General features: G+C 70.7%; 49 protein-coding genes and 1 pseudogene (2 of these 50 running past the window's edge). 25 read left to right on the top strand and 25 right to left on the bottom strand.

Annotated elements, in window-relative coordinates; translation table 11 throughout:
- Positions 1-10 carry the beginning of a carbohydrate ABC transporter permease gene (locus OHU89_RS36850; RefSeq protein ID WP_405649276.1) on the bottom strand. It extends 863 nt beyond the left edge of the window, so the window shows 10 of its 873 coding nt (coding positions 1-10); it begins with the start codon at positions 8-10; the stop codon falls past the left edge of the window.
- On the bottom strand, positions 4-987 hold the full coding sequence (locus OHU89_RS36845; protein WP_405649275.1) for an ABC transporter permease: 984 nt from the start codon (positions 985-987) through the stop codon (positions 4-6). The genes OHU89_RS36850 and OHU89_RS36845 overlap by 7 nt, the downstream gene beginning before the upstream one ends.
- A gap of 227 nt (positions 988-1214) precedes the next feature.
- On the opposite strand from OHU89_RS36845, the gene OHU89_RS36840 reads away from it, so the two are divergent.
- The gene (locus OHU89_RS36840; RefSeq protein ID WP_405649274.1) at positions 1215-2204 is read left to right on the top strand and encodes an acetylxylan esterase; all 990 of its coding nucleotides are present in this window, start codon (positions 1215-1217) and stop codon (positions 2202-2204) included.
- A gap of 28 nt (positions 2205-2232) precedes the next feature.
- On the top strand, positions 2233-2445 hold the full coding sequence (locus OHU89_RS36835; protein WP_405649273.1) for a hypothetical protein: 213 nt from the start codon (positions 2233-2235) through the stop codon (positions 2443-2445).
- A gap of 1 nt (position 2446) precedes the next feature.
- Here OHU89_RS36835 and OHU89_RS36830 read toward each other — a convergent pair whose 3' ends face one another.
- On the bottom strand, positions 2447-5668 hold the full coding sequence (locus OHU89_RS36830; RefSeq protein ID WP_405654807.1) for a GH92 family glycosyl hydrolase: 3222 nt from the start codon (positions 5666-5668) through the stop codon (positions 2447-2449).
- Positions 5669-6000: 332 nt separating this feature from the next.
- Here OHU89_RS36830 and OHU89_RS36825 point away from each other — a divergent pair, with 332 nt between their 5' ends.
- Positions 6001-6591, top strand: a complete 591-nt coding sequence (locus tag OHU89_RS36825) for an HD domain-containing protein (protein WP_405649272.1) — start codon at positions 6001-6003, stop codon at positions 6589-6591.
- A 7-nt stretch (positions 6592-6598) separates the two neighbouring features.
- On the opposite strand, the gene OHU89_RS36820 is transcribed toward OHU89_RS36825, so the two are convergent.
- On the bottom strand, positions 6599-7342 hold the full coding sequence (locus tag OHU89_RS36820) for a methyltransferase domain-containing protein (protein ID WP_405649271.1): 744 nt from the start codon (positions 7340-7342) through the stop codon (positions 6599-6601).
- A 103-nt stretch (positions 7343-7445) separates the two neighbouring features.
- On the opposite strand from OHU89_RS36820, the gene OHU89_RS36815 reads away from it, so the two are divergent.
- Positions 7446-8243 carry a helix-turn-helix domain-containing protein gene (locus tag OHU89_RS36815; RefSeq protein WP_405649270.1) on the top strand — a complete coding sequence of 266 codons (798 nt, stop codon included), beginning with the start codon at positions 7446-7448 and terminating at the stop codon, positions 8241-8243.
- On the opposite strand, the gene OHU89_RS36810 is transcribed toward OHU89_RS36815, so the two are convergent.
- From OHU89_RS36810 to acnA, 5 genes are all read right to left on the bottom strand, one after another.
- Positions 8222-8644 carry a hypothetical protein gene (locus OHU89_RS36810; protein ID WP_405649269.1) on the bottom strand — a complete coding sequence of 141 codons (423 nt, stop codon included), beginning with the start codon at positions 8642-8644 and terminating at the stop codon, positions 8222-8224. The genes OHU89_RS36815 and OHU89_RS36810 overlap by 22 nt on opposite strands.
- A gap of 151 nt (positions 8645-8795) precedes the next feature.
- Complete coding sequence (locus tag OHU89_RS36805; protein WP_405649268.1) at positions 8796-9878, bottom strand: lytic polysaccharide monooxygenase; 1083 nt, start codon at positions 9876-9878, stop codon at positions 8796-8798.
- A 301-nt stretch (positions 9879-10179) separates the two neighbouring features.
- Positions 10180-11676 (bottom strand): sensor histidine kinase, encoded by a 1497-nt coding sequence (locus OHU89_RS36800; RefSeq protein ID WP_405649267.1) that lies wholly within the window; start codon positions 11674-11676, stop codon positions 10180-10182.
- Entirely contained in the window at positions 11673-12398 is a 726-nt protein-coding gene (locus OHU89_RS36795) for a response regulator transcription factor (RefSeq protein ID WP_405649266.1), read from the bottom strand. Before OHU89_RS36795 ends, OHU89_RS36800 begins: the two co-directional genes overlap by 4 nt.
- Before the next feature lie 153 nt (positions 12399-12551).
- Positions 12552-15266, bottom strand: a complete 2715-nt coding sequence (gene acnA / locus OHU89_RS36790) for an aconitate hydratase AcnA (RefSeq protein ID WP_405649265.1) — start codon at positions 15264-15266, stop codon at positions 12552-12554.
- A 268-nt stretch (positions 15267-15534) separates the two neighbouring features.
- Here acnA and OHU89_RS36785 point away from each other — a divergent pair, with 268 nt between their 5' ends.
- The 3 genes from OHU89_RS36785 (at position 15535) to OHU89_RS36775 (ending at position 18004) form a co-directional block, all read left to right on the top strand.
- Entirely contained in the window at positions 15535-16161 is a 627-nt protein-coding gene (locus tag OHU89_RS36785) for a hypothetical protein (protein WP_405649263.1), read from the top strand.
- Between the two features lie 38 nt (positions 16162-16199).
- Positions 16200-16400, top strand: a complete 201-nt coding sequence (locus OHU89_RS36780; protein WP_405649262.1) for a DUF4236 domain-containing protein — start codon at positions 16200-16202, stop codon at positions 16398-16400.
- Positions 16401-16474: 74 nt separating this feature from the next.
- Positions 16475-18004, top strand: coding sequence for a UDP-N-acetylglucosamine 1-carboxyvinyltransferase (locus OHU89_RS36775; RefSeq protein WP_266886956.1), 1530 nt, complete (start codon positions 16475-16477; stop codon positions 18002-18004).
- Between the two features lie 253 nt (positions 18005-18257).
- Here the strand turns inward: OHU89_RS36775 and OHU89_RS36770 are convergent.
- Positions 18258-18665, bottom strand: a pseudogene (locus OHU89_RS36770) (DUF6299 family protein); the annotation flags it as partial.
- A 237-nt stretch (positions 18666-18902) separates the two neighbouring features.
- On the opposite strand from OHU89_RS36770, the gene OHU89_RS36765 reads away from it, so the two are divergent.
- Complete coding sequence (locus OHU89_RS36765) at positions 18903-19085, top strand: DUF5999 family protein (protein WP_266886960.1); 183 nt, start codon at positions 18903-18905, stop codon at positions 19083-19085.
- Between the two features lie 10 nt (positions 19086-19095).
- Here the strand turns inward: OHU89_RS36765 and OHU89_RS36760 are convergent, their stop codons facing one another.
- Both OHU89_RS36760 and OHU89_RS36755 read right to left on the bottom strand, forming a co-directional pair.
- Positions 19096-19494 (bottom strand): RidA family protein, encoded by a 399-nt coding sequence (locus OHU89_RS36760; protein WP_405649261.1) that lies wholly within the window; start codon positions 19492-19494, stop codon positions 19096-19098.
- Positions 19491-20795, bottom strand: coding sequence for an acyl-CoA dehydrogenase family protein (locus OHU89_RS36755; RefSeq protein ID WP_405649260.1), 1305 nt, complete (start codon positions 20793-20795; stop codon positions 19491-19493). The genes OHU89_RS36760 and OHU89_RS36755 overlap by 4 nt, the downstream gene beginning before the upstream one ends.
- A 136-nt stretch (positions 20796-20931) precedes the next feature.
- Between OHU89_RS36755 and OHU89_RS36750 the strand changes: the two genes are divergently transcribed.
- The 5 genes from OHU89_RS36750 to OHU89_RS36730 all read left to right on the top strand — a co-directional run bounded on the left by OHU89_RS36750 (position 20932) and on the right by OHU89_RS36730 (position 26180).
- Positions 20932-22524, top strand: a complete 1593-nt coding sequence (locus OHU89_RS36750; RefSeq protein WP_405649259.1) for an AMP-binding protein — start codon at positions 20932-20934, stop codon at positions 22522-22524.
- Positions 22525-22539: 15 nt separating this feature from the next.
- The gene (locus tag OHU89_RS36745; protein WP_405649257.1) at positions 22540-23352 is read left to right on the top strand and encodes a PaaX family transcriptional regulator C-terminal domain-containing protein; all 813 of its coding nucleotides are present in this window, start codon (positions 22540-22542) and stop codon (positions 23350-23352) included.
- 115 nt (positions 23353-23467) lie between these two features.
- A complete protein-coding gene (gene cysC / locus OHU89_RS36740) occupies positions 23468-24031 on the top strand; it encodes an adenylyl-sulfate kinase (RefSeq protein WP_405649256.1) in 564 nt (187 codons plus the stop codon).
- Positions 24028-24948 carry a sulfate adenylyltransferase subunit CysD gene (cysD, locus tag OHU89_RS36735; protein WP_405649255.1) on the top strand — a complete coding sequence of 307 codons (921 nt, stop codon included), beginning with the start codon at positions 24028-24030 and terminating at the stop codon, positions 24946-24948. Before cysC ends, cysD begins: the two co-directional genes overlap by 4 nt.
- Before the next feature lie 2 nt (positions 24949-24950).
- Positions 24951-26180, top strand: a complete 1230-nt coding sequence (locus OHU89_RS36730; RefSeq protein ID WP_405649254.1) for a sulfate adenylyltransferase subunit 1 — start codon at positions 24951-24953, stop codon at positions 26178-26180.
- Between the two features lie 20 nt (positions 26181-26200).
- Here OHU89_RS36730 and OHU89_RS36725 read toward each other — a convergent pair whose 3' ends face one another.
- On the bottom strand, positions 26201-28585 hold the full coding sequence (locus tag OHU89_RS36725) for a bifunctional salicylyl-CoA 5-hydroxylase/oxidoreductase (protein ID WP_405649253.1): 2385 nt from the start codon (positions 28583-28585) through the stop codon (positions 26201-26203).
- On the bottom strand, positions 28570-29397 hold the full coding sequence (locus tag OHU89_RS36720) for an enoyl-CoA hydratase family protein (protein ID WP_266886978.1): 828 nt from the start codon (positions 29395-29397) through the stop codon (positions 28570-28572). The genes OHU89_RS36725 and OHU89_RS36720 overlap by 16 nt, the downstream gene beginning before the upstream one ends.
- A 287-nt stretch (positions 29398-29684) precedes the next feature.
- Between OHU89_RS36720 and OHU89_RS36715 the strand changes: the two genes are divergently transcribed.
- Entirely contained in the window at positions 29685-30137 is a 453-nt protein-coding gene (locus tag OHU89_RS36715; protein ID WP_046263104.1) for an ATP-binding protein, read from the top strand.
- Between the two features lie 3 nt (positions 30138-30140).
- Here OHU89_RS36715 and argF read toward each other — a convergent pair whose 3' ends face one another.
- Positions 30141-31148 (bottom strand): ornithine carbamoyltransferase, encoded by a 1008-nt coding sequence (gene argF / locus OHU89_RS36710; RefSeq protein WP_405649252.1) that lies wholly within the window; start codon positions 31146-31148, stop codon positions 30141-30143.
- Between the two features lie 82 nt (positions 31149-31230).
- On the bottom strand, positions 31231-32454 hold the full coding sequence (locus tag OHU89_RS36705) for an arginine deiminase (RefSeq protein WP_266886984.1): 1224 nt from the start codon (positions 32452-32454) through the stop codon (positions 31231-31233).
- Between the two features lie 118 nt (positions 32455-32572).
- Here OHU89_RS36705 and OHU89_RS36700 point away from each other — a divergent pair, with 118 nt between their 5' ends.
- Together OHU89_RS36700 and OHU89_RS36695 are read left to right on the top strand one after the other, a co-directional pair.
- The gene (locus tag OHU89_RS36700) at positions 32573-33577 is read left to right on the top strand and encodes an SPFH domain-containing protein (protein ID WP_405649251.1); all 1005 of its coding nucleotides are present in this window, start codon (positions 32573-32575) and stop codon (positions 33575-33577) included.
- Positions 33574-34464, top strand: a complete 891-nt coding sequence (locus tag OHU89_RS36695; protein ID WP_405649250.1) for a hypothetical protein — start codon at positions 33574-33576, stop codon at positions 34462-34464. Before OHU89_RS36700 ends, OHU89_RS36695 begins: the two co-directional genes overlap by 4 nt.
- Positions 34465-34467: 3 nt before the next feature.
- Here the strand turns inward: OHU89_RS36695 and OHU89_RS36690 are convergent, their stop codons facing one another.
- Both OHU89_RS36690 and OHU89_RS36685 read right to left on the bottom strand, forming a co-directional pair.
- Positions 34468-37047, bottom strand: coding sequence for a polynucleotide kinase-phosphatase (locus OHU89_RS36690; protein WP_405649248.1), 2580 nt, complete (start codon positions 37045-37047; stop codon positions 34468-34470).
- Positions 37044-38537 (bottom strand): 3' terminal RNA ribose 2'-O-methyltransferase Hen1, encoded by a 1494-nt coding sequence (locus tag OHU89_RS36685; RefSeq protein WP_405649247.1) that lies wholly within the window; start codon positions 38535-38537, stop codon positions 37044-37046. Before OHU89_RS36685 ends, OHU89_RS36690 begins: the two co-directional genes overlap by 4 nt.
- A gap of 203 nt (positions 38538-38740) precedes the next feature.
- Between OHU89_RS36685 and fxsT the strand changes: the two genes are divergently transcribed.
- Positions 38741-41968 (top strand): FxSxx-COOH system tetratricopeptide repeat protein, encoded by a 3228-nt coding sequence (gene fxsT, locus OHU89_RS36680; RefSeq protein ID WP_405649246.1) that lies wholly within the window; start codon positions 38741-38743, stop codon positions 41966-41968.
- Positions 41965-43407 carry a TIR domain-containing protein gene (locus OHU89_RS36675; protein ID WP_405649245.1) on the top strand — a complete coding sequence of 481 codons (1443 nt, stop codon included), beginning with the start codon at positions 41965-41967 and terminating at the stop codon, positions 43405-43407. Before fxsT ends, OHU89_RS36675 begins: the two co-directional genes overlap by 4 nt.
- A gap of 11 nt (positions 43408-43418) precedes the next feature.
- Here OHU89_RS36675 and OHU89_RS36670 read toward each other — a convergent pair whose 3' ends face one another.
- Positions 43419-43859, bottom strand: coding sequence for a winged helix-turn-helix transcriptional regulator (locus tag OHU89_RS36670; RefSeq protein WP_405649244.1), 441 nt, complete (start codon positions 43857-43859; stop codon positions 43419-43421).
- A gap of 73 nt (positions 43860-43932) precedes the next feature.
- Here OHU89_RS36670 and OHU89_RS36665 point away from each other — a divergent pair, with 73 nt between their 5' ends.
- Both OHU89_RS36665 and OHU89_RS36660 read left to right on the top strand, forming a co-directional pair.
- Positions 43933-44763 (top strand): NAD(P)H-binding protein, encoded by an 831-nt coding sequence (locus tag OHU89_RS36665; RefSeq protein WP_405649243.1) that lies wholly within the window; start codon positions 43933-43935, stop codon positions 44761-44763.
- A gap of 39 nt (positions 44764-44802) precedes the next feature.
- The gene (locus OHU89_RS36660) at positions 44803-45582 is read left to right on the top strand and encodes an SAM-dependent methyltransferase (protein WP_405649242.1); all 780 of its coding nucleotides are present in this window, start codon (positions 44803-44805) and stop codon (positions 45580-45582) included.
- Between the two features lie 63 nt (positions 45583-45645).
- Here OHU89_RS36660 and OHU89_RS36655 read toward each other — a convergent pair whose 3' ends face one another.
- The gene (locus OHU89_RS36655) at positions 45646-46569 is read right to left on the bottom strand and encodes an LLM class F420-dependent oxidoreductase (RefSeq protein WP_266887004.1); all 924 of its coding nucleotides are present in this window, start codon (positions 46567-46569) and stop codon (positions 45646-45648) included.
- A 238-nt stretch (positions 46570-46807) separates the two neighbouring features.
- Here OHU89_RS36655 and OHU89_RS36650 point away from each other — a divergent pair, with 238 nt between their 5' ends.
- Complete coding sequence (locus OHU89_RS36650) at positions 46808-46975, top strand: hypothetical protein (protein ID WP_266887006.1); 168 nt, start codon at positions 46808-46810, stop codon at positions 46973-46975.
- A gap of 47 nt (positions 46976-47022) precedes the next feature.
- Here OHU89_RS36650 and OHU89_RS36645 read toward each other — a convergent pair whose 3' ends face one another.
- The 4 genes from OHU89_RS36645 to OHU89_RS36630 all read right to left on the bottom strand — a co-directional run bounded on the left by OHU89_RS36645 (position 47023) and on the right by OHU89_RS36630 (position 49816).
- Positions 47023-47493, bottom strand: a complete 471-nt coding sequence (locus OHU89_RS36645; RefSeq protein ID WP_266887008.1) for a DUF6099 family protein — start codon at positions 47491-47493, stop codon at positions 47023-47025.
- A gap of 177 nt (positions 47494-47670) precedes the next feature.
- Positions 47671-47997 (bottom strand): nucleotide pyrophosphohydrolase, encoded by a 327-nt coding sequence (locus tag OHU89_RS36640; protein WP_266887010.1) that lies wholly within the window; start codon positions 47995-47997, stop codon positions 47671-47673.
- A complete protein-coding gene (locus OHU89_RS36635) occupies positions 47994-49148 on the bottom strand; it encodes an AAA family ATPase (RefSeq protein WP_405654805.1) in 1155 nt (384 codons plus the stop codon). The genes OHU89_RS36640 and OHU89_RS36635 overlap by 4 nt, the downstream gene beginning before the upstream one ends.
- Positions 49149-49426: 278 nt before the next feature.
- Positions 49427-49816 carry a cell division protein SepF gene (locus tag OHU89_RS36630; protein ID WP_046263090.1) on the bottom strand — a complete coding sequence of 130 codons (390 nt, stop codon included), beginning with the start codon at positions 49814-49816 and terminating at the stop codon, positions 49427-49429.
- 229 nt (positions 49817-50045) lie between these two features.
- Between OHU89_RS36630 and OHU89_RS36625 the strand changes: the two genes are divergently transcribed.
- Together OHU89_RS36625 and OHU89_RS36620 are read left to right on the top strand one after the other, a co-directional pair.
- Positions 50046-54080, top strand: coding sequence for a molybdopterin-dependent oxidoreductase (locus OHU89_RS36625; protein WP_405649241.1), 4035 nt, complete (start codon positions 50046-50048; stop codon positions 54078-54080).
- A 110-nt stretch (positions 54081-54190) separates the two neighbouring features.
- A complete protein-coding gene (locus tag OHU89_RS36620) occupies positions 54191-55882 on the top strand; it encodes a hypothetical protein (protein WP_405654803.1) in 1692 nt (563 codons plus the stop codon).
- On the opposite strand, the gene OHU89_RS36615 is transcribed toward OHU89_RS36620, so the two are convergent.
- Positions 55863-56378 carry a YceI family protein gene (locus tag OHU89_RS36615; protein WP_266887015.1) on the bottom strand — a complete coding sequence of 172 codons (516 nt, stop codon included), beginning with the start codon at positions 56376-56378 and terminating at the stop codon, positions 55863-55865. The two genes, OHU89_RS36620 and OHU89_RS36615, sit on opposite strands and share 20 nt — an antisense overlap.
- A gap of 130 nt (positions 56379-56508) precedes the next feature.
- Between OHU89_RS36615 and OHU89_RS36610 the strand changes: the two genes are divergently transcribed.
- On the top strand, positions 56509-56991 hold the full coding sequence (locus OHU89_RS36610; RefSeq protein WP_405649239.1) for a MarR family winged helix-turn-helix transcriptional regulator: 483 nt from the start codon (positions 56509-56511) through the stop codon (positions 56989-56991).
- A gap of 66 nt (positions 56992-57057) precedes the next feature.
- On the top strand, positions 57058-57270 hold the beginning of the coding sequence (locus OHU89_RS36605) for a hypothetical protein (protein ID WP_405649238.1). The gene runs 297 nt beyond the window's last position; only the first 213 of its 510 coding nucleotides appear in the window; the start codon lies at positions 57058-57060; its stop codon lies beyond the right edge, outside the window.

The following is a 57270-nucleotide window of genomic DNA, read 5'->3' as shown; positions in this document are numbered from 1 at the left end:
GCTTCACCACAGGCTGGTCCCCACTGTGCGGCGCGAGAGCTGGTTCGCGGACACGATCAGCACCAGGCCGATGATCGCCTCGAACAGTCCGATGGCGGCGGCGTAGCTGAAGCTGCTGGACTCCACACCGGTCCGGTAGACGTAGGTGGAGATCACGTCGGCGGTCGGATACGTCAGCGCGTTGTAGAGCAGCAGGACCTTCTCGAAGCCGACCGCGAGGAACGTGCCGATGTTGAGGATCAGCAGCGTGATCATGGTGGGGCGGATGCCGGGCAGCGTGACGTGCCAGATCTGCTGCCAGCGGTTGGCGCCGTCGATACGGGCGGCCTCGTACAGGTCCTCGTCGATGGTGGTGAGCGCGGCCAGGTAGAGGATCGTGCCCCAGCCGGCGGTCTGCCAGATCTCGGAGCCGACGTAGATCGTGCGGAACCACTCGGGTTCCTGGATGAACCGGATCGGGTCGTGGCCGAACCAGCCCAGGACGTGGTTGACCGCGCCGTCCGTGGCGAGCATCTGCATGGTGATGCCGGCGACGATCACCATCGACAGGAAGTGCGGGAGATACGACACCGACTGCACGAAGCGCTTCAGGGAACGCCGTCGCACCTCGTTCAGCAGCAGGGCCAGCACGATCGGGATGGGGAAGCAGAAGACGAGGGTGAGCCCGCCGATCCACAGGGTGTTGCGGAACACCTGCCAGAAGGTGGGATCGCTGAGGAACATCTCGACGTAGCGCAGGCCCACCCACTGCTCGCCGAAGATCGAGCCGCCGGGCTGGAAGCGCCGGAACGCGATCACGTTGCCGAGCATCGGCAGATAGCGGAAGACCAGGAAGAACAGCAGCGGCAGCAGCGCCAGCGAGTACAGCTGCCAGTCGCGGCGCAGTGCCCGTCTCCAGGGGACGCGGGCGGAGGGCGGAGGCGGTGGGTCGGGCTCCGGTGGGCCCTGGATGCCAGGCGGAGAGGCCGACTTGGTGGAGGTGCTCATGCTCGGTCCTCTCAGGAGGGGGGAGTTGAACCGAAACTTTCGAGCTCTTACCGGTAACTTCGCGGCAACCTAAAGGCACTCGGAAAGCGCTGTCAATGGGTGATGCAGCGGGCTTCTGAGACAGGCGCGCGGAGTTGAAGTCCCATGCACGCGGGGTAGAACACGGAAAACCGGCCCATTGATCTCCGCAAGTTTCCCTCTGCTGTCCGACTCCTGCGAGGTGCCCCGTGCCCGCGTTCGACCTGCCGCTGACGGAACTGGTGCACCACCGCCCGCTCCCCGAAGAGCCCGCCGACTTCGACGGGTTCTGGCACGAGACCCTCAAGGAGGCGGCTCAGCCCGAGGTGTTGGTGTCGGTCCGGCCGGTGGAGACCGGACTGCGTCTGACGCAGACCTGGGACGTCACCTTCCGGGGCTTCGCGGGCGACCCGGTGCGCGCGTGGTTCAGCAGACCGGCGGGCGTGTCCGAACCCCTGCCCACAGTGGTCGAGTTCGCCGGTTACGGCCGCGGCCGCGGCCTCCCCCACGAGCGCTTGACCTGGGTGAACGCCGGATACGCCCATCTGCTGATGGACAACCGCGGCCAGGGCGACCAGTACGGCAACGGCGGCCGGACCCCCGACCCACACGCACAGACGCCCGGCGGCCCGGGCCCGGCGGTACGCGGTCTCCTCGCCCCGCACGACTACCACTACCGGCGCCTCATCACGGACGCGGTACGCGCGGTCGCGGCCGTCCGTGAGCTGCCCGGGGTGGACGCCGGACGCGTCGCGGCGGCCGGCAACAGCCAGGGCGGCGGCCTCGCGCTGGCCGTCGCGGGGCTCGTCCCGGACCTGGCGGCGGCGCTGGTGACCGCGCCCTTCCTGTGCGGCATCCGCCGCGCCCTGGATCTCACCGACGCGAGTCCCTACGGCGAGATCACCGCGTACCTCTCCGTCCACCGCGGCTCCGAGCAGGCCGCCCACCGCACGCTCGCCTACATGGAGGGCATCTCCTTCGCCCGCCGCGCCCACGCCCCGGCCCACTTCGGGGTGGGCCTGCGCGACACGGTCTGCCCGCCGAGCGGGGCGTACGCCGCCTTCAACCGCTACGCCGAGTTGTCCGGCGCCGACCCGCGCACCGAGATCCACGCCTATCCGTACAACGGGCACGAGGGCGGGGACGCGGTGCAGGTGCGCCGGCAACTGGACTGGCTGCACCGGACGTGGGAGGGCTGACGGAGGGCTGACGTCCTACGATGCGCGGGTGGAGAAGCCAGTGACCGAAGGCCCCGAGCACCGCGTGGGCGACATTCTGCGTGTGACCTGCCCGTGGACCCCCGCGAAGGTGGCCAGGGTCGCGGGCGGTCATGCCTTCATCGTCTGGCCGTGGGCCGAGGAGGAGGGCCAGGGGTTCGTCATCGATCCGCACTCGACCGAGCCCCTCACCGTCGAGCTCGTCTCCCGCGCCGACCCGTAGGTCAACCGACGGCGAGGCTGAACACGTGCAGCCGCGCATCGTCCGGCAGCCGCAGGCTCGCAATGCGCTTCCCTTCTGGCGCGGTGAACGGCTCGGTGGCGAAGACGTACGTCGCGACCGGATCCCTTCCGCCTCCAGCGATGTTCCGGTACGCGGCCTCGGCGACGACCTCGTTGCCGTACCGGACGCTGCCGCCGCCCCCGCCCCGCGTCCAGTCGGTGAAGGAGACGTCGGTCGTGTCGGTGGTGCCGTCGGTGTAGGTGACGGTGGCCTTGGACTGCCGGTTGCCGAAGACCGCGCTGCCGATGAGGGACAACTGGCTCACTGGCTCGTCCAGTTGCAGGGTCTGCCCCGCGGCCGAGGCGTTGTCCGGCCGCCCGCTCGGCGAGTCCGGCCAGGTGAAGGCCAGAGCGCCGACCGTGCCCCGCGCACCCGGCGTCAGCCCCGCCGCGGCCAGCGCCTGACGGGAGTAGCTCCAGCCGCCGCCGTCGAAGTCGGCCTCGGTGTGGTCACCGGAGTCGTCCGAGATGCCGGTGCCGTTGTAGGCGGCGAGGAGGGTGCCGGGCGCGGCGACGGTCAGGGCCACGGGTTGGACGTAGGAGGTCACGGCGACCTTCACGTCGTAGAAGCCCTGCTCGATGTCCTTGTCGGCCGTCAGCACGATCTCCCGTGTTCCCTCGACGACCCTGCCCTCGGCGGGAGTCGCGGTGATGCCCTCGGGTGTCTCCACGCGGAAGCGCACCTCGCCCCCGCTCATCGGCAGGGCTTTGATGCCGACTTTCGTGCTGCCGCCCGGGGCGAGCGTCGCCGTGGTCGGGCCGACACCGATCTGGTACGGCTGCTCGCCCTCGCGGAAGGACGGCGGGGCGTCCTCGGAGGCGGTGCCCCAGGCCCGGTCCGGGGTGCCGGAGAGCGTGTAGTCCAGCTGGCCGCCGTCCCGGACGAAGGCGGCCGGGAGCCAAGGGCGGTTGCTCGCGTCGCCGTTGACCTTCAGGGAGTGGATGTACGGCGCGTCGGCGGCGGCGCCCTCTGCGCCGACGGAGATGTCGTTGCCGCCCGGCCGGTCGATCTCGATCCGCGGGAACAGCGGTGAGGCGAGGACGAGTTCGGCCCGCGAGGGGACCTGCGGATACATGCCGAGCGCCGAGAAGACGTACCAGGCCGACATCGCACCGAGGTCGTCGTTGCCGGGGATGCCGCCCGGCTGCGTCGACCAGAGCTGCCTCATCGCGGCGCGGACGGTCTCCTGCGTCCTGTACGGGGCGCCCGCGTAGGCGTACAGGTAGGGGACGTTGATCGACGGCTCGTTGTCCAGCTCGGACTTCTCCCCGCCACTGCCGGTCAGGGCCCAACCGCCGTCCTCGTCACGGAAGAAGCCGTCGAGCCGCGCCACCGCCTCGCCCCTGCCGCCCATCGCGGCGAAGAGCCCGGCCGGGTTGTGCTGGACCATCCAGGTGTACTGCGCCGCCGTACCCTCGACGAATCCCTTGCCCGTGCCCGGGGTGAAGCCGGTGACCCAGCTGCCGTCGGCGTGGCGGTCGGCGATGTAGCCGCCGCCGGGGTCGGCCGCCAGGTTGAAGCTGTTCTGCCACCACTGGGAACGTCCGGCGAAGTCGGCCGCCATGCTCTTCTCCCCTGCCACGGCGGCCAGTTGGGAGAGCGCGAAGTCGGCGCCGGACATCTCCAGCGTCTCGGCCGCACCGCCCCAGGCGTTGGAGACGGACGGCATGTAGTGATGCTCCAAGTATGCGTCCAGGGACGGGCGTTGGCCGACGGACAGCGCCGGCCGCCCGGCGGACGACAGGTCCTGCCCGGTCGGCACGGTCGCTGCCTTCACCAGCGAGGCGAGCGCACCGCGCACGTCGAAGTCCGTGCCGCCGAAGGCGTGGATACCGGCCAGGGCGATGGGCGACGGGTCCCCGTTCATGACATGGGTGCCGCTCGCGCCGTGCAGCCAGCGGTCCCAGATACCGCCGTTCTGCTCGGCCAGTTCGTACAAGGACTGGGCGATGTCGGAGCCGGTGTCCGGCTCCAGCAGGGTGAGCAGCTGCACCTGGTCGCGGTAGACGTCCCAGCCGGAGAAGGTGCCGTACTGGGCTCCGCGGGCGGTGGTGTGCACCTCGGCGTCGGCGCCGCGGTATCGGCCGTCGACGTCACTGATGACGTTCGGGTGGAGGAGGGAGTGGTAGAGCGCGGTGTAGAAGGTGGTGCGCTCGGCGTCCGTGCCGCCGCCGACCCGGATCGCGTCCAGCCGGTCGCGCCAGGCGCCGCGGGCGGCCTTTCGTACGTCGTCGAAAGTGCGGTACGACGGGTTCTCCGCCGCCAGATTCGCCTCGGCGCCCTCGCGACTGACGTAGGAGATGCCGACCTTGACGTTCACAGGACCGGCGCCGGGCGCGAACTCGACGTAGCCGCCCGCGCCCTTGCCCGCGACGGGCCGTCCTTCGTTCGCGAAACCGCCGGTGCCGCCGGACGCCTTCCGGGACCCGGGAGCGAGGCGGGCGTCCTCCCATGTGCCCGTCGCCTTGAAGGCGCGGTCGAAGTGAGCCGTGAAGTGGAGGGTGTAGTAGGCGCGTCGGCCTTCGGGGTCGAGGTGACCGCAGAAGTTCCCGGAGGTGACGGACCCGGAGACCGTGCGGCCGGCCGGGTCGATCTCGATCCGTGAATCGGTCGAGCCCACCTCGGAGTTGGCGGTACGGATCAGCAGCGAGGCCGGCTTGCCGTCCGGGTAGGTGAAGCGGGCCGAGCCGGTGCGGGTGGTGGCGGTCAGGTCGGCCGTGACGCCGGACGCGAGGGCGACCTCGTAGTGGCCGGGCTCGGCGGTCTCGTCGCCGTGGCTGAAATCGGCGGCGTACACCGCGTCCTTGGTGTCGCTCGCGGGCGAGGTGGTGACCTCACCGGCGTACGGGAAGAACGGGATGTCGCCGCTGCCGCCCGCGCAGCCCGTGCCGGACATGTGGGTGAGGCTGAAGCCCCGGATGCGGGTGGCGTCGTGGTGGTAGCCGCCGGGCGCTGCCGTGCGGGTGGCGTCGCCCCAAGTGTTCTCGGGACTCCAGGAGAGCATGCCGAAGGGGGTGACGGCACCGGGGAAGACGTTGCCGCCGTTCCTGGTGCCGATGAGCGGGTCGACGTACGGCGTGGGGTCGTCGACGAGTTCGGGCGGCACGGCGGGGGCGGTGGGGGTCACGCCGGCGAGCGTGAGGGCGGCGAGGATCAGGGACATCACGTGCGCCAGCCGTACCACGGGCCGGTGGGCGGGGGGTTCTGCCACGCGGAGGTACCACCCGGTCGGGGCAACTCCAACTCGCTTGACTTCGACTTCCGTTGACGCGGTAGAGTGAGGTTTAGACCACTGGACAACGTTGTCGGACGATGTACCGCCGCGGCATCGCGCACCACGGCGTCGCCACAGACCAACCGACACCCGGGCAGGGACTCCCCCCGTTCGCCTGCCCGGCCCGCGGACCCGGTGGGGATACCCACCGGGTCCGCACAGGCCACCTGGCGGCTGCGACTCGGGCACCCGAAGCGGGCCTCCGCGCCTACCCTGTCCGCGTGACTCGCACCGATCTCCTCCTTCGCGCCCTCAAAGACCCCGGCGACCCGCCGCTGCGTCCGCTGCCGGACCGGGCGGCGGAACTGCTGCGGGAACTCGACGCGCCGCCGCGCCTGGCCGCCCATCTGCGGGCGGTGCACGACGTGGCGTACGAGCTCGTCGAGTGGGTGTCGCAACGGCACCCGATGCTCCAGCTCGACCATGACGCCGTGCTGTTCGGCGCGGCCACGCACGACATCGGCAAGACGGCCCACACCGCCGAACTCTCCGGCCCGGGCTCGGCCCACGAGGACGCCGGCCGCGAGCTGCTCCTCACCCACGGCACAGCCCCCCACCTGGCCCGCTTCGCCGCCACCCACGCCACCTGGACCCTGCCGGACCGCGGCATCGAGGATCTGCTGGTGAGCCTCGCCGACAAGATCTGGAAGAACAAGCGGGTGCCGGAGCTGGAGGACCTGGTCGTCAGGGAGCTGGCCGCGGTGAGCGGGCGGACGGTGTGGGAGGAGTTCCTGGACCTCGACGACCTGCTGACGTCCGTGGGCGAGGGGGCGGACGCACGACTGGAGTTCCAGGGCACGTATCCGGTGTGAGTCGGGGTCAGCGGTCGGCCACCAACAGCCGGTAGCCCACGTCGAAGGAGTCGCGCGTCAGCAGTTCGGCATGGCGGGTGTGCCAGCGGCCGGTGGCCAGGTCGTCCGCGAGGCGGGCCAGGCCCGGCGCGATGGCGTCCTCGCCGGGCTGGGACAGCAGGGAGACGCCCGCGCGCACCTGGGCGTCGAGGTAGGCGTGGGGGCGGCGCCAGTACGCGGCGGCGAAGCCGTCCGTGCAGTCGTGGGGGACGGGGACCGGCTCCTCACGGGCCCCGCCGAGGAGTTCGGCCAGCCGATCGGTCGGGATGGCACGGGTGTCGTCGAACGCGGCCGCCTCCGGCAAGTACTCCCTCACCAGCCAGAACCGCTCGCGGAACACACGCTGGTCCCAGGTCAGCACGACGACGCGGCGGCGGGCGACCCGGCGCAGCTCCGCGATTCCGGCCGCCGGGTCGGTCCAGTGGTGGAGCGTGAGCAGTGCCATGACCGCGTCGGCGGCGTCGTCCCGCACGGGCAGGTGCTCGGCGACGGCCTGCACGGCGGGCGCGGATCCCGGTGGGCGCTGGGCGAGCATGACCTTGCTGGGCTCGACCGCGAGCGCGGTCCGCGCCGGTTCGTACGAGCCGGTGCCCGCTCCCACGTTGATCACGTCCGTGACGTTCCCGAGGGCGGCGTGGATCCGCGCGGCGATACGCGGATCGGGCCGCCGGGTACGGGCGTAGGTCGTGCCGAGCGTGTCGTAGGTCGCCATGCCGGCCATCATTCCCGCGATTCCCCGCGATTCCCCGTGCGCGATCGCCGCGATTCCTCACGAGGAATGGCCCGCGGCCCGCTCTCCCCGTTACAACAGGCCCGTGGACTTCCCCAGTGCGCTTCGTGAACGCCGTACCCATCGCCATCTGAGCCAGCTCGATCTGGCACTGCGGGCGGGCACCACCCAGCGGCATCTCAGCTTCATCGAGTCCGGCCGGTCCGTGCCCGGGCGGAAGATGGTCGTACGCCTGGCCGAGTCGCTGGAACTGCCGCTCAGGGAGCGCAACGAGTTGCTCCTGGCCGCCGGTTACGCGCCCGTGTACCCGGAGAGCTCCCTCGACGACCCGGTGCTCGCGCCCGCGCGTACGGCGATCGAGCACATCCTGCGCGGGCATCTGCCGTATCCGGCGCTGGTCGTGGACGGCAGCGGTGGGCTGATCGCCGCGAACAGCGCGTTCGACGTGATCACCGAGGGGGCGGCCGCCGAACTGGTGGGTCCGGGGCGCAACATGTACCGCCTCGCGCTGCATCCCGACGGCGTGGCGCCCCGCATCCTCAACCTCGCGGAGTGGGCCCGCCACATCCTCGTACGCCTCGACCACCAGCCTGAGCTGCGGGCCGAGCTGGCCGCATACGTCCCCGAACTGGAGGCGTCCGCAGGGCTGTTGGGGTTCGCGGTGCCGCTGCGTCTGCGGTCCTCGTACGGTGAGCTGAGCCTGATGACGACGGTGACCACCTTCGCCACCGCCGTCGATGTGACACTGGCGGAGCTGAAGCTGGAGGCGTTCCTGCCGGCCGACCCGGCGACGGCGGATGCGCTCGCTGCGGCTGCGGCTGCGGCTGCGGCTGCGGCTGCGGCTGCGGCTGCGGCTGCGGGTCAGGCTCCGGGGAACATGTAGTCGGCCTTGATCCGGCCGTCGTCGTCGAGTACGAGGACCTCCAGGCCCCCGCCCAGCACGTCGCCGGTCTCGGCGGACACCGCCTCCCAGCCGAACTTGACCAGTCCGTGCAGACGTACCGCGTCGGCGCGGGACCGGAAGGTGTACCCCTTCTGCTCGACGAACTCCTCGTAGCTGCGCGTCACCCGGGTCTCGATGGCGTCGTACCCCTGGGCTTCCAGGGTGGTGCGGTCGAAGCCGAGACCCGCCGCGATCTCCCGTATCTCCACGGGTGGTTGAAGGATGTGCGTACCGTCCGCGGCCCACAGCCGCTCGATGGCCGCGCGGCGTTCGGCGGCGTCCGCGACGTTCCACTGGGCGATGTAGGCGCGGGCCAGGTCCTGCGGGTCGATCTCGGTCATGTATGTCTCCTTGCCGGCAGTCGCGCAGGTCGCGCGGGTCGCTTCGACCAGATCCTGCGGTGTGCCGCGGAGACCGACAATTCCCCCCAGGGAATGGGGCGGTGCGCGGACCCGGCGGGCAGCGGCTCACGCCCACCGGGTCCGCTTCGACTCAACCCACTCGACAGGGGAGGGTCGTTGCCGTGTCTCCGCCGCCGCCTTCGACGACGTAGCCGAACGAGGCGCTCGCGCCCGGAGCGAGGGATCCGTTCCAGTTGGCGTTGTGGACCATCACGTCCTGGCCGCTGTACGTCGCGTTGCCGTTCCAGAGGCTGTTCACCTTCTGGCCGCCCGGCAGCGTCCAGTCGACCATCCAGCCCAGCATCGGGACGTCGCCGGAGTTGGTGACGGTCACCTCGGACTGGTAGCCGCCGCTCCAACTGCCGGTGGTCTTCCGGGTCGCGGTGCAGGTGCCCGGCACCGGCTCGCTCGGGTTGCCCGGCTCGTGGATGCCGGTGACCTCGCCGTTGCCGCCGTCGAAGACGACGTCGGAGCAGGAGTAGAAGGTCTCCGCGCTGTCCGAGCGCTGCCAGACCATGTAGATGATGTGGCGGCCCGATTTGTTCGCCGGGAGCTGCCCGGACCATGAGTAGTTGGCCTCGACCGTGCCCGGGCTGCCGTTCAGCGGCGGGTGGTCGACGGAGAGGAAGGGCCGGTCCTCCATGTCGTCCCAGGTGAGGGTCTGGGTCGCGTCGAAGCCGTCCTTGGTGACGTAGACGTAGAACCAACCCGGGTGCGCGGCCCAGGCGTTGTAGGAGAAGTCGACGGTCGCGCCCGAGGTGAGATGGGTCAACGGCCAGTCGTTACGGGCGGCGTTGAAGCCGGTGAAGTTGGTGTTGCCGCCGCTGCACAGTTCGCCGTCCGGCACGAAGCCGCGGGTGCGCCCCGCGCCGTCCGAGCGCAGTACGGAGAACCAGTTGTAGAACGGCGTGGTGCCGCTGACCGCCTGTGCGTTCTTGCAGGCCGGGTTGATCGGTTTGATCTCGCCTGTGTCGGTCAGTCCGTCCTGCCAGCACAGGAAGGTGCGGCTGGCGGGCTTCATCGGGGTGCCGTGGGCCTCCGCCTCACCGCCGGTCGACATCACCAGCGTGACGGCCGGGATCGTGGCGAGCAGGGAGACCAGGACGAGGAAGAGGGCTCTGGCGCGGGTGGGCAGGGCTAATCGGCGACCTGGAGACGCCGCTGACTTTGTCATGATCATGCCAGTCCAGTCCGTTCCTTGAGGTACGGGCCGTGCGGATGCGTGTGTGCGGATGAGCGGGGTGGGGGGATTCCCTGGGGCAGGTTCCGGTCCGCCATGTGGGAGCGCTCCCACCCCGCCTGTTGCGGAAGCTAGCGCGAACGGGGGCGGCTGTAAACGGGTGGCGCGCGAGAGGCCGCCGTCAAGGGCCGGAGAAGACCTGGATGTTCATGCGGTTACCGGCTGGATGTCTTCGAGACTGAAGGGACCGGCCCCGACGGGGGCTCCGGGTCAACCGGATTGCCTCACCATCGGCTCAAGTACTCGCGCCTCTTGGCGAGTTGGCGTCGCACAACGTGCCGCTCGCGCTGTCGGCGAGCGGGAGTTCCAGGGTGAATTCCGTGCGGCGGGGCTCGCTCCGCACCTCAATGTGTCCGCCGTGCGCCGCCGTGATCGCGGCGACGATGGCGAGGCCGAGCCCGGATCCGCCCTCCAGGCCTCCGGCGCGGGTGCGGGAGACGTCGGCGCGGGTGAAGCGTTCGAAGACCGTCGGGAGGAGGGCGGGCGGGATGCCGGGGCCGTCGTCACGGATGCGTACGACGCAGGTGGCGCCCCGTGTCTCCACCGTGGCCACGACGCTGGTTCCCGCGGGAGTGTGCAGACGCGCGTTGGCCAGCAGATTGGCGATCACCTGGTGGAGGCGGGACTCGTCGCCGACGACCAGTGCCGGTGCGTCGAGGCACAGTTCCAGCTGCCAGTCGTGGTCGCCGCCCGCGGCCCGCGCGTCCCAGACCGCCTCGGCGACCAGGGCGGCCATATCGACCTCGTCCGACTGCAGGGGGCGGCCCTCGTCCAGCCGGGCCAGGAGGAGCAGGTCCTCCACGAGGCCCGTCATCCGCGCCGACTCGGCGGAGACCCGGCGCCAGGCCAGTACCGGTTCGATCCGGTCCGTGCCGCGGTTCATCAGTTCCGCGTAGCCCGCGATGGAGGCGAGCGGCGTACGCAGCTCATGGCTGGCGTCGGAGAGGAAGCGGCGCATGCGTTCCTCGGTGCGCTGGCGTTCAGACAGTGAGGACTCCACGTGGTCGATCATCCGGTTCAGCGCGGCACCCACCTGGCCCGCCTCGCTGCCGGGGTCGGTGTCCCCGGCCGGGACCCTGATGAGGGCGGTGACCTCGCCGCGGTCCAGGGGTGCGCGGGAGACCTCGACCGCGGTGGCGGCGACCCTGCCGAGGGGGCGCAGCTGGCGGCGGATCACCACGGCGCAGACGCAGCCCGCCACGGCGAGGCCCGCCGCCGCCACGACCACCTCGACCGCGACCAGGCCGTTGATCATCTGCTGGACGTCGCCCATGGGGAGGCCGACGAGGACCCGCACCCCGTCTCTGTCGACCGCGGTGATCCGGTAGGTCCCGAGGCCCGACACCGTGACGGTGTGCGTCGAGCCGTCCGTCGCGATGCCGTCGAGGGCGGTGCGCTGGCTGTCGGTCAGGGCCGTCGGCCTGGCGTCCTGGCCGACCACCTCGGCGGTGAGGAGGCCGCCTTCGTCGTCGAGGCGGGCGGCGAGCATGCCGGCCGGGTGGCCGCTCTCCATGAGGAAGGCGAGGCTGCTCTCCTGTTCGGGGTGAAGCCGGGCGCCGCCGAGGCTGCGCTGGGCGGCGTTGTCGACGCGGTCGTCCAAGTTGCCCAGCAGATAGGTGCGTTGGACGAAGACCGTGGTCAGCGCCATCGCCGCGCAGACGACGGCCAGGGTGACGCCGATGAAGACGAGCAGGCGGGTGCGCAGGGAGCGCAGGCGTCGGCGGGCGGTCATCTGCCGTCCTCCACCGGGCGGATGGCGTAGCCGAGGCCGCGCACGGTGTGGATCATCGGCGCCCGGCCCTTGTCTATCTTCCTGCGGAGGTTGGAGATGTAGACCTCGACGAGGTTGCCGCCGCCGTCGAAGCCGGTGCTCCAGACGTGGTCGAGGATCTGTGCCTTGCTGAGCACCTGGCGCGGGTGGCCCAGCATCAGGGTGAGCAGGTCGAACTCCTTGGCGGTGAGCCGGACCGGCGTCCCGGCGCGGTGCACCTCGCGGGTCTCCTCGGTCAGCACGAGGTCGCCGAGGACGCGTACGGACTCGTCGGCGCGGGCGTGTTCGGCCCCGGCCCGGCGCAGCAGTCCGCGCAGCCGCAGCACGACCTCCTCCAGGGAGAAGGGCTTGGTGACGTAGTCGTCGGCGCCCGCCTCCAGGCCGTCGAGCCGGTGTTCCAGGGCATCGCGGGCGGTGAGCATGAGGACGGGCAGCTTCGGGTTCTCGTAGCGCAGCCGGCGCAGCACCTGGAGGCCGTCCAGGTCGGGCAGCATCCCGTCGAGGACGACGACGTGCGGGGCGCAGCCGCGCGCGGTCCTCAGCGCGCTCTGTCCGTCCAGCGCCGGATAGGCGCTCCAGCCCGCCTCCTCGACGGCCACGGAGAGCACGTCGGTGAGCGCGGGCTCGTCGTCGACGATGAGCACGCGGACGCGGCCGTTTCGGTACCCAGCGCTGCCAGTCATGTCCCGATTCTGTCCCTGTGGGCTGGGGGAATCCTGTGTTCCGCCTGAGGGTGGGTGATGATCCGGGCGTCCGTGCGCGAGTACGGCGAAGGGCCGCACCCCCGTCACCGGGGATGCGGCCCTCGACGGCCTTCGGCCGGCCTGCCGGTCCGCTTACTTGCGGATCAGCGAGCGCAGCACGTACTGCATGATGCCGCCGTTGCGGTAGTAGTCGGCCTCACCGGGGGTGTCGATGCGGACGACCGCGTCGAACTCGACGCCCGTGTCGGTGGTGACCTTGACCGTGCGCGGCGTGGTGCCGTTGTTGAGCTCCTCGACGCCGGTGAAGGAGAAGGTCTCCTCGCCGGTCAGGCCGAGGGTCTCGGCGTTCTGGCCCTCCGGGTACTGGAGCGGCAGGACGCCCATGCCGATGAGGTTCGAGCGGTGGATGCGCTCGTACGACTCGGTGATGACGGCCTTGACGCCGAGGAGCGCGGTGCCCTTGGCGGCCCAGTCGCGGGACGAGCCGGAGCCGTACTCCTTGCCGCCCAGGATGACCAGCGGGGTGCCCTGCTCGATGTAGTTGCGCGAGGCGTCGTAGATGAACGACACCGGACCGTCGGCCTGGGTGAAGTCGCGGGTGTAGCCGCCCTCGGTGCCCGGCGCGAGCTGGTTGCGCAGGCGGATGTTGGCGAACGTGCCGCGGATCATGACCTCGTGGTTGCCTCGGCGGGAGCCGTAGGAGTTGAAGTCACGACGCTCCACACCGTGCTCGGTGAGGTACTTGCCGGCCGGGGTGTCGGCCTTGATGGCGCCGGCGGGCGAGATGTGGTCGGTGGTGACCGAGTCGCCGAGCTTGGCCAGGACACGGGCGCCGGTGATGTCGGAGACCGGGGTGGTCTCCATCGTCATGCCCTCGAAGTACGGGGGCTTGCGGACGTAGGTCGACTGCGGGTCCCACTCGAAGGTGTTGCCGGTCGGGATCGACAGCGCCTGCCACTGGGCGTCGCCCGCGAAGACGTCCTGGTAGGACTTGTTGAACATGTCCTCGCCGATGGCGTTGGCCACGACGTCGTTGACCTCGGCCTCGGTCGGCCAGATGTCGGTCAGGAAGACCGGCTTGCCGTCCTGGTCGACACCGAGGGCGTCCTTGGTGATGTCCACCTTCATGGAACCCGCGAGGGCGTACGCGACGACCAGCGGCGGGGAGGCCAGGTAGTTCATCTTGACGTCGGGGTTGATACGGCCCTCGAAGTTCCGGTTGCCGGAGAGGACCGAGGTGACCGCGAGGTCGTGGTCGTTGACGGCCTTGGAGACCTCCTCCGGCAGCGGGCCGGAGTTGCCGATGCAGGTGGTGCAGCCGTAGCCGACGAGGTTGAAGCCGACCTTGTCGAGGTACGGCGTCAGACCGGCCTTGTCGAAGTAGTCGGTGACGACCTTCGAGCCCGGGGCGAGGGTGGTCTTGACCCACGGCTTGCGGGTCAGGCCCTTCTCCACTGCCTTCTTCGCGACGAGCGCGGCGGCGACCATGACGTACGGGTTCGAGGTGTTGGTGCAGGAGGTGATGGCCGCGACCGTCACCGCACCGTGGTCGATCTCGTAGGTCGAGCCGTCGGGGGCGGTCACGGTGACCGGGTTGGACGGGACGCCGTTGGAGACGGCCGGGGCGTCGGAGGCCGGGAAGGACTCCTTGCCCGCCTCGGAGTCGTCCAAGACGTAGTTGCGCACGTCCTGGGCGAACTGCTGGGAGGCGTTCGCGAGGACGATACGGTCCTGCGGACGCTTCGGGCCGGCGATGGAGGGGACGACCGTCGACAGGTCGAGCTCCAGCTTCTCGGAGAAGTCCGGCTCGGCCTTCGGGTCCAGCCAGAGGCCCTGCTCCTTGGCGTACGCCTCGACGAGCGCGAGCTGCTGGGCGTCACGGCCGGTCAGCTTCAGGTACTTGATGGTCTCGCCGTCGATCGGGAAGATCGCGGCGGTGGAGCCGAACTCCGGCGACATGTTGCCGATGGTGGCGCGGTTCGCGAGGGAGGTGGCGGCGACGCCCTCACCGTAGAACTCGACGAACTTGCCGACGACACCGTGCTTGCGGAGCATCTCGGTGATGGTGAGCACGAGGTCGGTGGCGGTGGTGCCGGGGGTGAGCTCACCGGTCAGCTTGAAGCCGACGACGCGCGGGATGAGCATGGAGACCGGCTGGCCGAGCATCGCGGCCTCGGCCTCGATGCCGCCGACGCCCCAGCCCAGCACACCGAGGCCGTTGACCATGGTGGTGTGCGAGTCGGTGCCGACGAGGGTGTCGGGGTAGGCCTGGCCGCCCCGGACCATGACCGTGCGCGCCAGGTGCTCGATGTTGACCTGGTGGACGATGCCGGTGCCCGGGGGGACGACCTTGAAGTCGTCGAAGGCGGTCTGGCCCCAGCGCAGGAACTGGTAGCGCTCCTTGTTGCGGCCGTACTCCAGGTCGACGTTCTGCTTGAAGGCGTCGTTGGTGCCGAACTTGTCGGCGATGACGGAGTGGTCGATGACCATCTCGGCCGGGGAGAGCGGGTTGACCTTCGCCGGGTCGCCGCCGAGCGCCTTGACGGCCTCACGCATGGTGGCGAGGTCCACGACACAGGGCACGCCGGTGAAGTCCTGCATGATCACGCGGGCGGGCGTGAACTGGATCTCCTGCGACGGCTGGGCCTGGGAGTCCCAGTTGCCGAGGGCGCGGATGTGGTCGGCGGTGATGTTCGCGCCGTCCTCGGTACGGAGCAGGTTCTCGAGCAGAACCTTGAGGCTGTACGGAAGGCGAGCCGAGCCTTCCACCTGGTCCAGCCGGAAGATCTCGTACGACTCGTCGCCCACGCTCAGCGTGGCACGGGCGTCGAAGCTGTTCGCCGACACGACAGTCTCCTTCATTGATGTGCGCGTACTCACCACGATCCTGCCGCCACGGCATCTTGGCCGATCCGCTAAGGTAAGGCTAAGTTAGGTAATCCTTACCACCGAAGGGACGATGCGGGCGGCTGCGGTGCGCCTGGGCAGATATCTCGATGTCGAGATAACTCTAGTACACGGGCGCGGGATGGTCATGCCCCGCCTCCGTTTGTGATGTCCCCCACGGCTAGGCTCACTCGGTGATTATCCGGCCGAACCCGACGTTCGGCGCGGCGTGAACCGAGCCGATCGCGCCGTCGCGGACCTGCCCGGGATCCTGACCGCCCTGCGGCCCGCGCTGCACGCGTACGCCGTACGGGCCCGGCAACGGGACGGCCTGCCGGTCCCGCTCGACAGCGCGCCCGAACCCCGCCCCACCGGCCTCCACCTCCACCGGGTCGCCCGGGACGGCATCCCCTACCTCGGGATCGAGCTCACCTGCTCATGGGACGAGGCGCGGCGGCTCGGGGCGCTCATGCACGGGCGGCGGGTGGTCGCCCTCGGCGAGGTCGCCGTCGCCTCCGCCCGGCGCGTCGCCGAACAGGACGCCGCAAGCCCGCGCACCGGGCTGGACGAAGCGCTGTTCGGCCACTGGGACTCCTCCCCCTTCGCGTACGGCGTGATGGAGACGTCCGAGTTCGAGCTGCGCGCCGACGGGACGGGGTGGAGCCTGCTCGCCCATCCCGCCGGGGAGTACGTCACCCGGCTCACCTGGCGGTGCCCGGACGCGGGGGTGCTGGAGTTGCGGAACGAGGACGGTCTCGTGTCACAGCACCGGTACCTCGTCACCACCGCACCGGTGACGTCGGTCACCTTCGAAGAGCCCGTCGAGTTCGGCCATCAGTACGCCAAGTCGGGGTAACCGACAGGTACGTTCCGCGACTCAGACGGGAGCCACAGATGCCCCTCACGTTCCGCAAGAGTTTCCGGATCCTTCCCGGCGTACGCCTGAACATCAACCGGCGCTCCTGGTCCATCACCACCGGCGGCGGCAGGCACGGGCCGAAGCACACCCGCAGCAGCACAGGACGTCGTACGACATCGGTGGATTTGCCCGGACCTTTCGGATGGCGCCGCACCCGTAACGCCAGGCGGCATTGACGCACCATCAGATCCCTCACCCGTACGGCTCCCCTCGGAATGCGCCATCTCATATCTGAGATAGCCTCATCCCCATGGCAGACGATTACCTCGTACGCATCGGCAAGCTCATCCGTGACGCCCGGCAACACCGGGGCTGGACACAGTCGCAGCTGGCAGAAGCTCTCGGTACCAGTCAGAGCGCTGTGAACCGCATCGAGCGTGGCAACCAGAACATCAGCCTTGAGATGATCGCTCGAATCGGTGAGGCCCTGGAGAGCGAGATCGTCTCCCTGGGCTACGCGGGCCCGATGCATCTGCGGGTCGTCGGCGGCCGCCGGCTCTCCGGCGCCATCGACGTCAAGACGAGCAAGAACGCGTGCGTGGCACTGCTGTGCGCCTCGCTGCTCAACAAGGGGCGCACGGTGCTGCGTCGCGTCGCCCGTATCGAGGAGGTCTACCGCCTTCTGGAGGTGCTCAACTCCATCGGGGTGCGCACCCGCTGGATCAACGAGGGCGTCGACCTGGAGATCGTGCCGCCGGCCGAGCTGGACATGGGCGCCATCGACGCGGACGCGGCCCGCCGCACCCGCTCGATCATCATGTTCCTCGGTCCGCTGCTGCACCGCATGGACAACTTCAAACTGCCGTACGCCGGTGGCTGCGACCTCGGTACGAGGACCATCGAGCCGCACATGATCGCGCTGCGCCGGTTCGGGCTGGACATCGCCGCCACCGAGGGCCTGTACCACGCGCAGGTGGACCACTCGATCTCCCCCGACCGCCCGATCGTGCTGACCGAGCGCGGCGACACCGTGACCGAGAACGCGCTGCTGGCCGCTGCCCGCCACGACGGCGTCACCGTCATCCGCAACGCGTCCTCCAACTACATGGTCCAGGACCTCTGTTTCTTCCTGGAGGCGCTCGGCGTCAAGGTCGAGGGCATCGGCACCACCACGCTCACCGTGCACGGCATGCCGACCATCGACGTCGACGTGGACTACTCCCCCTCCGAGGACCCGGTCGAGGCGATGAGCCTGCTGGCCGCGGCGGTGGTGACGGAGTCGGAGCTGACGGTGCGCCGGGTGCCGATCGAGTTCCTGGAGATCGAGCTGGCGGTCCTGGAGGAGATGGGCCTCGACCACGACCGTACGCCCGAGTACGTCGCGGACAACGGCCGTACGCGCCTGGTGGACCTCACCGTCCGCCCCTCCAAGCTGGAGGCGCCGATCGACAAGATCCACCCCATGCCGTTCCCGGGTCTGAACATCGACAACGTCCCGTTCTTCGCGGCCATCGCGGCCTCCGCGCAGGGCAAGACGCTGATCCACGACTGGGTCTACGACAACCGCGCGATCTATCTGACCGACCTCAACCGCCTCGGCGGCCGCCTCCAGTTGCTGGACCCGCACCGCGTCCTGGTCGAGGGCCCGACCCGCTGGCGCGCCGCCGAGATGATGTGCCCGCCGGCCCTGCGACCCGCCGTGGTCGTGCTGCTGGCGATGATGGCGGCGGAGGGCACGTCCGTGCTGCGCAACGTGTACGTCATCAACCGTGGTTACGAGGACCTCGCCGAGCGCCTCAACTCGGTCGGCGCGCAGATCGAGATCTTCCGCGACATCTGAGCCCGACGGCACCACGGAACGGCCCCGTACGCGGGGCCGTTCTCGCGTACGGGCCTCGGAGCGCCGCGGCCGCCGTCTCGACCGGACAGTCGGCGCCCTGTTCACCCGCCCCGACGCCGTCCGCCAGCGGCTCGGCAGGCTCCGGGAGATCACCGCCGGGTCACTGAACGAGCCATTCACGGACGGCGGTTCGGGGCCACTGCACACGCTTCACCGGCGGTGGGCGCTCAGCAGCCGGCCAGCGGTCAGCCGCCGTCAGCGTGACGTCCTGCTGCCGGGACGCGTGGAACCGGGGAAGGGGCAGGCCGCCCTGCGGGGCGAGTTCCATGACGGTGGCCTCGACGTGTGCCGTGCCGGGCTCGAGCGCTCCGGGCGAGGGCTTGCCCGTGTTCTCCCAGCGGTGCTCGACGCCGTCGCAGACGGCCTGGGTGCCGCCGATACCGTGGCGGACGGACGGGGACTTCTGTCCCACGGAGGAGCTCACGAAGACCGGGCCCGAGTTGCCGAGACAGCGGTAGGTGCCGGAGAGGGTGACCGTGCCGTCGGCGGCGATGCTGCCGGCCGGGTCGACGGTGACCGTCTCGTAGGGGTCGGCGGCGGCGGTGGGGGCCGCGGCCAGGAGGAGCAGCGCGGCAAGGACGAGGGCGGGGCGTACGGGCATGGGGATGCCTTCCGAATGAGCGGAACAGGATCCCCCACTCGTACCGGTCGGGCGCCCCGACCGGCGTGATCGTCACTCCTTCGGTGGCGAGTCCGCAGCGGTCTTCGTGGATCGGTCCTGGTGTTGTCCGCGTGTTGTCACGGTTGGCGTCCGGCCGTTCCGATGAGTTCTCGGCGGGAGCATGGTCTATCCATAGGGACGACCCGTAGGGATCGTCCTCCGACGTGGAGGTGCGTCATGTGTTCCCACCAGCCTTCGTGCTCTTCCTCCGACACCGCCGCGTCGCACGTCGTGGCCGCCCATCCCGAGCAGGGGTGGAGCCTGTTGTGCGACGGGGCGATCGTCTTCGACGACACCGGTGAGCTGCGGCCGGACGGGAGTGCCGTGGGGCCGGTCGAGCGACTGGCCATGGCGGCCTGATTCCCGGGACCTAGGGCAGGACCGCGAAGCCGTCCAGTTCCACCAGCGCCTCCTCGTCCCACAGGCGTACGACCTGGACGACGGCCATCGCGGGGTAGTTCCGGCCCGCCAACCTCCGCCAGATACCCCCGAGTTCAGCGGCTCGGGTGCGGTAATCGGCGACATCCGTGGCGTAGACGGTGACGCGGGCGAGGTCGGCGGGGGTGCCGCCGGCCGCTGTCAACGCTCCCAGCAGATTGGTGAGCGCCCTCTCGAACTGCTCCACGAGCCCCTCCCCCACGACTTTCCCGTCGGTGTCGAGGGCGGTCTGGCCGGCCAGGAAGACCACGCAGGTGCCGGTGGCGACGACGGCGTGGGAGAAGCCGGCCGGTGGGGAGAGGTGGGGCGGGTTCACGCGCTCGGTGCTCACCGGGGTGCCTCCGACTCCGCGTACAACTCCTTGTACAACTCCTTCGCGATGATGCCGTGTTGGACCTCGCTCGCCCCCTCGTAGATGCGTGGGGCGCGTACCTCGCGGTAGAGGTGTTCGAGGAGGTGGCCGCGTTGCAGGGCGCGGGCGCCGTGCATTTGGACGGCGGCGTCGACGACGTACTGCGCGGTCTCGGTGGCGAGCAGCTTCGCCATCGCGGCGCGCTTGGGGACGTCGAGGGCGTCCTCGTCGTACGCCGTCGCCGCCGCGTACACCATGAGGCGGGCCGCGTCGGTGCGCAGGGCGAGCTCGGCGACCCGGTGGGCGACCGTCTGGAGGTCCTTCAACTTGCCGCCGAACGCGTCCCGTTGCGCGGTGTGGGCGAGGGTCGCGTCCAGGGCCGCCTGGGCCATGCCGACCGCGAAGGCGCCGACGCTGGGGCGGAACAGGTTGAGGGTGCCCATCGCCACCCGGAAGCCGCGGTCGGGCTCGCCGAGGACGTCGTCGCCCGTGACGGGCACGGCGTCGAAGCCGAGGGCGCCGATGGGGTGCGGGGAGAGCATGTCGAGTGCGGTGCCGGTGAGTCCGGGACGGTCGGCGGGGACGAGGAAGGCGGTCACACCACGGGCTCCGGCACCGGGGGTGGTGCGGGCGAAGACGGTGTAGAAGTCGGCCTCGGGCGCGTTGGAGATCCAGCACTTCTCACCGCTGAGACGCCAGCGGGAGGAACCCTCGGGCTCGGCGCCGAGCACTCCACCTTCCGCCTCGATGCCGGGGACATCCGCGCGCGGGCCGCCTCCGGAAACCTCCGCGCGCGATTCACCACGGGAAGCATCTGCCCGCCGCCCACCGCCACCGGGAGCGCCCACGTCCGGCCCGTCGCCAGGCGCCCCGGCCCGGTCCGCTCGCAGCGTCAGCGCCGCCGCGTCCGACCCGGCGCCCGGCTCGCTCAGCGCGAATGCGGCCACTGCGCGGCCCTCGCCCACCGGGGGGAGCCAGCGCTCTCGCTGCGCCGGTGTCCCGTATGCGTGGACGGGATAGGCGCCCAGCCCCTGTAGCGCGAGCGCGGTCTCCGCCTCGGTGCAGGCATAGGCGAGGGACTCCCGCATCAGGCACAGGTCGAGCGCGCCGGAGGTGAACAGCCGCCGCAACAGGCCCAGTTGACCGAGCTCGGCGAGCAGCGGCCGGTTCACGCGCCCCGGCTCGCCCTTCTCCGCCAGCGGGCGCAGCCGCTCCGCGGCCATGGCACGCAGCTCCGCACACCAGGCGGTTTGTACCGGATCGAGCGAGAATGCGGGCATTGCCGGTCCCCTCTCTCCACTGGACCCTTCGACGATATCGCGTCCCATTGACTGTCGTCACCAAGACGATACGCTCGTTGCGCTAGGGCCTGTCACCACGCCCACAAGGCAGCCATCAGGCAGGGGGCGAACCGCCATGAACCTCTCGGCGCACGTCGACACCTTCGCGCGCGACCATCTCCCGCCCCCGGACCAGTGGCCCGAACTCCATTTCGATCTGCCGGAGCTGCGGTACCCCGATCGGCTGAACTGTGCCGCCGAACTGCTGACCGGCCCGCCCGACGACAACCCGGCGTTCCACACCCCCACCGAGGACACCTGGACGTACGGCACCCTGCGCGCCCGCGTCGACCGGCTCGCACATCTCCTCACCGGGGACCTCGGCGTCGTACCCGGCAATCGCGTGCTCCTGCGCGGGCCGACCTCGCCCTGGCTCGCGGCCTGCTGGCTGGCGGTCCTGAAGGCGGGCGCGGTCGCGGTGACGGTGCTGGCGCAGCAGCGGCCGCACGAGCTGGCCACGATGTGCGAGATCGCGCAGGTCAGGCACGCACTGTGCGACATCCGGGCGGTCGACGACCTCGCGAAGGCCGAGATACCGGGGCTCAGGATCACGACCTACGGCGGTGACGCGCCCGACGACCTGCTGAACAGGACGGCGCCGGACACGCCGTACGCCGCCGTGGAGACCGCCGCCGACGACGTGGCGCTGATCGCCTTCACCTCCGGCACCACCGGGCGCCCCAAGGGATGCATGCACTTCCACCGGGACGTGCTCGCGATAGCCGACACCTTCTCGCGGCATGTGTTGCACCCACAGGCGGATGACGTCTTCGCCGGCAGTCCCCCGCTCGGGTTCACCTTCGGACTCGGCGGGCTCGTCGTCTTCCCCCTGCGGGCCGGCGCCAGCGCGCTCCTGCTCGAACAGGCCGGTCCCAAGCAACTGTTGCCCGCGATCGCCGCACACCGGGTCTCCGTCGTGTTCACCGCGCCGACCGCCTACCGCGCCATGCTCGACGAACTGGACGCGTACGACACCACGTCCCTGCGCCGCTGTGTCTCCGCAGGCGAGAACCTTCCCGCGGCCACCTGGCAGGCCTGGCACGAACGGACCGGGCTGCGGATCATCAACGGCATCGGCGCGACCGAGCTGCTGCACATCTTCATCTCGGCCGCCGACGAGCACATCAGGCCGGGGACCACCGGGGTGCCCGTACCGGGCTGGCACGCGCGCGTGGTCGACGAGGACGGCCGGGACAGGCCCGACGGGGAGCCCGGGCTGCTCGCCGTGCGCGGGCCCGTCGGCTGCCGCTATCTCGCCGATCCACGGCAACGGGATTACGTGCGCGGCGGCTGGAACATCACCGGGGACACATACGTCCGTGAGGGCGACGGCTACTTCCGCTATGTCGCCCGCGCGGACGACATGATCATCTCGGCCGGGTACAACATCGCGGGCCCCGAGGTCGAGGACGCGCTGCTGCGCCACCCCGACGTCGTGGAGGCCGCGGTTGTGGGGCGGGCGGACGAGGCGCGGGGGCAGGTCGTGGTGGCGTACGCCGTGGTCAAGGAGGGCGCCGAGCGGGACGCCGAGGAGCTGCGCGCGTTCGTGAAGGCGGAGCTGGCGCCGTACAAGTGTCCGCGCGAGATCGTCTTCCTGGACGCGCTGCCGCGCACGGCGACCGGCAAGCTCCAGAGGTTCAGGTTGCGCACCGAGGGTGACCAGCAGTGATGCCGAAGACCTAAGATGATCAACGTGTCCGACCAGCATGCACCACGGTCTCTCATCGTCACGCTCTACGGCGCCTACGGCCGCTTCGTGCCCGGCCCGGTACCGGTCGCCGAGCTCATCCGGCTGCTCGCGGCGGTCGGCGTGGACGCCCCCTCCGTACGTTCGTCGGTGTCCAGGCTCAAACGGCGCGGGCTGCTCGTGCCGGCCCGTACGGTGCAGGGCACGGCCGGGTACGAACTGTCGCCGGACGCCCGTCAGTTGATGGAGGACGGCGACCGGCGCATCTACGCCGTCGAACCGCCCGAGGACGAGGGCTGGGTGCTCGCCGTCTTCTCCGTGCCGGAGTCGGAGCGGCAGAAGCGGCACGTGCTGCGCTCACGGCTGGCCGGTCTCGGCTTCGGCACCGCGGCACCGGGCGTCTGGATCGCGCCCGCGCGGCTGTACGAGGAGGCCCGGCACGTGCTCCAGCGGCTCCGCCTCGACCCGTACGTCGACTTCTTCCGCGGCGAGCACCTCGGCTACGCCCCGACCGCCGAGTCCGTGGCCCGCTGGTGGGATCTCGCGGCGATCGCCAAGGAGCACGAGGACTTCCTCGACCGCCACGCGCGCGTGCTGCGGGACTGGGAGCAGCGCGAGGACACTCCGCCCGAGGAGGCGTACCGCGACTATCTCCTCGCCCTGGACTCCTGGCGCCACCTCCCCTACGCCGATCCCGGCCTGCCCGCCCGGCTGCTCCCGGAGGACTGGCCGGGCAGCCGCTCGGCGGCGGTGTTCCGGGGGCTGCACCGGCGGCTGCGGGACGCGGGGGCCGGCTTCGCCGGGGTGTGACCTCACGCACAACACAGGTAGCTAAGGGAACCCTCAGGTTCCTCTGCCCCTCTTCTCAAGTTTCTTACCTAGGGTCCCTCAGGTCGCCCGAAGGTAAGGAAGAGGACTGTTGCGCATGACCACCACGGCAAGGACAGGCCCCAGGGCTCAGGGAGCCACGGTCTGGCTCACCGGGCTGCCGAGCGCGGGCAAGACGACCGTCGCCCGTCACCTCGGTGAGCGGCTGAAGGCCGAGGGACACCGGGTGGAGGTCCTCGACGGCGACGAGATACGCCGCTTCCTCTCCGCGGGCCTGGGCTTCTCCCGAGAGGACCGCAACACGAACGTGCAGCGCATCGGGCTGGTCTCCGAGGTCCTCGCCCGCAACGGCGTGCTGTCCGTCGTCCCCGTCATCGCGCCCTACGCCGACAGCCGCGAGGCCGTCCGCAAACGGCACGAGGCGAGCGGGACGCCGTACATCGAGGTGCATGTCGCCACTCCGGTCGAGGTGTGCAGCGAGCGGGACGTCAAGGGCCTGTACGCCAGACAGGCCGCGGGCGAGCTGTCCGGGCTGACCGGCGTCGACGACCCGTACGAGCCGCCGGTGGACGCGGCGCTGGTGCTGGAGACGCAGGCGCAGACCCCGCAGGAGTCGGCGGCCGCGGTGTACGCGGTGCTGGCGGATCGGGGGCTGGTGTGAGCACCGTGACCACCGGGAAGAACTTCACCCTCTCCCACCTGGACGCTCTCGAATCCGAGGCCGTGCACATCTTCCGCGAGGTGGCGGGCGAGTTCGAGCGGCCGGTGATTCTCTTCTCCGGCGGCAAGGACTCCATCGTCATGCTGCACCTGGCGCTGAAGGCGTTCGCCCCGGCCGCGATCCCCTTCTCGCTGCTGCACGTCGACACCGGGCACAACTTCCCCGAGGTCCTCGACTACCGGGACCGCACGGCCGTCCGACATGGGCTCCGACTCCATGTGGCCTCCGTACAGGACTACATCGACCGGGGTGTGCTCCGCGAACGCCCCGACGGGACCCGCAACCCGCTGCAGACGCTGCCCTTGACGGAGAAGATCCAGAGCGAGCGCTTCGACGCGGTCTTCGGCGGTGGCCGGCGTGACGAGGAGAAGGCCCGCGCCAAGGAGCGCGTGTTCTCCCTGCGCGACGAGTTCTCGCAGTGGGACCCGCGCCGCCAGCGCCCCGAGCTGTGGAACCTCTACAACGGCCGGCACGCCCCCGGCGAGCACGTCCGTGTCTTCCCGCTGTCCAACTGGACCGAGCTGGACGTCTGGCAGTACATCGCCCGCGAGGAGATCGAGCTGCCGGAGATCTACTACGCGCACCAACGCGAGGTCTTCCAGCGGGCCGGCATGTGGCTGACCGCCGGTGAGTGGGGCGGGCCCAGGGCGGACGAGACCGTCGAGAAGCGGCAGGTGCGCTACCGGACCGTCGGCGACATGTCCTGCACCGGCGCGGTGGACTCCGACGCCGACACCATCGAGAAGGTGATCGCCGAGGTCGCCGCCTCCCGGCTGACCGAGCGGGGCGCGACCCGCGCCGACGACAAGATGTCCGAGGCCGCGATGGAAGACCGCAAGCGCGAGGGGTACTTCTAACCATGACCGCCACCACCGACACGGCCGGCACCACCATCGACACCCTCCGTTTCGCGACGGCCGGTTCGGTCGACGACGGCAAGTCCACGCTGGTGGGCCGGCTGCTGCACGACTCCAAGTCGGTCCTCGCCGACCAGCTGGAGGCCGTGGCGCACGCGTCCCGCAACCGTGGCCAGGAGACCCCGGACCTGGCGCTGCTGACGGACGGTCTGCGCGCCGAGCGCGAGCAGGGCATCACCATCGACGTCGCCTACCGCTACTTCGCCACCCCGGTCCGCCGGTTCATCCTCGCCGACACCCCCGGCCATGTGCAGTACACCCGCAACATGGTCACCGGAGCCTCCACGGCCGAGCTGACGATCATCCTCGTCGACGCCCGCAACGGCGTGGTCGAGCAGACCCGCCGCCACGCCGCGATCGCGGCTCTCCTGCGGGTCCCGCACGTGGTTCTCGCCGTCAACAAGATGGACCTCGTCGGGTACGAGGAGAAGGAGTTCGACCGTATCGTCGAGGACTTCGCCGGGCACGCGGCCGAGCTGGGCCTGCCTTCCTTCACACCGATCCCGGTGTCGGCCCTCGTCGGCGACAACGTCGTGGACCGCTCGGCGCACATGGACTGGTTCGGGGGTCCGGCGCTCCTGGAGTTCCTGGAGAACGTGCCCGTAGGTGTCGAGGCCGCGGACGCGCCGGCCCGCTTCCCGGTGCAGTACGTCATCCGCGACGGCGAAGTCCGCCACTACGCGGGCCAGTTGGTGTCGGGCGCGCTCCGGGTCGGTGACCGGGTCACGGTCCACCCCTCCGGCGAGAGCTCCGAGATCACCGGTATCGACGTGCTCGGTGTTCCGGCCGAGGTCGCGTACGCGCCGCAGTCGATCGGTGTGCGCCTCGCGGACCAGCGGGACGTCTCGCGCGGCGACATGATCACGGCCGGCGTCGATGTCCCGGCGCTCACGCGGGACGTCCGGGCGTCCGTCTGCCATCTGGCCGACCGCCCGCTGCGGATCGGCGACCGGGTGCTGGTGCGGCACACGACACGGACGGTCAAGGCGATCGTCAAGGACCTCGACGGCGCCGGGGAGTTGAGCGCGAACGACCTGGGTCGTGTCACCCTGCGCACCGCCGAGCCGCTGGCGCTCGACGACTACGCGCTCTCGCGGCGCACGGGTGCGTTCATCCTGATCGACCCGGCGGACGGGTCGACGCTGACGGCGGGCATGGTCGAGCTCTCGTAAGCACCTTCCCGCGAACGCCCTCAAGTCCCCAGCGTCAGGCGGGGCTTGGGGGCGTCCGTGCGTCCGGTCTGCGGGCGCCGGCTGCCCGCCCGGTACGGGTCCGGCCAGCCGACGCCGGGCCCCTCGTACCCCTGCTCGGCGGCGGCGTGCAGCGTCCAGTGCGGGTCGTAGAGGTGCGGGCGGGCGAGGGCGCACAGATCCGTACGCCCGGCCAGGATCAGGGAGTTGACGTCGTCCCAGGAGGAGATCGCGCCGACCGCGATCACCGGGACGCCGGTCTCATGGCGGATGCGGTCCGCGAAGGGCGTCTGGTACGACCGCCCGTACTCGGGCCGTTCGTCCGCCACGACCTGTCCGGTCGACACGTCGATCGCGTCAACGCCGTGCGCGGCGAAGGCGCGGGCGATCTCGACGGCGTCCTCGGCGGACGTGCCGCCCTGTGCCCAGTCGGTGGCGGAGATCCGGACCGTCATGGGCCGTTCCTCCGGCCACACGCCCCGTATGGCGTCGAAGACTTCGAGGGGGAACCGGAGCCGCTTCGCGAGGGTGCCGCCGTAGGCGTCCGTGCGGCGGTTGGTGAGCGGGGAGAGGAATCCGGACAGCAGGTAGCCGTGCGCGCAGTGCAGTTCGAGCAGGTCGAAGCCGGCCCGGGAGGCTCGCCAGGCGGCGGCGGCGAACTGTTCGCGGAGGTCGGTGAGTTGGGCGCGGCTGAGCTCGTGCGGGGTCTGGTTGCCTGGCCCGTACGGGATCGGGGACGCGGCCACCACGGGCCAGTTGCCGTCGGGCAGCGGCTCGTCGATGCCCTCCCACATCAGCTTGGTCGAGCCCTTGCGGCCGCTGTGGCCGAGCTGGATGCCGATCGCGGTGCCGGGCGCCTGGGCGTGCACGAAGTCGGTGATCCGCTTCCAGGCCTCGGCCTGCCTGCCGGTGTAGAGGCCGGTGCAGCCGGGGGTGATACGGCCCTCCGCGCTGACACACACCATCTCGGTCATCACCAGACCCGCGCCGCCGAGCGCCCTCGCCCCCAGGTGGACGAGGTGGAAGTCGCCGGGGAGGCCGTCGGTCGCCGAGTACATGTCCATCGGGGACACCACGACCCGGTTGCGCAGGGTCAGGCCGCGCAGCCGGAACGGGGTGAACATCGGGGGCGTACCGGGTGGGCAGCCGAACTCGCGCTCCACGGCTCCGGTGAAGCGGGCGTCGCGCAGCCGCAGGTTGTCGTGGGTGACGCGGCGGCTGCGGGTGAGCAGGTTGAAGGCGAACTGGCGGGGCGGCTGGTCGAGGTAGCGGCCGAGGTTCTCGAACCACTCCAGGCTGGCGAGGGCGGCGCGCTGCGTGGAGGCGACGACGGGTTTGCGTTCCGTCTCGTAGGCGGCCAACGCCTGCTCCAGTGACGGCTGTTCCTCCAGACAGGCGGCCAGGGCGAGGGCGTCCTCGACCGCGAGCTTGGTGCCCGAGCCGATCGAGAAGTGCGCGGTGTGGGCGGCGTCGCCGAGGAGGACGGTGTTGCCGTGGGACCAGTGTTCGTTGACGACCGTACGGAAGGTGGTCCACGCGGACTTGTTGGAGCGCAGCGACCTGCCGCCGAGCGCGTCCGCGAAGATCTTGGCGCAGCGTTCGACCGACTCCTGCGGGGTGACTTCGTCGAAGCCGGCCGCCTGCCAGACCTCCTCACGCATCTCGACGATCACCGTCGAGGCGTCTGGCGCGTACGGGTAGCCGTGCAGCTGCATCACGCCGTGTTCCGTCTCGGCGATCTCGAAGCGGAAGGCGTCGAAGGCGAAGTCTGCGGCGAGCCAGATGTAGCGGCAGTGGTGGGTGGTCACCTGGGGGCGGAACGCCTGGGCGTGGGTTTCGCGGGTGGTGCTGTTGACTCCGTCGGCGGCGATGACGAGGTCGTGGGTGGTCGCGAGGTCGGGCGGGGCCTCGGTGCGGAAGCGGAGGTCGACGCCGAGGTCGTGGCAGCGGGTGTGCAGGATCTCGAGGAGGCGTTTCCTGCCGAGGGCGGCGAAGCCGTGGCCGCCGGAGGTGTGGCGGGTGCCTCGGTGGACGATGTCGATGTCGTCCCAGCGGATGAAGTCCTGCTGGAGGGCCTCGTAGACCAGGGGGTCGGCGTGTTCGATGCCGCCCAGGGTTTCGTCGGAGAGGACTACTCCGAAGCCGAAGGTGTCGTCGGGGGCGTTGCGTTCCCAGACGGTGATCTCGCGGGTCGGGTCGAGGCGTTTGAGCAACGCTGCCGCGTACAGCCCTCCCGGGCCGCCGCCGATGATCGCGACGCGTAGGGGGTGGCTGGTCGTCGTCGGCGGCTGCGGGTCGTGTGTGGCTGGTCGCGCCCGCGCGGCGGTAGCCGCAGATTCAACACAGCCCCGCGCCCCTGGGCAAGCCACAGTTACCGTCCTTGCCATTTGGGAGGCCTTTTCTCCGTGAACGCCTTGTGGAACTCCGCGTAGTCCTCGCCGTTCATCAGCAAGGCCTGCGTCGACGCGTCCAGTTCCACGCTCGCCGCCAGCGGCATGTCCAGTTCCGCCGTCAGCAGTGCCTTCGTCTGGGCGTACGCCAGTGCCGGGCCGTCGGCCAGGCGGCGGGCCAGTGTCTGGGCCGCCTCGTCCACGCCGCCCTCGTCCGTCAGCTCGCTGATCAGGCCGATGCGCTCGGCCTCGGGTGCCCGCACCGGTTCGCCCAGCATCAGCAGGCGGGTCGCGTGGCCGAGGCCCACCACCCGGGGCAGCAGGTACGCCGCGCCCATGTCTCCGCCCGACAGACCCACCCGGGTGAAGAGGAAGGCGAATCGGGCCGTGGGGTCCGCCACCCTGAAGTCCGCCGCCAGGGCCAGTACCGCCCCCGCGCCCGCCGCCACGCCGTGCACGGCCGCGATCACCGGGAACGGACACTCCCGTACCGCCCGCACGACCTGCCCGGTCATCCGGTTGAAGTCGAGGAGCTGGGCCGTGTCCATCGACAGGGTCGCGCCGATGATCTCGTCCACGTCGCCGCCGGAGCAGAAACCGCGGCCCTCGCCGGCCAGCACCAGGGCGCGTACCGACCGCTCCCGGGAGAGCTCGGCGAGCAGGTCGCGCAGGTCGGCGTAGGCGCCGAAAGTGAGTGCGTTGAGTTTGTCGGGGCGGGCGAGGGTCACGGTGGCGACGCCGGACGCGACCTCCACGCGCAGATGTTCCCAGCGGGTGGTGCGGGCGGCGGAGCCGGTGAAGGGACTCATGCGGTGCGGCCTCCCCAGATGAGGTGCGCTCTACCCTTCGAAGCTATCACTCATCTTTGACTGTCGTCACGAGTGCGCGATAACACCGTACGGATCTGACCTGGACCGGTCACATCTGTCACGGCTCGTCGACAGAGCGGCTACGGCGGGAGCAGCCGTGCGAGGGAGGGCGTTGTGAGGGGTAAGCCGCCCGGTAACGGGGCCGAAGGTCCCGTACGGTGCCCGTCGGATGCCTCTGCCGGGCGGCGCCGTACCATTCATAAGGTTGAAAGCAGGACAGCCTGCTCATGAACGGAACCGCCTTGCAAGATCGCCCCTCAGCCTCCGCCTCCTGGCGCATCGCGCTGCCGCACTCCGCAGCGGCCGTGCCCGTCGCCCGTGCACTGGTGCGCACGGCGCTGGCCGAGCTGGAGCACGGGGCCGACAGCGACACCGCTGAGCTGCTGACGGCCGAGCTGGTCGCGAACGCCGTGGAGCACACCGCCGGGGACGCCCCGATAGAGCTCGTCGTGGAGCTGCTGCCCAGCGGCTGCCAGGTCGAGGTGCACGACCCGGACCCGGCGCCGCCCGGCAACCTCACCCGTCCCGTGGACACCGAGCCGGACCCCTGGCAGGAGCACGGGCGCGGCCTGCTGCTGATCCGCGCCCTCAGCTCGTCCTGCGGGCACCGCCCCACCGAGTCCGGCAAGGCGGTGTGGTTCAGGCTGCCGGCGGTGCCGTCGCAGTGGCGGCCCGCGTAGCCGTCAGGCCAGCGTCGCCACCAGTACCGCCTTGATCGTGTGCAGGCGGTTCTCCGCCTCGTCGAAGACGACCGAATGGGCCGACTCGAAGACCTCGTCGGTCACCTCGAGGGACTCCAGGCCGTGGGAGTCGTATATCTGCTGGCCGACCTTGGTACCCAGGTCGTGGAAGGCCGGGAGGCAGTGCAGGAACTTGACGTCCGGGTTGCCGGTGGCGCGCAGGACGTCCATGGTCACGGCGTACGGGGCAAGGGCCGTGATCCGCTCGTCCCAGACCTCCTTGGGCTCACCCATGGAGACCCAGACGTCCGTGGCGACGAAGTCCGCGCCCGCGACGCCCTCCGCCAGGGACTCGGTGAGGGTGATCCGGGCCCCACTGTCGACGGCGATCTGACGGGCCCGTTCCACGATGTCCTGGGCGGGCCAGTAGGTCTTCGGGGCGACGATCCGGACATCCATGCCGAGCAGGGCGCCGGTGATCAGGTAGGAGTTGCCCATGTTGAAGCGGGCGTCGCCGAGGTAGGCGAAGGCCGTCTCCTTGAGCGGCTTGCTGCTGTGCTCGGTCATCGTCAGGACGTCGGCGAGCATCTGGGTGGGGTGCCAGTCGTCGGTGAGGCCGTTGTAGACGGGTACGCCGGCGAACGCGGCCAGCTCCTCGACCTTCTGCTGGCTGTCCCCGCGGTACTCGATGCCGTCGTACATCCGGCCCAGCACGCGGGCGGTGTCCTTCACGGACTCCTTGTGCCCGATCTGCGAGCCCGACGGGTCCAGGTACGTCGTGGAGGCACCCTGGTCGGCGGCCGCGACCTCGAACGCGCAGCGGGTGCGCGTCGAGGTCTTCTCGAAGATGAGCGCGATGTTCCGGCCCCGCAGGTACTGGGTCTCGGTCCCGGCCTTCTTCGCGGCCTTCAGTTCGGCGGCCAGCCCGATCAGACCGAGGAACTCCTCCCCCGTGAAGTCGAGCTCCTTGAGGAAGTGGCGCCCGGCGAGGGCGGTCGGGACGGTCGCCATGGGGGCGCTCCAGAGATACGAGTGACAGGTACTCCTGGAAGTCTATACGACATCCGGCATTTATATGCGATCGCGTGTGCTTCTATACGGCCTCCCGTTCGACCGGACAGCTCATACAGCGCGGCCCGCCCCTCCCCCGCCCCAGCTCGCTGCCCGGGATCTCGATGACCTCGATGCCCTGCTTGCGCAGATGGGTGTTGGTGGTGGCGTTGCGCTCGTAGGCGACGACGACGCCCGGCTCGACGGCCAGGACGTTGCAGCCGTCGTCCCACTGCTCACGCTCGGCGGCGTGCACATCCTGGGTCGCGGTCAGGACGCGGATCTCGTTGAGGCCGAGAGCGGCGGCGATCGCGCGGTGCATGTGCTCCGGTGGGTGGTCGGTGACCTTCAACTCCTTGTCGCCGACGCCCGGTTCGATGGTGTACGAGCGGAGCATGCCGAGCCCGGCGTACTGGGTGAAGGTGTCGCCGTCGACCATCGTCATCACGGTGTCGAGGTGCATGAAGGCGCGGCGCTTGGGCATGTCGAGGGCCACGATCGTCTGGGCGGACCCGGCATCGAACAGCTTGTGCGCGAGCATCTCCACGGCCTGGGGTGTCGTCCGCTCGCTCATGCCGATGAGGACGGCGCCGTTGCCGATGACGAGGACGTCCCCGCCCTCGATGGTGGACGGGTAGTCCGCCTGGCCCTCGCTCCACACGCGGAACGTCTCGTCGCGGAAGAGGGGGTGGTGCCGGTAGATCGCCTCGAAGTGGACCGTCTCGCGCTGCCGGGCCGGCCAGCGCATGGCGTTGACGGAGACGCCGTCGTAGATCCAGGCGGAGGTGTCACGGGTGAAGAGGTGGTTGGGGAGGGGGGCGAGGAGGAACTCGTCGAGGTCCATGACATGGAAGCGGACCGAGACCGGCTCCTCGTGGGCCTCCAGGAACTCCCGCTTGGTCATACCGCCGACGAGCGCCTCGACCAGTTCGGGCGCGGGCAGTGACTCGAAGGCGGCACGGAGGTGGTCGGTGGCCAGGACGCCGTACTCCTTCTCGTCGAAGACCCGGTCCAGGACGAGGGTGCGGGCCGCCGGGATCGCCAGGGCCTCGGTGAGCAGGTCGCCGAAGAGGTGGACGGTGACCCCGCGGTCGCGCAGCACGTCCGCGAAGCCGTCATGCTCGGCGCGCGCCCGGCGCACCCACAGCACGTCGTCGAAGAGGAGGGCGTCCTTGTTGCTGGGGGTGAGCCTTTTGAGCTCGAGATCCGGCCGGTGCAGGATGACGCGGCGCAGCCGCCCGGCTTCGGAGTCGACATGGAATCCCATGAGTCCATCCTGACCACCGACGACCGTCTTCACCCCCCGCTTGACCACTTACCTTTCTCGTCCCCTTGACGATAATCAGCTCGCACGGTTATCGTCGCTGAGACGAAAAGAGGGTCTCGTGGCAGACATCACCCGGCGCCTGGGCTGGCGCCATCTGCGTGGCGCACCGACCGCGCATGTACGGCACCACCGCGGCGGACAGCTCCTGCACGACGGGCCGGGCCTGAGCTTCTGGTTCCGCGCCCTGACCGCGGCGCTCTCCGAAGTACCGGTCGACGACCGGGAGTTGGCGATGACCTTCCACGCCCGTACGTCCGACTTCCAGGACGTGGCGGTGCAGGCGACCGTGACCTACCGGATCAGCGACCCGGCGCTCGCCGCGGCCCGCCTGGACTTCTCGATCGACCCGGACACGGGCGCGTGGCGCGGCACACCGCTGGAGCAGCTGGGCACGCTGCTCACGGAGACGGCGCAGCAGCACGCGCTGGATGTGCTGGCCCGTACGTCGTTGTCGGCGGCGCTGATGGACGGTGTGGCGGCGGTACGGGAGCGGGTGACGGCGGGGCTGGCGACGGAACCGCGGCTGCCGGCCACGGGGATCGAGGTGGTGGCCGTCCGTGTGGTCGCGCTGCGACCGGAGCCGGAGGTGGAACGGGCGCTGCGCACCCCTGCCCGCGAGCAGATCCAGCAGGAGGCGGACCGGGCGACGTACGAGCGACGGGCGGTGGCGGTCGAGCGGGAGCGGACGATCGCCGAGAACGAGCTGGCCAGCCAGATCGAACTCGCCCGGCGCGAGGAGCAGTTGGTGGAGCAGCGCGGTACGAACGCCCGGCGGGAGGCGGAGGAGCACGCGGCGGCGGACGCGGTACGGGCCGGGGCGGAGGCGGCACGATCGGTCAGGCTGGCCCACGCCGAGGCCGAGGGCGCGCAGGCGGTGGGCGCGGCACGGGCTCAGGCGCAGGCGGCGTGGCTCCAGGTGCACACGGATGTGGACGTGACCGTCCTGCACGCGCTCACCGCGAGCCGGCTGGCGGAGAACCTCCCCCGCATCGACAGCGTGACGGTGTCGCCGGACGTCCTGACCGGGCTGCTGGCCAAGCTGGGCACGCGGGACCGCGCGTGAGCCTCGCCCCGCGGGTCGTCCTCGTCCACCGCACCACGGAGTACGAGGAGTTGGTGGCCCACCACGGCACCCACGGCCAGGCCGCCTTCTTCCTCTCCTCCCGCGGCCGCGACATCGAGGAGGTGGCCGAGCGCCACCGCCGTACGCGACGCGCACTCGCGGAGGTGACCGCGGCGATCCCCCTGACCTGGCGTCAGTCACGGGTGGAACGCGGTGACTTGGACCGCTTCCTGTTCGCCCCCGAGGACGTGGTGGTCGTGGTCGGCCAGGACGGACTGGTGGCGAACGTCGCCAAGTACCTCTCCGGACAACCAGTGTTGGGCATCGACACCGACCCCGGCCGCAACCCGGGTGTGCTGGTACGCCATCGCCCCCAGGACGCCGCGAAACTCCTGACGGCCGGCACCCCGCCGGTCGACGAACTCACCATGGTCGAGGCGGTCGCCGACGACAGCCAGCGTCTGGTCGCCCTCAACGAGATCTACCTGGGCGCCCCGGGCCACCAGACCGCCCGCTACCGCCTGGGCCTCGACGACCACGGGGGTGCCGCCGAGGCCCAGGCTTCCTCCGGAGTGCTGGTGGGCACGGGGACGGGCGCGACGGGGTGGGTGCGGTCGGTGTGGCAGGAGCGGGGCAGCGATCTGCCTCTGCCCCGCCCCACCGAGGACCGCCTGCTGTGGTTCGTCCGCGAGGCCTGGCCCTCGCCGGCCACCGGTACCTCACTGGTGGCCGGCGAACTGCCGGCGTCGGCCGCCCTGCACCTCACCGTCGAGTCCGAACGGCTGATCGCGTTCGGGGACGGGATGGAGTCGGACGCCCTGGAGCTGACCTGGGGCCAGAGCGTCCGCGCGGGTGTGTACGCGGAGCGGCTGAGGCTGGTCGGCTGACCGTCACAGCCTCGGGTCCACCGGCTCCGACTCCAGCGCCAGCACCCCGAACACCGCCTCGTGCACCCGCCACAGCGGCTCCCCCTCGGCCAGGCGGTCCAGGGCCTCCAGACCGAGCGCGTACTCGCGGATCGCGAGCGAGCGCTTGTGGTTGAGGAAGCGGCCGCGCAGCCGGGTCAGGTTGTCGGGGCGGGTGTACTCCGGGCCGTAGATGATCCGGAGGTACTCGCGGCCACGGCACTTGATGCCGGGCTGCACCAGGCGCCCTTCCTCTCCCCCACTCTCGGCTTCGCTCGAGCGGGGGGACCCCCACCGCACCACCGCCCCCAGCGGCTTGACGACCATGCCCTCGCCGCCGCGGCCGGTCATCTCCAGCCACCAGTCGACGCCCGCCCGGACCGACTCGGGGTCGGCCGTGTCGACGTAGAGGCGACGGGTGGTCTGGAGCAGGCCGGTGCCGTCGTGCTCCACGAGGCGGTCCAGCAGGGCCAGTTGCTCGTCGTGCGGCAGGGATGCGAGGTTGCGGCCCTGCACGGCCAGGATCTGGAACGGGGCCAGGCGTACGCCGTCCAGGCCCTGCGTCGGCCAGCAGTAGCGCCGGTACGCCTCGGTGAACGCGGCCGCGTTCGAGGCCCGTTCCCGCTGGCGCCCCAGCAGGTCCGTCACCTCGACGCCCCGCCCCGCCGCGCCCTCCAGCGCGGCCAGCGCACCCGGGAACACCGCCCCGGACGCGGCACCGACGGCCGCGTACTGCGAGCGCAGCAGCCCCGACGCCTTCAGCGACCACGGCATCAGCTCGGCGTCCAACAGGAGCCAGTCCGTGTCGAGTTCGGACCAGAGGCCGACCTCGGTGACCGCCGCGCGCAGCCGGCCCAGGATCTCCTCCGTCACCGACTCGTCGTCGAAGAACGGGCGGCCCGTGCGGGTGTACAGCGAGCCGGTCGGGCCGTCCACACCGAAGCGCTTGCGTGCCGCTTCCGCGTCCCGGCACACCAGTGCCACCGCCCGCGAGCCCATGTGCTTCTCCTCGCACACGACCCGCGCGACCCCGTCCGCCGCGTACTGCGCGAAGGCCTCCTCCGGGTGCTCCAGATAGCCCTCGACCTGCGAGGTCGCGGTCGGAGCCATGGTCGGCGGGAGGTACGGCAGCAGCCGCGGGTCCACCGCGAAACGGCTCATGACCTCAAGGGCCGCGGCCGCGTTCTCCTCGCGGATCGCGACCCGGCCCTGGTGCCGGGTCTCCACCGCACGGCGGCCGTGCACGTCCGCCAGGTCCAGCGGCCGGCCGTCGTGTCCGCCCGGTGCCTCCGACTTCAGCGGCTTCGTCGGCTCGTACCAGACCTTCCCCGCCGGTACGTCGATCAGCTCCCGCTCCGGCCAGCGCAGCGCGGTGAGCTTGCCGCCGAAGACGGCGCCGGTGTCCAGGCAGATGGTGTTGTTGAGCCAGGTCGCCTCCGGGACCGGGGTGTGGCCGTAGACCACGGCCGCCCGGCCCCGGTAGTCCTCGGCCCACGGATAGCGCACCGGCAGGCCGAACTCGTCGGTCTCCCCGGTGGTGTCGCCGTACAGCGCGTGGGAGCGGACCCGGCCCGAGGTGCGGCCGTGGTACTTCTCCGGCAGACCGGCGTGACAGACGACCAGCCTGCCGCCGTCCAGGACGTAGTGGCTGACCAGTCCGTCGATGAACTCCCTCACCTCGGCGAGGAACTCCTCGGACGCCCCGTCCATCTGCTCGATGGTCTCGGCGAGCCCGTGGGTGTGCTGGACCTTGCGGCCCTTGAGGTAACGGCCGTACTTGTTCTCGTGGTTGCCGGGGACGCACAGCGCGTTCCCGGACTTCACCATCGACATCACGCGGCGCAGCACACCCGGGCTGTCCGGGCCGCGGTCGACGAGGTCGCCGACGAAGACCGCGGTGCGGCCCTCGGGGTGCACGCCGTCGACGTAGCCCAACTTGCCCAGCAGCGACTCCAGTTCGGAGCCGCAGCCGTGGATGTCGCCGACGATGTCGAACGGGCCGGTGAGGTGGGTGAGGTCGTTGAAGCGCTTCTCGGTGCGGACGGTGGCGTTCTCGATGTCCTCCACGCCCCGCAGGACGTGCACCTTGCGGAAGCCCTCGCGCTCCAGGTGCCGGACGGAGCGGCGGAGTTCGCGGATGTGGCGCTTGATGACCCGGATCGGCATGTCCGCCCGGTCGCTGCGGGACGCGTTGCGCTCGGCGCACACGTTCTCCGGCACGTCGAGGACGATGGCGATGGGCAGGACGTCGTACTGCTTGGCCAGGTCGATCAGCTGGCGCCGGGAGTCCGACTGCACGCTGGTCGCGTCCACGACCGTACGACGGCCGGCTGCGAGCCGTTTGCCCGCGATGTAGTGGAGCACGTCGAAGGCGTCCTTCGTCGCGCCCTGGTCGTTCTCGTCGTCGGAGACCAGGCCGCGACAGAAGTCCGAGGAGATGACCTCGGTGGACTTGAAGTGCCGGTGGGCGAAAGTGGACTTGCCGGAGCCGGAGGCGCCGACGAGGACGACGAGGGAGAGGTCGGTGACGGGCAGCACGCGCCCCTTGGTCTGGTTCTCGGTCATGCCGCCTTCGCCTCCTTCTCGGTCCTCGCAGTGGCTGTGCTCATCTCAGCTGTGCTCAATTCAAAATGTGCCATCTGGGTGGGCGGTCCGACCTCGGGGTCGTCCGGCCCCACCGGTATGAACTCCACGTCGTACCCGTGCCGTTCGGCCACCGCCCGGGCCCAGGTCCGGAACTCCTCCCGCGTCCACTCGAAGCGGTGGTCGCCGTGCCGGACATGGCCGGCCGGGAGGGTCTCCCAGCGCACGTTGTACTCGACGTTCGGGGTCGTCACGAGGACGGTCCGCGGACGGGCGGCGCCGAAGACCGCGTACTCCAGAGCGGGCAGCCGTGGCAGGTCGAGGTGTTCGATGACCTCGCTGAGCACGGCGGCGTCGTAGCCCTTGAGACGCTTGTCCGTGTAGGCGAGCGACCCCTGGACGAGCTTGACGCGGGAGGCCTGCCGCTCCCCCATGCGGTCCAGCTTGAGCCGCCGGGAGGCGATGGTGAGCGCGCGCATCGACACGTCGACGCCCACGATCTCGGTGAACCGCACGTCCTTGAGCAGCGCCTGCACCAACTGGCCCTGCCCGCAGCCGAGGTCGAGCACACGGGAGGCGCCGGACGTCTGGAGGGCGGCGAGGATGGCGTCCCGGCGCTGCACGGCGAGCGGGGTCGGCTCCTGTTCGTCCTCGGTCTCCGCCTCGACGGCGTTGTCGATCTCCTCGACCTCGCTGTCGTCGGCCTCGGCGAGCCGTACGAGCTCCAGGCGCTCCATCGCCGCGCGCGTGAGCGACCAACGGCGCGACAGATAACGGCTGGTGATCAGCTTCTGCTCGGGGTGGTCGGGCAGCCAGCCCTCACCGGCCCGCAGCAGCTTGTCGACCTCGTCGGAGGCGACCCAGTAGTGCTTGGCGTCGTCGAGGACGGGCAGCAGGACGTAGAGGTGGCGCAGGGCCTGGGCGAGGGTCAGGGTCTGCGACTCCAGCACGAGCCGCACGTACCGCGAGTCACCCCACTCCGGGAACTGCGCGTCCAGCGCGACCGGTTCGACGGTGACCGACCAGCCGAGCGGCTCGAACAGCTTCCGTACGAGGTCGGGGCCGCCCCGGGCGGGCAGCGCGGGCACCTCGATGCGCAGCGGCAGCGGCTGCGCGGCCCGCTCGGGGCGGGCGTTGCACACCCCGCGCATGGCGCTGGAGAACACCCCGCTCAGCGCGACGGCGAGCAGCGAGGACGCGGCGTAGGGCCGGTCGTTGACGTACTGCGCGAGCGCCGCGTCAGGCGCACCACCGCGGCCCTTGCCCTTGCCGCGCCGGACCAGCGCCACTGCGTCGACCTCCAGCAACAGCGCCGCCGTGCAGCGCTCGGCATCGGCCTCGGGGTAGAGGACGTGTGCCTTGCCGTAGGACGTGGAGAACGCCTGCGATTTCTCGGGATGCTTGTGCAGCAGGAAGCCGAGGTCGGTCGCCGGGCGTTCGGATGTGCCGGTGGTACTGATCGTGAGGAACACTGTGGTTACACCTCTGGATACCTTCTGAGCTGCGGGTTGTCGCGGTTGTGAGCTGCGGCGCGCCCGCTCAACGTACCTTGGGGCTCGCCCCGCGCACCCGGGATTTTCCGCCCGGCCCGGTCCGAGGATGAGCAAGTCGACCTGGGTGAACCGCTGTTAGGGTCGGTATCCCTGTTGAAAGGGTCAGAGGCGGGCATACGGGAATGACCGAGAGCGACGGCGACCGACGGCTGTTCGTCAGCTACGCGGGAGCGGATCGGGGCTGGGCGGAATGGGTCGCCTGGCACCTGAAGGAAGCCGGTTACGACGTCATGCTGGACGTCTGGAACTGGAGTGTCGGCGACAACTACGTGCTGAAGATGCAACAGGCCCTCAACCACGGCCGAACGGTGGCGTTGTTCTCCGCCACGTACTTCGACACCAACCGGTTCACGTCGGAAGAGTGGACGGCGGCGGTCGCAGCCAGGCAGCGCCTGGTGCCGGTGCGCATCGACGGGACGGTGCCGCCACCGATCCTGCGCCCGTTGCTCGCCACCTCGCTGGTCGGGCTGGACGAGACCGCGGCCGTCGAGGCACTGCTGACCGCGGTCGAGGGCCCACGGAACAGGCCGAGAGCGGCGCCGGCCTTCCCCGGTGCGGAGCGTGGCCCGGCCTCGGGACCCAAGCTTCCCGGGCAACTGCCCCGGGTGTGGAATCTGCCGGCGCGCAATACGGACTTCACCGGGCGGAACGAGCTGCTGACGGCACTGCGGGAGGCTCTCACCCCTCAGTCCCGGGTGCAGGTCCTGCACGGCCGCGGGGGCGTGGGGAAGACCCAACTCGCCATCGAGTACGCACACCGGTTCAGCGCGGAGTACGAGCTGGCCTGGTGGGTGCGCGCGGAGGAACCCGCACTCATCCCCGACCAGCTGGCGGCGCTCGCCGTCAAGACTGGTGCGGCCGACCGGGACACGCCCACGGCGGACGCTCTCGACGCACTCACGGGGGAGCTTCGTACCAGAGGGCGATGGCTGCTCGTGTTCGACAACGCCGAGGATCCGGCGGCGCTGGACCGGTTCCTGCCGAAGGGTGCCGGGCATGTGCTGATCACGTCCCGCAACCCGAACTGGCAGGGCGTGGCATCGCCGATGCAGCTGGACACCTTCGCGCGAGCGGAGTCGGTGTCGCTGCTCAGGGCTCGTACGCCCGACATGACCGAGCTCGACGCCGACCGGCTGGCGCAGGCCATGGAGGACCTGCCGCTGGCGTTGGCGCAGGCCGCGTCCCTCATCCAGGACGGGGTCACCGTCGACCGGTTGCTCCGCCTCCTGGAGACGGACATCGAGGCGGTGCTGGGCCAGGGGCAGCCGGCCGGCTACCCGGCGTCGTTGGCGGCGTCGGTCCGGTTGACCACACAGCGGCTGGAGGCGGCCGATCCCGCTGCCGCGGCACTGCTGCGGGCGTGTGCGCTGCTGGCGCCCGAGGCGTTTCCCCTGTACGCCTGCACCCGGGTGCGGCCCGAAGTCCCGCTGCTCGGGGACCTGCTGCGGAACCGGTCCCTGGTCACGCAGGTCCTTCGGTCCTTGACCCTGTACGGGCTGGCCAGGGTCCAGGACGGTTCCGTACAACTGCATCCGCTCACCCAGGCGGTCGTGCAGGCTCAGATGGGAGCGGGTGAACGTGCGGATGCCGCGTTCGCCGCCGAAGCCCTGCTGGTCGCCGCGTCTCCGGCCGACGTGGCGGACCCGGCGAACTGGCCCGCCTGGGCCGCAGTCGTCCCGCACCTGCTCGCCGTGGATCCTGCCGCCCTCGGCGGCGAGGAGGGACGTCGCGCGGCACGCGCAGCCTGTTGGTACCTGATGGATCGCGACCAGGCCGGTACGGCCCTGCCCCGGCTGCACCATCTGCTCGACGTCTGGCGGGAGCAACTCGGTGAAGACCATCCCGACACGCTGTGGACCGCCTCCCATCTGGCCCGGGCCCTGGGCGAGGTCGGTGAGGACGCCCTTGCCCGGGAGCTCGATACGGACGTCCTGTCCAGACGGCGCAGAGTCCTGGGTGCGGACCATCCCGACACCTTGGCCGTGGCCATGAGCCTGGCCGGTCGTCTGACGAAGGCGGGTGAGGTCGGGGCGGCTCGGGAGCTGACCACGGACACCCTCGCCCGGCTGCGCAGAGTGCACGGCGAGGACCATCCCCGGACACTCGAAGCGGCGATGGACCTCGTGGGGATCCTGAGCACCCTGGGCGACTGGGACGAGGCCCGGGTCCTCGGCGAGGAAGCGCTGGTCCGCAGACGCCGCGTGCTCGGAGACGGCCACCCGGACACGCTTGCCTCGGCCTACGCGCTCGTGGACGTGCTGGACGCGCTGGCCGAGTGGGGCGCGGCCCGGGTCCTCGGCGAGGAGACGCTGGCCCTGAGGCGGCGAGTCCTCGGCGACGACCATCCGGACACCGTCGCCTCGACCGACCAGCTCACCAAGGCACTGGCCGCCCTGGGCCTCGGTGAACCCATGCAGACGCTGGAGGCCCTGAGCGACGACCGCCCGGCCTTCCAGTCGTGGCGCCCGAGCGCTTACATACCGAGTTCCGAACGCCCCCTTCGCGGCGCTCACAGAGGGTCGAGCACGGAGGCGTCGGCGCAGGTTGCCGTCGTCGCCGCGTCCCTCTACCCGTCCGGCACCGCCGTCGATCGTTCGAGGGTCCTCATCAGCTCCGACCCCGCCGATCGGTCCTGGGCGGACTGGCTGGCCTGGAGCCTCACCGGATGGGGGCACGACGTCCGGCACGGCGCGGAGCAGACCGTCGAGACGGGGGGCTACGCACTCCAGGTCGAGGACGCGCTCCGGCATGTGGACGTGGTCATCGCCCTTCTCTCACCGCACTACCTGGGATCGCCTTCCTGGGCAGGGTCCGACTGGTCGTCAGGCGAGGTGGCGGCCGCCACCTCCCAGGGCCGCTTCGCGCCCGTGCCGGTGGGGCCGGTCGACGTGGAGGCGCTGCCGGACGTCCTGCGGAAAGCGGTCACCCCAGCCCTCGACGGCCTGGACGCGGAGGCGGCCCGCGAGATGCTGCAGTACCTCCTACGGCGTCCGCGAGACCAGCACATCGAGCCCGTCTATCCCGGCACCGCCCCCGGAAGCGCCCGACAGGCAGCCCTGCTGCAGACCCAGCTGATCGGAACGCTCGCGGATTCGGCGCTGCTCGGGGATGCGACCGCGCGCCGGCTGTGGACCGGGCTCATCGGTGAACTCACCCCGGCGCCTGTGCAGTTCACGGACTACCCCAGCCTTCTTGCCTCGCTCACCGACGTCGTACGCAAGTGCCGCGCGACGACCGGGGGTCTGCCGGCTCTGGTCGAGGCGCTGGAGTTGCTGGATCCCTCGTACTCCGGCCTGGAAGAGGCCCGCCGCCTGGCGGGGGAGATCGAGCTTCTGCCGGACCCTCGATGAGTACGCCGGAGCATGACCCCGTCGAAGAGGACGGTGCCTACTGGTACTTCCTCAGCTACTCGGAACAGAAGGAACACCTCTCTCGGGTGGCTCGATTCCACCGTGATCTGGAGTCCGAGGTCAAAGGCCTCCTGGGGCGGGTCAACGCTGCTGGTGGGTTCATGGACGTGGAAGACATCACGCCGAGTGCGCGCTGGCGTCCAGTCATCTGGAATTCCGCTCGCAAGACCAGGTGCCTGGTCGCCCTCTATTGCACGGACTATTTCCAGAGCGACTGGTGTGCACGGGAATGGGCTGTCGTCAGCCGACGCGTGAACCTTTACGAGGCAGAGGGAGGAAACGCTCACCATGTGATCCCCCTGGCCTGGCGTCGCGGCCGGCAGCGGCGGCCTTCCGGCGTGGACGTCTACCAGTACGTCGAGGGGGCGGTCGGCGGTGTGTACGAGAAGCGCGGGCTGTTCCACCTGGTACCGCCCGACGGGGTTACGGCCGACAAGGAGTACTGGGACATCGTGCACAAGGTGGCCGACCTGATCGAGGCCGCCGTGATGGACCCGCCGATCCCGGTCATCCCGGAAGAGGAAGCCCGGACTGTCGTGCCCCTCTTCGGCCGGAGAATGCTGCGTCCAGTCGACATAGTCGTCAGTTACGCGGAGGTCGGCCCCGATGCCGACTTGGGAATGTGGATGATGTACCACCTCAGGTCGGTCGGCTATGAAGTCGACAAACACGTCCTGTCCCCGACCAGCGACGGCACCATCGACGTCCTACGAAACTCCCTGCGACGCGCTCGAAAAGTGATCCTCGTCCTCTCCGAGCACTACCTCACCACCGGCGACATGAGCGACACCGCCCTGGACGAGGCGATGTCCGACGAGTCGTCCGACTGGCAGCGTCTGTTCCCGGTCGTTCCGCACGCCGGGCCGCAACGTCCGTGGCCCACCAGGCTCGGTGACACCGCCGACGTGCGAATCGGCGGACCTGACGAGGCCGCCTCCCTGGAGACGCTCCTCAGACTCGCCGCCGCCCCGGACGGACGGGCCCAGCGAGCCCCCGCCTACCCCGGTCCGCCCCACGCGGCCCCGCCTCCCACCGTCCCCGGCACCGCGGGCTCTCCCGGCTTCCCGGGGGCGAGCGTCCCGACGGTGAGCGATCTGGTCGACGCACTGGAAAAGGCGGTCTCGGTGAAGGAGCCGACGCTCCGCAGGGTCTGGCTCACCGAGACCGGGCTCGACGTGAGCTCACTGAACCTGGCGTACCCGCCGCGGACGCTGCTGTTCGAGATCGCCCGCGTCTGCCGGGAGCAGACGGGCGGCTACTGGCCCCTCGCCCATGCCCTGCAAAAGCTCGAACCGCACTCCCCCTCGTCCCGCGCCGTACGCGACGCGCTGACGGGCATGACGCTTCCGCCCCCGACGACCGACACCACCACAGGCTGAGGCGACCTCGCTCAACGGACCGGCAGCCGCCCGGAGTTCCCGTCCGCCTCGTCCCACGCCTCACGGGCCGCCGCGATGGCCGGGCGGTGGGCGATCGACCAGTCGGCGAGGGCCTTGACGACGTGGGTGAGGCTGTGGCCGAGGTCGGTGAGTTCGTACTCGACCTGGGGTGGGATCGTCGGGTACACGGTCCGCTTCACCAAGCCGTCGCGCTCCAGACGGCGGACGGTGAGTGTGAGCATCCGCTGGGAGATGTTCCCCGGGATGGCGCGCTGGAGTTCCTTGAACCGCCTTATGCCGGAGGCGAGTTCGACCACGACGTAGACCGACCACTTGTCGCCGAGGCGGTCCAGGACGTCCCGGACGCCGCACTCGTCCTGCGGGGTGTCGCAGACGATCACCGGCTCATCGGGCGCGGTGGGGGTGGTTACCGCGGTGTGCCCTGCTGACATCAATGTGCCTCCTTATGCGAGCGGGCGGTGCTTCCCAATGATGGGAACACACAGCTCAGGAGAGGGAATTCCGATGATTCTGGTGACGGGTGCGGGCGGTGCGCTCGGGCGGCTCGTGGCGGGTGAACTGGCGGGGCGGGGCGATGTCGTCCTCGGTAGCCGTACCCCACGTTCGGCGGGTGAGCGGCGCGTCGACTTCGACGACCCGGGCTCACTCGACTTCACCGGCGTGGACACGTTGTTGCTGATCTCCGCCGGGTACGGGGAGGACGACGTGGTCGTCGCCCGGCACGACGCGGCGATCTCGGCGGCCGAGAAGGCGGAGGTGGGGCACATCGTCTACACCAGCCTCAGCGGCGACGGGGACCACCTTCCCTACGCCCTGGCCCACCGCTGGACCGAACGCCGGCTGCGGCGTTCCGCGTCGGCCTGGACGATTCTGCGCAACGGCCTCTACGCCGAGTTCCTCGCGGACATCGCTGCCCCGGGTCCCGACGGGACGATCGCGGCCCCGCTGGGCGAGGGCCGGCTGGCCGCGGTGGCGCGGGCTGACCTCGCGGCGGTGGCGGCGCGGGTGGTGAGCACACCGCAGGAACATGTGGGGAAGGTGTACGAACTCGTCGGAGAACGGGCTCTGGGAGGTGCGGAGTTGGCCGCGGCGATCGGGGGTGCGTACGCGCCGGCGGCGTTGGGGGCGACGCGCGAGGCGATCATCGCGAGCGGTGTGGCACTGCCCTATCAGGTGCCGATGCTTGTGGGGACGTACTCGGCTGTCGCCGGTGGGTTCCTGGACGGGAGCGGGGTCGAAGGGAGTTCCCTGCGGGGGCTGTTGGGGCGGGCTCCGCAGTCGGCGCTGGAGGTGTATCGAAGAGCGGCGGCGGCAGCGATCGGAAATGTTCGCTAGCCTCCGATCGACCGGGCGTTCGAGGGAGGATCCACGACTGTGAGCACGATCGACACCAGCAAGCCCCATTCGGCCCGCATGTACGACTACTTCCTCGGCGGGAAGGACAACTACCCGGTCGACGTGGCGGCGGCCGAGCAGGTGACCTCGCACTTCCCCGCCGTGAGTCAGATGGCGCGGACCAATCGCGCGTTCATGCACCGGGCCTCCCGGCTGCTGGCCGACCGGGGCGTCCGGCAGTTCCTCGACATCGGCACCGGCATCCCGACCGAGCCGAACCTCCACCAGATAGTCCAGGGAACGGTCCCCGACGCCCGGGTGGTGTACGCGGACAACGACCCGATCGTCCTCCGGCACGCGGAGGCCCTGCTGCACAGCACCCCGGAGGGGAAGACCGCCTACGTCCAGGCCGACGTACGGGAACCGGGCAGGATCCTCGCGGCGGCCCGGGAGACCCTCGACTTCACCCAGCCGATCGCGCTGTCCCTGGTGGCCCTCCTGCACCTGGTCGCGGACGAGGACGAGCCGCTCCGGATCGTGCGGGAACTGGTCGAATCCCTCGCGCCCGGAAGCTACTTGACGCTCTCCCACGCGACCGGGGACTTCGACCCGGAGACCTGGGAGCGGGTCGTGGAGGTGTACCGCAAGGGCGGTACGGCGGCACAGGTGCGCTCGCGCGAGGAGTTCTCCGGATTCTTCACCGGGCTGGAGCTGGTGGACCCGGGTGTCGTGCTCGCGGCCCAGTGGCATCCCGAACTCGGCGCACGGCAGGGCGGCGAGGAGATCCCCCTGTACGTGGGGGTCGGGCACAAGTCCTGACGGACGCGTGATCCGTCGGACCGGGCTGCAGAGCCCCGTCCGACGGTCGGTCGTCTTCCAGGGTTACGACAACTGCGACTGCACCTGCGCCGAGATGAGCTCCAGGTGTTCCAGGTCGTGGAGGTCGAGGACCTGGAGGTAGATACGGCGGGAGCCGATCTCGGCGTAGCGGCCGATCTTGTCGACGACCTCGGCCGGGGACCCGGCGAGGCCGTTGCTCTTCAGCTCGGGTACCTCACGGCCGATCGCGGCGGCGCGGCGGGCGACCTCCTGGTCGTCCTTGCCGACGCAGACGACGAGGGCGTTGGAGTACGTCAGCTCGTCGCCCTTGCGGCCGGCCTCCTGAGCGGCGGCGCGCACCCGGGCGAACTGACGCTCGCTGTCCTCGACCGAACCGAAGGGCATGTTGAACTCGTCGGCGTACTTCGCGGCCAGCGCCGGGGTACGGGACGGACCGTGGCCGCCGACGAGGACGGGGATCTTCGCCTGGGCCGGCTTGGGCAGCGCGGGCGAGTCGGTGAGGTCGTAGTACTCGCCGTGGAAGTCGAAGGTGCTGCCGGCCTCGGTCGCCCAGAGCCCGGTGACGATCTCCAGCTGCTCCTCGAGACGGCCGAACTTCTCCTTCGGGAAGGGGATGCCGTACGCCTTGTGCTCCTCCTCGAACCAGCCCGCGCCCAGTCCCAGTTCGACGCGGCCGCCGGACATCTGGTCGATCTGCGCGACCTGGATGGCGAGCACGCCGGGCAGCCGGAAGGTACCGGCGGTCATCAGCGTGCCGAGGCGGATGCGCTTGGTCTCGCGGGCGAGGCCGGCGAGGGTGATCCAGGCGTCGGTGGGGCCGGGCAGGCCGTCGGCGGAGCCCATCCTCAGATAGTGGTCGGACCGGAAGAAGGCATCGAAGCCAAGGTCCTCGGTGGCCTTGGCGACCGTGAGAAGGGTGTCGTAGGTGGCCCCCTGCTGGGGCTCGGTGAAGATGCGAAGATCCATACCTCCATCCTGCACGCCGTCCCGCCGGTCAACCCCATCCGCCCCTGCCGTCCGTCCCCTGCCCGGTCGGGTGAAATTCCGTCAACGCGGCGCACGGGGGCTGCCCGGGCCAGTGACCCGGCGAAGGTGATGATCGTTGCTCGGGCGGAGCCGGACCGACCGGCGCCCGCGCCGGCCGGTCAGCGCCGGGCGTCACCCGTGTCGGCCTCCCGTGGAGGCCTGGGCCGAGGAGGCCGTCATGTCCGAAGAATCCGTCCCGCAGCAGGGGGCCGGGCCAACCGGTCAGCCGAAGGGGTTGCTGCAGCAGATGGAAGAGCTGATGGCGTCGCTCAACGCGGACCTCTCCGCCCTGGACGCGGATCTGCAGTCGGCGGGGCGGAGTGCGGACGACGCCGAGGGCCGCTGAGGGGAGCGCCGACGTCGCTCACCCCGGGGTCCGGAACCTCTGAGCGCTCACCCCGCCTCCCGTTCCGGTAATGCCTGATCCCGGTCCGCGAGTTTGTTGAGCATCTCCAGGACGCGGTCCCGGGACTCGTCCGCCGCGTCGATCGCCTCCATGCACTGCCAGTAGGTGCCTTCGTCGTCCACGGCGCAGGCGAGGCCGACGAGGGCGATGCCCACCTCGCCGAGCAGGCCGCCGAGGCAGAGCAGAACCTGGCGGGCGTCGCCCAGTTCGGTGAGCTGGGCGGCGCGCAGATCGGCGGTGTCCAGGTCGGGACGGTCCAGGACACCGCAGCCTCTGCCCGCCAGCTCGGTCAACCCCAGTGCCTCGCCGCGGAGTCGGGGAGGGCCGGAGACCGCCAGCCTGCTGCCTATCGCCTGGGCCAGCGCCTGCGCCTGCCACACCTCCGTCAGCACCTGAGGCGCCGCGCCGCTCCCCGCGAGGGCACGCCTGCTCGTCACTATGAGCCGCACCGCGTCCATGCGCTGACCCCGTCCGCCGCCCGAACTCCGTTGTCCACTACCCAGAGTGAGGGTCGGCGGGACGAAAAGCCAGAGGAAGGCGGAAATCTGTGGACAACGAATCGATTTCGGGCCGGATTTTGACTGCGGAGAGTGAAAACGGACCGAGCTGCTCCCTGCGGGCCGGAGCCGACACCCCTACGGAGCCGGAAACCTCCGCTCGTTCCGGTCGATCTTCGCGTCCAGTGCCGCCAACGGATCGATGCCCAACACCTCGCACAGCTGCAGCAGATACGCGAGCACGTCGGCGACCTCGTCCGTGACCCGGTGCGCGGTGTCGGCGTCGTCCATGACGCGGGCCGACTCCTCCGGTGTCAACCACTGGAAGATCTCGACCAGTTCGGAGGCCTCCACGCTGAGCGCGGCGACGAGGTTCTTGGGGGTGTGGAACGGCTGCCAGTCGCGCGCCGCCGCGAACTCGGCCAGCCTGCGCTGCAGTTTCGCCACATCGAGAGGGTCTGTCACGGGTCCAGGTGTACCACCGTGAGCCCCTCGGTCTTCGTGGCCCAGGACGCGTCGGTCGCCGTGCCGAGCAGCCGGATGTGTCCGCGGTCGCACATCCGGGCGGCGAGGCCCAGGAGTTCGTCCCGCTGGCGCGGGTCCAGTCGCCGGTCGAACCCGTCGGCGAGCACGGTGAGCGTCTGCATCGCCGCGGGCACCTCACCGGCGGGGTCGACCTCCAGGACGCCGGGCCCGGTGAAGAGCACGAGGGCGAGCGCGAGGTACCTCAACTCGCCGTCGCCGAGCCGTGCGAGTTCCGTACGGGCACCCTCGCCGCGGTCGAGCACGGCCCGGACCGCGCCGTCGCCGAGAAGTTCGGCGAGGACGTCCGCCACCGGGCCCGCGCATCCGGTGCGCACCGCCGCGACGAACTGCGCGTGGCGGCGGCCGCATTCGGAGCGGGTGCGCCACAGCACGTCGGCGAGGTTGTCGCAGCCGCCGAGGAGGCGCCCGGAGCCGGTGGGCACCGGGGTGCGCATCCGGTCGGGGCGGGGGTCGCAGGCGAACACGGAACGCAGGGCGACGACCGTCTGTTCGGCGGCGGCGAGCACCCGGCGCTGACCGTCGGTCTTGCCGGCCACCCTCAGCGGAAGCAGTGCGGTGCCGAGCCGGTCGTCCGGGAGCGGGGCGCGGGTCACCGGTGCGGAGCCGGCCGTGTGCCAGGCAGCCTGTACGGCCCGTCTCGAGGGGTCGCGCAGCGCCGTCTCCAGCAGGACCTGTCCGCCGACGGTCAGCCGCTCCCCCACGACCCGGAGCTCGGGCTCGGCCTGCACGGCGACGTCGAGCCGGACCGGCCCCTCGGGACCGTCCGTCGTGCACCCGATCCGAAAGCCGCGCCGCCGCTGTGCGTCGGGCCGCGCCCACTCCGGCACACACGCGAGGGGATCGGGAAACACCTCTCCCAGCTCCGCCCCGGCGGCGAGCCGGGCCAGCGCCTCGTACGCCCGCAACGCACTCGACTTGCCGGATCCGCTGGGCCCGACGAGCAGGGTGAGAGGGCCCATCGGAAAGATCGCACGCCTGTGCGAGGCGAAGGCGGACAGCCGCAGCTCGGCGAGGTGGGGGCGACCGGGGTGGTGGCCGGCCGCGACACGGACGCCGGGTGAGCCGGGCAGCGGCGCCGCCGAGCGGTCTCCGGCGGACGCCCCCGGCCGCCGCTCGGCGGACAACTCCGCACGTCTCGCGGCCGACGACCCGCCGGACGTCCCTGGACGCTCCTCGTCACCCCCCGGCCGCCCCTGGGTCGGCACCCGCTGGTCACTGGAAGCCTCCGGAACCGCATCAGCCGCAGAACCCGCCGGCACAGAAGTCACGCACATGTCCGGACCGTAAGCCTCCGGAACAAGGCGAACCGTTCCGCCGGGCGCCGCTTCCTACGATCGGGGGACCGGGGTCAGGCGCTGGGGGCGCCGGCGGTCTCCATCAGGCCGCTGACCTCGGTGCCGGGCGGGGTCAGCAGGAAGACGTTGCGGTCGACGCGGTGCATGCCGCTGGCGAGACCGAAGACGACTCCCGTGCTGAAGTCGAGGACCCGTTTGGCGACCTCGCCCTCCGCCCCGGTCAGGTCGAGCAGCACCGGGATGCCCGCCATCAGGGTCTCGGCGACCTCACGGGCGTCACCGAAGACATTCACCCTCAGCACGACGAAGCGGCGGCGCGGTTCCGTCACCGCTTCGGGCGGCACCCGGTGGTCCACCGCGGACGGCCAGGCATCCCGGCCGCGCAACGGAACGACCTGGGCGAGCCCTTCCCACTGTTCATCGGTGACGTCGTACCTGCTCACCGTTTCCCCCCGGACTCGCTCGCCTTCATTGCCTGCACCGGTCAATTCTTACGCCAAGTCACCCGTTCGGCCCAACAGCGACACGGACCGCGACAGCCCCACCCCCTCACACCGCGCCACGAACCGCTGTGTGTCCGACGTAACTCCTCATGATCAAGCCATGTGACATCGGCGTAATGGGCGATTCGTACGCTCTGGGGGCAAGAACCGACTGCCGAAAGGGCCCCGTGTGACCCCCACCACTCCCACGTCCCAGGTGCGCTCGGTCTGCTCCTACTGCGGAGTGGGCTGCGGCATCGTGCTGGACGTCGGTATGGGGCCCGACGGGCGGCGTACGGTCCTGAAGGCCACCGGTGACAAGGCGCACCCGGCGAACGCGGGGCGGCTGTGCACCAAGGGCGCCACCACGGCCGAGATGCTATCCGCGCCCGGGAGGCTGACCACCGCGCTGGTCCGGGACGACCGCGGTGCGGAGCCGGTGCCGGCGCCCATGGCCGACGCCATCGCCGAGACCGCGCGGCGGCTGCGCGCGATCATCGACGAGCACGGTCCGGACTCGGTCGCCTTCTATGTGTCCGGACAGATGAGCCTCGAGGCCCAGTACCTCACCAACAAGCTCGCCAAGGGGTTCGTCCGCACCAATCAGATCGAGTCGAACTCCCGGCTGTGCATGGCCAGCGCCGGGGCCGGTTACAAGCTGTCGCTGGGCGCCGACGGGCCGCCCGGGTCGTACGAGGACTTCGACCGGGCCGATGCCTTCCTCGTCATCGGGTCGAACATGGCCGACTGCCATCCGATCCTCTTCCTGCGGATGATGGAACGGGTCAAGGCGGGCGCGAAGCTGATCGTCGTCGATCCGCGGCGCACCGCGACGGCCGCCAAAGCCGATCTGTTTCTGCAGGTCAAACCGGGTACCGACCTGGCACTGCTGAATGGTCTGCTGCATCTTCTGGTCGAGGAGGGGCACACCGACCCCGAGTTCGTCGCCGCCCACACCGAGGGCTGGGAGGCGATGCCGGAGTTCCTCGCCGACTACGCGCCCGACGTCGTCGCCGAGATCACGGGGCTGAACGAGGACGACCTTCGCGAGGCCGCCCGGCTCATTGGCTCGGCCGGTGAGTGGATGAGCCTGTGGACCATGGGCCTCAACCAGTCCACGCACGGCACCTGGAACACCAACGCCCTGGTCAACCTGCATCTCGCGACCGGTGCCATCTGCCGTCCCGGCAGCGGGCCCTTCTCCCTCACCGGCCAGCCGAATGCCATGGGCGGGCGCGAGATGGGGTACATGGGGCCCGGTCTCCCCGGTCAGCGGTCCGTCCTCGTCGACTCCGAGAGGGAGTTCATCGAGGATCTCTGGGAGCTGCCGGCGGGCACCGTCCGCAAGGACGGCGTCGGCAAGGGCACCGTCGAGATGTTCCAGAAGATGGCCGACGGCGAGATCAAGGCCTGCTGGATCATCTGCACCAACCCGGTCGCCTCGGTCGCCAACCGCCGTACCGTCATCGAGGGCCTGGAGGCCGCCGAGTTCGTCGTCACCCAGGACGTGTTCGGGGAGACGGAGACCAATGCCTACGCCGACGTCGTGCTCCCCGGGGCGATGTGGACCGAGGGCGAGGGCGTCTTCGTCAACAGCGAGCGCAACCTCACCCTGACCATGCCGGTCGCCGACCCGCCCGGCGAGGCGATGGCGGACTGGCGGATCATCGCGGCCGTCGCACGGGAGATGGGGTACGAGAAGGGGTTCTCGTACGACAGCGCCGAGCAGGTCTTCGAGGAGATCCGACGCGCCTGGAACCCCGTCACGGGGTGGGACCTGCGCGGGGTGACCTACGAGCGGCTGCGGGAGACTCCCGTGCAGTGGCCGGCCGCCGAGGGCGGGCCCGCGCGCAATCCGATCCGCTACGTCAGCGGCGACGAACTGCGCTTTCCCACCGCGAGCGGCCGGGCCGTCTTCCACGCGCGGCCGCACATACCGGCCGCGGAGATGCCGGACGACGACTTCCCCTTCGTGCTGAACACGGGACGGGTCCAGCACCAGTGGCACACGCTGACCAAGACCGGAAGGGTCGCCAAGCTCAACAAGCTGAACCCCGGGCCGTTCGTGGAACTGCACCCCGAGGACGCCGGTGCGCTGGGGATCGCCGAGGGCGACCGGGTGGAGGTGGCCTCGCGGCGGGGGCGGGCGGTGCTGCCCGCTGTGGTGACGGACCGGGTGCGGCCGGGGTGCTGTTTCGCGCCGTTCCACTGGAACGACCTCTTCGGCGAGTACCTGAGCGTCAACGCCGTGACCAGCGACGCGGTGGACCCGATCTCCTTCCAGCCGGAGTTCAAGGTGTGCGCGGTGTCGCTGACCCGGGTCTCCGCCGCTCCCGCACCCGCGCCGGTGCCCGCACCCGCGGTCATCGTCCCCACCTCCGTCACCCCCGGCGCCAACCCCTTCGGCCTCGACCCCGCCCCGCCGCCCGTCCTGACCGCCCAGGAGCGCCTGTACCTGACCGGCTTCCTCGCGGGCATCGACTCCGGCGCCCCCGGCGTCCCGGTGCTGCCGCCGGACGCGCCGTTCAGCCCCGAGCACGCGATGTGGGTCAACGGTGTGCTGGCCGGCATGTACTCGCGGTCGGCTCAGACGCCCCGCACGCAGCCCGGCCGTGAGGTGGTCGTGCTGTGGGCCTCGCAGACCGGGAACGCGGAGGAGTTCGCCGGTGCCGTCGCCGACCGGCTCTCCGCGAGCGGACACCGCCCCCTGCTCGTCGGCATGGACGACACCGACCCCGGCGCGCTGCCCCGGGGCGCCGACCTGCTGCTGGTCACCAGCACCTTCGGTGACGGCGACGCGCCCGACAACGGCTCCGGCTTCTGGGACCGGCTCGCCGCCGAGCAGGCCCCGCGTCTGGACGGGGTCCGCTACTCCGTCCTGGCCTTCGGCGACTCCTCGTACGACGACTTCTGCGGGCACGGGCGACGGCTCGACGACCGCCTCGACGAGCTGGGCGGGGTGCGGCTGGCGCCGCGCACCGACTGCGAGCCGGACTTCGAGCCGTCCGCGGACGCCTGGCTGGACGAGGTGCTCTCCGCACTGGGAAGCGAGACCAGTATCCCGCCCGCCGGCACGACCGAGGCGCCGAAGAAGTCCGCCCGTTCCCCCAGGCCCGCCCCCACCACCGCCCGTCTCGTCGGCAACCGGCTGCTCAGCCTGCCCGGCGCGGGCAAGGAGGTCCGGCGGTTCACCTTCGACACGAGCGGAACCCCGCTGACGTACGAGGCGGGGGACGCGCTCGGCGTGCGACCGGTCAACTCGGCCTCCCTGGTGGAGGAGTGGCTGGCGGTCACCGGGGTCGACGGATCAACCGCCGTGGAAATGGACGGTGTCGGCGACGTCCCCTTCGCCGAGGCCCTGCACCGGCACCTCGACATCACCCGTATCACCCCCGACTTCCTCCGCTTCGTCGGTGAACGCGTCCGTGACGGGCGGGAGTTGAAGAAACTCCTGCGGCCCGACAACAAGGACGGGCTGGCGCAGTGGAGTTGGGGGCGGCAGGCGGTGGACGTGCTCGCCGAGCATCCGGTGCGGGCGGACGCGCGGGACTGGGCGGGCGTCCTCAAGAAGCTTCAGCCGCGCCTGTACTCCATATCCTCCAGTCCCCTCGTCGACGCGAACCTCGTCTCGCTGACGGTGTCCGTCGTGCGGTACGAGAACCTGCACGGCACACCGCGCGGCGGGGTCTGCTCGCCGTTCCTCGCGGACGCCGACGCGGACACCGAGGTACCGGTCTTCGTCCAGGCCTCCCCGCACTTCAGGCCGCCCGCCGACCCGGCGACACCGATGGTGATGGTCGGTCCCGGCACGGGGGTCGCGCCCTTCGTGGGTTTCCTCCAGGAGCGGCGCGCGCTCGGGCACCGGGCCCCCAACTGGCTGTTCTTCGGGGAGCAGCACCGGGCCAGCGACTTCTACTACGAGGAGGAGCTGACCGAGCTGCTCGACGAGGGCACCCTCGCCCGTCTCGACACCGCCTTCTCCCGCGACCAGCGCCGGAAGGTCTACGTCCAGGACCGGATGCGCGAGCACGGCCCCGAGCTGTGGCGCTGGCTCCAGGACGGTGCCCACTTCTATGTGTGCGGTGACGCCTCCCGGATGGCCAAGGACGTGGAGCGGGCGCTGAAGGACATCGCGGTCGCGCACGGCGGGCTGGGCGAGCAGGAGGCGGCGGCGTATGTGAAGCAGTTGGCCGCGGCGAAAAGGTACGTGCGGGACGTCTACTGACAAACCTCGCTTTCTTACCCCTCTCCTACCGGACTCTTCACCTCCTCCGCCACCTCGCTCACCGGGCGCGATTACGGTCCGGTGCCGTGCACTTGGCAGAACTGAAGCCCGTGACACCCGGCCGGCGGACGCAGTCGGCGGTGTCCTCCCCCAGCCCGGAAACCCCCGCGCAGTGGCATCGCGTCCTGACGCTGCTCGCCGATATCAGCCTCCTCATCGGGACACGCGCGGTGTGGACACAGGCGGCCTCGCACCAGGTCGCCGTGGCCGCGGTGATCTCGGTCTGTTACGCCTCGATCCTGGTGTGCGGGGTGCTGGCGCTGGTGGTGCGCCGGACCCGTTCGCTGGCCCGCGTCGACGCTTGCGTCCTGGTGACGGCCGTGGCCCTGACGCTGTGCGCCTGGTCGGTGCTCCACCAGGGCAGTGACGAGGCGCTCCTGACCACGCAGGCCGCCCGGGAACTGGTCGCGGGGCACCCCGTCTACGGTCAGTCGTGGCCCTGGCTCTTCGGTCACGGCGTCGCCCTGACCCCCACGGTGACCGGCGGCTACGACTTCACGTACGGCTATCCGCCGCTCGCCCCGCTGCTGACCGCGCCGCTGCTGTGGCTGGGCCACGGCGGCGCCCCGGCGACGGCGGTGAGCACGGGTGCGCTGGTCGTCGGCGCGGTGGTGCTGTGGCGGATGCTGCCGGTGCCGTGGCGGCCGGCGGCGACCATGGTGTGCCTGGGCTTCGCGATGCTGCCGCAGTACGGCCGGCTCGGCTATCCGGCGATCCTCGCGCTCGCCCTGCTGATGCCGGTGGTGGTGCGCTGGCCGCGGATCGGTCGGGGCGGGCGGCTGGGCGCGGCCGGGGTGGCGCGAGCCGTGTGTCTGGGGGCGGCGTGTGCGGCGCAGCAACTGCCGTGGTTCCTCGCGCCGTTCCTGCTGGCCGGGATCTACGCGGTGCGCCGCGGGGAGCTGGGCGGCCGGGCCGCGGCGCTGGTGGTACTGCGGATCGTCGGGGTCGCCGCCACCGTATGGCTGCTGATCGACACGTATTTCCTCGTGAGCGAGCCGGGCCCCTGGCTCACCGGTGTCGCCCTGCCGCTGACCCAGGGGGCGGTGCTGCACGGCCAGGGCCTGGTGGACGTGTCCGCCTATCTCACCGGTGGCAGCGACCGGCTGGACTGGTACGCGCACGCGAGCATGCTGCTGGCGGCGGGTCTGCTGGCGCTGTTCGTGCTGTTCGTACGGCGGTTGGGGCCCGCTGCGACCGTGCTGCCGTGGTGTGCCTTCTTCCTGGCGACGCGTTCACAGGACGGCTATTACCTGATGATGACGCCGCTGTGGCTGGCGGCGGCCGTCACCGCGCCCGCGTCGGAGTTCGCGGGCGCGTGGCAGCCGGGAGTGCGGCCGCGCTCCCGTCCGGCGCGGATCGCCGTGGCCCTGCTCGTGCTGTCGCCGGCCCTGGTGAGCGCGGCTCTGGCGGTGACGGGCACACCGCCGCTGCGGATGCAGGTCACCGGCTTGCAGCGGGCCAGGCCGGCCGACGGCTCCCGGCTGACGATCCGGGTCACCAACACGGCCGACAGCGCCCTCTCGCCCCACTTCATGCTGACCGTGGGACAGGGCATGAGCCGGTACTGGACGGTCGTCCGGGGGCCGGCCACGCTGCCCGCCCACGGCACGGCACGTTATGAACTCCGGCCGCCCGCCGGGAGGTACGGGCTCCCCCGCGCGGGCGCGCGGATCCGGCTGCGGGCCTTCACCGCCGTACCGCAGACGCTGTCGAGCGTGTACGTCAGGCTGCCGTCCGGGTGAAGCGGAGGCTGGTGGTGACCGTGGTGAGGCGGGCGATCATGCCGAGTTGGTTCCAGCCCATCCCGAACTGATTGCGGTCCACGGAGAATTCGGCGTCCAGGGTGAGGGCGTCGGCGTCCGCGCCGGTGAGGCGGGCGGTGAAGGTCTGGGGGCGGCTGATGCCGCGCGCGGTGAGCTGGCCGATGACGTGGACCTTGTCGCCGTCGCGGAGTTCCGCGCTGCGGATCGCGAAGGTGAGCTCGGGGTGGTTGTCGGCGTCGAAGAAGTCGGGGCCCTTCAGGTGGGTGTCGCGCTTGGGGTTCTTGGTGTCCAGGGACGCGACGGTCAGCGTCAGGGTGCCGACGGCGGATCCGTCGGGGCGGACCTCGCCCTGGCCGGTGACGGCGGTGAAGGCGCCCTTCACGGTGATGAGCCCCCAGATCGACTTGTGCTTGATCGCGACGGTCGAGGCGGCGGTGTCGAGCTGCCACAGGCCGGTTTCCACGGCGACGGTCATGACGGGGTCTCCTTCGTGCTGATGCCCCTGTCCAGGGGTCATCCAAATTTGAATGACCTCAAGCTAGCGGGTCATCCAAATATGAACAACCCCTCTGATTCAAAATTGGACAACAGGTAGACTGGGCGTCATGGCCGATCACTCCGACTGCCCCTCCGCCGCAGGTGGCGGACTCCTGCCCGCAGAGCTGCACGCCTGGATGCTGATGCTGGCCGCCACCGGAGCCGTCGAGCAGGAGCTGCGCTCCGTGGTCAAGGAGCGGCTGGACGTCTCGCACGACGAGTTCCTGGTCCTGTGCCTGCTGGCCGGGAACCCCTCGGAGGGTCTGCGCATGACGCGGATCGCCGAACTCCTGGGCCGCCCCAAGACCCGCCTCACCTACCAGATCGCCTGCCTCCAGCACGCCGGCCTCGTCACCCGCCAATCGGTCTGCGGCGACAAGCGCGGCATCGAGGTCGCCCTCACCGAGAAGGCCCGAGGCCTGCTCAAGGAGGCCTCGGGGGTCCTGGCACAGACGGTCAAGGAGGCGCTGGCCCGGATCATGGGACCCACCCAGCGCCAGGCGATGGGCGCGCTGGTGCCCGACTTCGCCGAGGACGCGGCCCCGGAGTAGTCACCGGCGCGGGGCCTGTTCCCGGATCTCGCCACGGAACGGGCCGGCGCACGGTGAGATGAGGGGATGAGACGAAGACGGATCGTTCTGGCGGCAGCCGGCGTGGCGGCGGTCGCCGCGGTGTCAGGCTGCACCGTGCCGATCGCCGGCGCCACGGGCATCACGGTCGACGCGGACGGGCGGCCGATGGGGGTGCTGATGGTCTGTCACGATCACATCGACGGCGCCACGTTGTACACCGACAGCAAGCCCGCCGACCCGGACGAGAGCAGGTCGGTC

It is taken from the genome of Streptomyces sp. NBC_00019, assembly GCF_045041015.1.
Lineage (GTDB): Bacteria > Actinomycetota > Actinomycetes > Streptomycetales > Streptomycetaceae > Streptomyces.
Note: the sequence above shows the minus strand (reverse complement) of the source record. Positions and strands in the feature narration are given on the sequence as shown.

Bases quoted from the DNA above. Each gene is read 5' to 3' on its own strand.
- OHU89_RS36845 (WP_405649275.1), bottom strand. From the start codon at position 987: ATGAGCACCTCCACCAAGTCGGCCTCTCCGCCTGGCATCCAGGGCCCA.
- OHU89_RS36830 (WP_405654807.1), bottom strand. From the start codon at position 5,668: ATGTCCCTGATCCTCGCCGCCCTCACGCTCGCCGGCGTGACCCCCACC.
- OHU89_RS36820 (WP_405649271.1), bottom strand. From the start codon at position 7,342: ATGGCGACCTACGACACGCTCGGCACGACCTACGCCCGTACCCGGCGG.
- OHU89_RS36810 (WP_405649269.1), bottom strand. From the start codon at position 8,644: ATGACCGAGATCGACCCGCAGGACCTGGCCCGCGCCTACATCGCCCAG.
- OHU89_RS36805 (WP_405649268.1), bottom strand. From the start codon at position 9,878: ATGACAAAGTCAGCGGCGTCTCCAGGTCGCCGATTAGCCCTGCCCACC.
- OHU89_RS36800 (WP_405649267.1), bottom strand. From the start codon at position 11,676: ATGACCGCCCGCCGACGCCTGCGCTCCCTGCGCACCCGCCTGCTCGTC.
- OHU89_RS36795 (WP_405649266.1), bottom strand. From the start codon at position 12,398: ATGACTGGCAGCGCTGGGTACCGAAACGGCCGCGTCCGCGTGCTCATC.
- OHU89_RS36780 (WP_405649262.1), top strand. From the start codon at position 16,200: ATGCCCCTCACGTTCCGCAAGAGTTTCCGGATCCTTCCCGGCGTACGC.
- OHU89_RS36775 (WP_266886956.1), top strand. From the start codon at position 16,475: ATGGCAGACGATTACCTCGTACGCATCGGCAAGCTCATCCGTGACGCC.
- OHU89_RS36765 (WP_266886960.1), top strand. From the start codon at position 18,903: ATGTGTTCCCACCAGCCTTCGTGCTCTTCCTCCGACACCGCCGCGTCG.
- OHU89_RS36755 (WP_405649260.1), bottom strand. From the start codon at position 20,795: ATGCCCGCATTCTCGCTCGATCCGGTACAAACCGCCTGGTGTGCGGAG.
- OHU89_RS36750 (WP_405649259.1), top strand. From the start codon at position 20,932: ATGAACCTCTCGGCGCACGTCGACACCTTCGCGCGCGACCATCTCCCG.
- OHU89_RS36745 (WP_405649257.1), top strand. From the start codon at position 22,540: ATGATCAACGTGTCCGACCAGCATGCACCACGGTCTCTCATCGTCACG.
- cysC (WP_405649256.1), top strand. From the start codon at position 23,468: ATGACCACCACGGCAAGGACAGGCCCCAGGGCTCAGGGAGCCACGGTC.
- OHU89_RS36730 (WP_405649254.1), top strand. From the start codon at position 24,951: ATGACCGCCACCACCGACACGGCCGGCACCACCATCGACACCCTCCGT.
- OHU89_RS36725 (WP_405649253.1), bottom strand. From the start codon at position 28,585: ATGGCAAGGACGGTAACTGTGGCTTGCCCAGGGGCGCGGGGCTGTGTT.
- OHU89_RS36720 (WP_266886978.1), bottom strand. From the start codon at position 29,397: ATGAGTCCCTTCACCGGCTCCGCCGCCCGCACCACCCGCTGGGAACAT.
- OHU89_RS36715 (WP_046263104.1), top strand. From the start codon at position 29,685: ATGAACGGAACCGCCTTGCAAGATCGCCCCTCAGCCTCCGCCTCCTGG.
- argF (WP_405649252.1), bottom strand. From the start codon at position 31,148: ATGGCGACCGTCCCGACCGCCCTCGCCGGGCGCCACTTCCTCAAGGAG.
- OHU89_RS36705 (WP_266886984.1), bottom strand. From the start codon at position 32,454: ATGGGATTCCATGTCGACTCCGAAGCCGGGCGGCTGCGCCGCGTCATC.
- OHU89_RS36690 (WP_405649248.1), bottom strand. From the start codon at position 37,047: ATGACCGAGAACCAGACCAAGGGGCGCGTGCTGCCCGTCACCGACCTC.
- fxsT (WP_405649246.1), top strand. From the start codon at position 38,741: ATGACCGAGAGCGACGGCGACCGACGGCTGTTCGTCAGCTACGCGGGA.
- OHU89_RS36675 (WP_405649245.1), top strand. From the start codon at position 41,965: ATGAGTACGCCGGAGCATGACCCCGTCGAAGAGGACGGTGCCTACTGG.
- OHU89_RS36670 (WP_405649244.1), bottom strand. From the start codon at position 43,859: ATGTCAGCAGGGCACACCGCGGTAACCACCCCCACCGCGCCCGATGAG.
- OHU89_RS36665 (WP_405649243.1), top strand. From the start codon at position 43,933: ATGATTCTGGTGACGGGTGCGGGCGGTGCGCTCGGGCGGCTCGTGGCG.
- OHU89_RS36655 (WP_266887004.1), bottom strand. From the start codon at position 46,569: ATGGATCTTCGCATCTTCACCGAGCCCCAGCAGGGGGCCACCTACGAC.
- OHU89_RS36650 (WP_266887006.1), top strand. From the start codon at position 46,808: ATGTCCGAAGAATCCGTCCCGCAGCAGGGGGCCGGGCCAACCGGTCAG.
- OHU89_RS36645 (WP_266887008.1), bottom strand. From the start codon at position 47,493: ATGGACGCGGTGCGGCTCATAGTGACGAGCAGGCGTGCCCTCGCGGGG.
- OHU89_RS36615 (WP_266887015.1), bottom strand. From the start codon at position 56,378: ATGACCGTCGCCGTGGAAACCGGCCTGTGGCAGCTCGACACCGCCGCC.
- OHU89_RS36610 (WP_405649239.1), top strand. From the start codon at position 56,509: ATGGCCGATCACTCCGACTGCCCCTCCGCCGCAGGTGGCGGACTCCTG.